This is a genomic window from Blautia sp. MSK18_10 (genome assembly GCF_020553185.1).
GTDB classification, from domain to species: Bacteria; Bacillota; Clostridia; order Lachnospirales; family Lachnospiraceae; genus Blautia_A; species Blautia_A wexlerae.
This window is the reverse complement of sequence record NZ_JAJCGT010000016.1, coordinates 1-57671: the sequence shown is the minus strand read 5'-3', so window position 1 is coordinate 57671 and position 57671 is coordinate 1. Positions and strand designations below refer to the sequence as shown.

General features: G+C 42.8%; 44 protein-coding genes, 1 tRNA gene and 1 other RNA gene (1 of these 46 running past the window's edge). 37 read left to right on the top strand and 9 right to left on the bottom strand.

Annotated features, from left to right (window positions below; genetic code table 11):
* The 4 genes from LI074_RS08570 to LI074_RS08555 form a co-directional block, all read left to right on the top strand.
* A protein-coding gene (locus tag LI074_RS08570) for a CDP-glycerol glycerophosphotransferase family protein (protein WP_173698099.1) crosses the window boundary here: on the top strand, positions 1-410 show its 3' end. It extends 850 nt beyond the left edge of the window; only the last 410 of its 1260 coding nucleotides appear in the window; its start codon lies off the left edge, out of view; its stop codon occupies positions 408-410.
* Between the two features lie 60 nt (positions 411-470).
* Positions 471-887 carry an adenylyltransferase/cytidyltransferase family protein gene (locus tag LI074_RS08565; protein WP_008703533.1) on the top strand — a complete coding sequence of 139 codons (417 nt, stop codon included), beginning with the start codon at positions 471-473 and terminating at the stop codon, positions 885-887.
* Positions 888-897: 10 nt separating this feature from the next.
* Entirely contained in the window at positions 898-2187 is a 1290-nt protein-coding gene (locus tag LI074_RS08560) for a CDP-glycerol glycerophosphotransferase family protein (RefSeq protein ID WP_055053627.1), read from the top strand.
* A 207-nt stretch (positions 2188-2394) separates the two neighbouring features.
* The gene (locus LI074_RS08555) at positions 2395-5283 is read left to right on the top strand and encodes a CDP-glycerol glycerophosphotransferase family protein (protein ID WP_055053628.1); all 2889 of its coding nucleotides are present in this window, start codon (positions 2395-2397) and stop codon (positions 5281-5283) included.
* A gap of 139 nt (positions 5284-5422) precedes the next feature.
* On the opposite strand, the gene sigG is transcribed toward LI074_RS08555, so the two are convergent.
* Both sigG and LI074_RS08545 read right to left on the bottom strand, forming a co-directional pair.
* The gene (sigG, locus tag LI074_RS08550; protein WP_022381304.1) at positions 5423-6202 is read right to left on the bottom strand and encodes an RNA polymerase sporulation sigma factor SigG; all 780 of its coding nucleotides are present in this window, start codon (positions 6200-6202) and stop codon (positions 5423-5425) included.
* A 219-nt stretch (positions 6203-6421) separates the two neighbouring features.
* Positions 6422-6676 (bottom strand): YlmC/YmxH family sporulation protein, encoded by a 255-nt coding sequence (locus LI074_RS08545; protein ID WP_008703528.1) that lies wholly within the window; start codon positions 6674-6676, stop codon positions 6422-6424.
* A gap of 280 nt (positions 6677-6956) precedes the next feature.
* On the opposite strand from LI074_RS08545, the gene nrdR reads away from it, so the two are divergent.
* Positions 6957-7406, top strand: coding sequence for a transcriptional regulator NrdR (gene nrdR, locus LI074_RS08540; RefSeq protein ID WP_008703527.1), 450 nt, complete (start codon positions 6957-6959; stop codon positions 7404-7406).
* 136 nt (positions 7407-7542) lie between these two features.
* On the opposite strand, the gene gdhA is transcribed toward nrdR, so the two are convergent.
* Entirely contained in the window at positions 7543-8877 is a 1335-nt protein-coding gene (gene gdhA, locus LI074_RS08535) for an NADP-specific glutamate dehydrogenase (RefSeq protein WP_025577090.1), read from the bottom strand.
* A 491-nt stretch (positions 8878-9368) separates the two neighbouring features.
* On the opposite strand from gdhA, the gene LI074_RS08530 reads away from it, so the two are divergent.
* The 5 genes from LI074_RS08530 (at position 9369) to LI074_RS08510 (ending at position 13676) form a co-directional block, all read left to right on the top strand.
* Positions 9369-10730 (top strand): citrate/2-methylcitrate synthase, encoded by a 1362-nt coding sequence (locus LI074_RS08530; protein ID WP_008703524.1) that lies wholly within the window; start codon positions 9369-9371, stop codon positions 10728-10730.
* 95 nt (positions 10731-10825) lie between these two features.
* A complete protein-coding gene (locus tag LI074_RS08525) occupies positions 10826-11329 on the top strand; it encodes a YqeG family HAD IIIA-type phosphatase (protein ID WP_008703523.1) in 504 nt (167 codons plus the stop codon).
* Entirely contained in the window at positions 11326-11850 is a 525-nt protein-coding gene (locus LI074_RS08520; protein ID WP_022381300.1) for a shikimate kinase, read from the top strand. Before LI074_RS08525 ends, LI074_RS08520 begins: the two co-directional genes overlap by 4 nt.
* A gap of 143 nt (positions 11851-11993) precedes the next feature.
* Complete coding sequence (gene efp, locus LI074_RS08515) at positions 11994-12551, top strand: elongation factor P (RefSeq protein ID WP_008703519.1); 558 nt, start codon at positions 11994-11996, stop codon at positions 12549-12551.
* A 117-nt stretch (positions 12552-12668) separates the two neighbouring features.
* On the top strand, positions 12669-13676 hold the full coding sequence (locus LI074_RS08510) for an aldo/keto reductase (protein ID WP_055053629.1): 1008 nt from the start codon (positions 12669-12671) through the stop codon (positions 13674-13676).
* A 241-nt stretch (positions 13677-13917) separates the two neighbouring features.
* On the opposite strand, the gene LI074_RS08505 is transcribed toward LI074_RS08510, so the two are convergent.
* Positions 13918-14466, bottom strand: a complete 549-nt coding sequence (locus LI074_RS08505; protein WP_055053630.1) for a Uma2 family endonuclease — start codon at positions 14464-14466, stop codon at positions 13918-13920.
* A 215-nt stretch (positions 14467-14681) separates the two neighbouring features.
* On the opposite strand from LI074_RS08505, the gene LI074_RS08500 reads away from it, so the two are divergent.
* Positions 14682-14825, top strand: coding sequence for a hypothetical protein (locus LI074_RS08500; protein ID WP_173698098.1), 144 nt, complete (start codon positions 14682-14684; stop codon positions 14823-14825).
* 91 nt (positions 14826-14916) lie between these two features.
* Here the strand turns inward: LI074_RS08500 and ssrA are convergent.
* Positions 14917-15265, bottom strand: a transfer-messenger RNA (tmRNA) gene (ssrA, locus tag LI074_RS08495).
* A 406-nt stretch (positions 15266-15671) separates the two neighbouring features.
* On the opposite strand from ssrA, the gene LI074_RS08490 reads away from it, so the two are divergent.
* The 6 genes from LI074_RS08490 (at position 15672) to LI074_RS08465 (ending at position 21918) form a co-directional block, all read left to right on the top strand.
* Positions 15672-16352: a response regulator transcription factor gene (locus tag LI074_RS08490; RefSeq protein WP_020993968.1), complete on the top strand. Its 681-nt coding sequence runs from the start codon at positions 15672-15674 to the stop codon at positions 16350-16352.
* Positions 16349-17893, top strand: a complete 1545-nt coding sequence (locus LI074_RS08485) for a sensor histidine kinase (protein WP_173698097.1) — start codon at positions 16349-16351, stop codon at positions 17891-17893. The genes LI074_RS08490 and LI074_RS08485 overlap by 4 nt, the downstream gene beginning before the upstream one ends.
* Before the next feature lie 245 nt (positions 17894-18138).
* The gene (hisH, locus tag LI074_RS08480; RefSeq protein WP_008703502.1) at positions 18139-18777 is read left to right on the top strand and encodes an imidazole glycerol phosphate synthase subunit HisH; all 639 of its coding nucleotides are present in this window, start codon (positions 18139-18141) and stop codon (positions 18775-18777) included.
* A 1-nt stretch (position 18778) separates the two neighbouring features.
* Positions 18779-19537 carry an imidazole glycerol phosphate synthase subunit HisF gene (gene hisF / locus LI074_RS08475; RefSeq protein ID WP_008703500.1) on the top strand — a complete coding sequence of 253 codons (759 nt, stop codon included), beginning with the start codon at positions 18779-18781 and terminating at the stop codon, positions 19535-19537.
* A gap of 32 nt (positions 19538-19569) precedes the next feature.
* The gene (gene ung, locus LI074_RS08470) at positions 19570-20244 is read left to right on the top strand and encodes a uracil-DNA glycosylase (RefSeq protein WP_008703498.1); all 675 of its coding nucleotides are present in this window, start codon (positions 19570-19572) and stop codon (positions 20242-20244) included.
* 45 nt (positions 20245-20289) lie between these two features.
* Positions 20290-21918 carry a putative polysaccharide biosynthesis protein gene (locus tag LI074_RS08465; protein ID WP_022381210.1) on the top strand — a complete coding sequence of 543 codons (1629 nt, stop codon included), beginning with the start codon at positions 20290-20292 and terminating at the stop codon, positions 21916-21918.
* 228 nt (positions 21919-22146) lie between these two features.
* On the opposite strand, the gene LI074_RS08460 is transcribed toward LI074_RS08465, so the two are convergent.
* Positions 22147-26388, bottom strand: coding sequence for a 2-hydroxyacyl-CoA dehydratase (locus LI074_RS08460; protein WP_173698096.1), 4242 nt, complete (start codon positions 26386-26388; stop codon positions 22147-22149).
* Positions 26389-26613: 225 nt separating this feature from the next.
* Here LI074_RS08460 and tgt point away from each other — a divergent pair, with 225 nt between their 5' ends.
* The 7 genes from tgt (at position 26614) to LI074_RS08425 (ending at position 35339) form a co-directional block, all read left to right on the top strand.
* Positions 26614-27765: a tRNA guanosine(34) transglycosylase Tgt gene (gene tgt / locus LI074_RS08455; protein WP_008703492.1), complete on the top strand. Its 1152-nt coding sequence runs from the start codon at positions 26614-26616 to the stop codon at positions 27763-27765.
* 248 nt (positions 27766-28013) lie between these two features.
* Positions 28014-28313 carry a preprotein translocase subunit YajC gene (gene yajC, locus LI074_RS08450; RefSeq protein ID WP_008703490.1) on the top strand — a complete coding sequence of 100 codons (300 nt, stop codon included), beginning with the start codon at positions 28014-28016 and terminating at the stop codon, positions 28311-28313.
* A 166-nt stretch (positions 28314-28479) separates the two neighbouring features.
* A complete protein-coding gene (gene leuB / locus LI074_RS08445; RefSeq protein WP_019161993.1) occupies positions 28480-29562 on the top strand; it encodes a 3-isopropylmalate dehydrogenase in 1083 nt (360 codons plus the stop codon).
* A gap of 107 nt (positions 29563-29669) precedes the next feature.
* A complete protein-coding gene (ilvD, locus tag LI074_RS08440) occupies positions 29670-31343 on the top strand; it encodes a dihydroxy-acid dehydratase (protein WP_173698095.1) in 1674 nt (557 codons plus the stop codon).
* Positions 31344-31418: 75 nt separating this feature from the next.
* Entirely contained in the window at positions 31419-33110 is a 1692-nt protein-coding gene (ilvB, locus tag LI074_RS08435; protein ID WP_055058073.1) for a biosynthetic-type acetolactate synthase large subunit, read from the top strand.
* Positions 33094-34176, top strand: coding sequence for a 3-phosphoserine/phosphohydroxythreonine transaminase (gene serC / locus LI074_RS08430; protein WP_055058074.1), 1083 nt, complete (start codon positions 33094-33096; stop codon positions 34174-34176). Before ilvB ends, serC begins: the two co-directional genes overlap by 17 nt.
* The gene (locus LI074_RS08425; protein ID WP_173698094.1) at positions 34176-35339 is read left to right on the top strand and encodes a phosphoglycerate dehydrogenase; all 1164 of its coding nucleotides are present in this window, start codon (positions 34176-34178) and stop codon (positions 35337-35339) included. Before serC ends, LI074_RS08425 begins: the two co-directional genes overlap by 1 nt.
* Positions 35340-35535: 196 nt before the next feature.
* Here the strand turns inward: LI074_RS08425 and LI074_RS08420 are convergent, their stop codons facing one another.
* Positions 35536-36510: a carbohydrate kinase family protein gene (locus LI074_RS08420; protein ID WP_173698093.1), complete on the bottom strand. Its 975-nt coding sequence runs from the start codon at positions 36508-36510 to the stop codon at positions 35536-35538.
* Between the two features lie 253 nt (positions 36511-36763).
* Here LI074_RS08420 and glgB point away from each other — a divergent pair, with 253 nt between their 5' ends.
* The 11 genes from glgB to LI074_RS08365 all read left to right on the top strand — a co-directional run bounded on the left by glgB (position 36764) and on the right by LI074_RS08365 (position 50346).
* Positions 36764-39064 carry a 1,4-alpha-glucan branching protein GlgB gene (gene glgB, locus LI074_RS08415; protein ID WP_173698092.1) on the top strand — a complete coding sequence of 767 codons (2301 nt, stop codon included), beginning with the start codon at positions 36764-36766 and terminating at the stop codon, positions 39062-39064.
* Between the two features lie 60 nt (positions 39065-39124).
* Positions 39125-39197, top strand: a tRNA-Thr gene (locus LI074_RS08410).
* Positions 39198-39832: 635 nt separating this feature from the next.
* On the top strand, positions 39833-41041 hold the full coding sequence (locus LI074_RS08405; protein ID WP_173698091.1) for an ABC transporter ATP-binding protein: 1209 nt from the start codon (positions 39833-39835) through the stop codon (positions 41039-41041).
* Positions 41028-41891 carry an ABC transporter permease gene (locus tag LI074_RS08400; protein ID WP_173698090.1) on the top strand — a complete coding sequence of 288 codons (864 nt, stop codon included), beginning with the start codon at positions 41028-41030 and terminating at the stop codon, positions 41889-41891. Before LI074_RS08405 ends, LI074_RS08400 begins: the two co-directional genes overlap by 14 nt.
* Entirely contained in the window at positions 41888-42661 is a 774-nt protein-coding gene (locus LI074_RS08395) for an ABC transporter permease (protein WP_055053876.1), read from the top strand. The genes LI074_RS08400 and LI074_RS08395 overlap by 4 nt, the downstream gene beginning before the upstream one ends.
* A gap of 44 nt (positions 42662-42705) precedes the next feature.
* Positions 42706-43752 carry a spermidine/putrescine ABC transporter ATP-binding protein gene (gene potA / locus LI074_RS08390; RefSeq protein ID WP_020993963.1) on the top strand — a complete coding sequence of 349 codons (1047 nt, stop codon included), beginning with the start codon at positions 42706-42708 and terminating at the stop codon, positions 43750-43752.
* Positions 43752-44567, top strand: a complete 816-nt coding sequence (locus LI074_RS08385; RefSeq protein WP_022381260.1) for an ABC transporter permease — start codon at positions 43752-43754, stop codon at positions 44565-44567. The genes potA and LI074_RS08385 overlap by 1 nt, the downstream gene beginning before the upstream one ends.
* 11 nt (positions 44568-44578) lie before the next feature.
* Complete coding sequence (locus tag LI074_RS08380) at positions 44579-46423, top strand: extracellular solute-binding protein (RefSeq protein ID WP_118610963.1); 1845 nt, start codon at positions 44579-44581, stop codon at positions 46421-46423.
* An 89-nt stretch (positions 46424-46512) separates the two neighbouring features.
* On the top strand, positions 46513-47547 hold the full coding sequence (locus LI074_RS08375) for a polyamine ABC transporter substrate-binding protein (RefSeq protein ID WP_025577627.1): 1035 nt from the start codon (positions 46513-46515) through the stop codon (positions 47545-47547).
* A gap of 25 nt (positions 47548-47572) precedes the next feature.
* Complete coding sequence (ptsP, locus tag LI074_RS08370) at positions 47573-49207, top strand: phosphoenolpyruvate--protein phosphotransferase (RefSeq protein WP_025577630.1); 1635 nt, start codon at positions 47573-47575, stop codon at positions 49205-49207.
* A complete protein-coding gene (locus tag LI074_RS08365; RefSeq protein ID WP_265107664.1) occupies positions 49204-50346 on the top strand; it encodes a DUF362 domain-containing protein in 1143 nt (380 codons plus the stop codon). The genes ptsP and LI074_RS08365 overlap by 4 nt, the downstream gene beginning before the upstream one ends.
* A gap of 256 nt (positions 50347-50602) precedes the next feature.
* On the opposite strand, the gene LI074_RS08360 is transcribed toward LI074_RS08365, so the two are convergent.
* Both LI074_RS08360 and LI074_RS08355 read right to left on the bottom strand, forming a co-directional pair.
* Entirely contained in the window at positions 50603-51475 is an 873-nt protein-coding gene (locus LI074_RS08360) for a homocysteine S-methyltransferase family protein (protein ID WP_022381265.1), read from the bottom strand.
* 148 nt (positions 51476-51623) lie between these two features.
* Entirely contained in the window at positions 51624-52499 is an 876-nt protein-coding gene (locus LI074_RS08355) for an aldose 1-epimerase family protein (protein ID WP_173698089.1), read from the bottom strand.
* 485 nt (positions 52500-52984) lie between these two features.
* Here LI074_RS08355 and LI074_RS08350 point away from each other — a divergent pair, with 485 nt between their 5' ends.
* Positions 52985-54241, top strand: coding sequence for a 6-phosphofructokinase (locus tag LI074_RS08350; protein ID WP_008703460.1), 1257 nt, complete (start codon positions 52985-52987; stop codon positions 54239-54241).
* Positions 54242-54602: 361 nt separating this feature from the next.
* A complete protein-coding gene (gene ppdK, locus LI074_RS08345) occupies positions 54603-57233 on the top strand; it encodes a pyruvate, phosphate dikinase (RefSeq protein WP_055058049.1) in 2631 nt (876 codons plus the stop codon).
* The last annotated feature ends 438 nt before the right edge of the window (positions 57234-57671 follow it).

The following is a 57671-nucleotide window of genomic DNA, read 5'->3' as shown; positions in this document are numbered from 1 at the left end:
TTCAGACGGAATGGGATGAGAATGAACAGGAGTTTACCAATATACGTTATGTTGCGGAAGCCCTGTTGGAGAAAAAACAGATAAAACTTTATGAACTGATAGGGATCAGCGACGGTCTGCTCTCTGATTACTCGTCAGTGGCAGTAGATTATCTGCTGTTGGACAGACCGCTTGGATATGTGCTTGCGGATTACAATATATATAAAGAAAAAAGGGGATTTGTATTTGAAGATCCGCTGGAATATATGCCGGGTGAGAAAATCTATAATGCCTGTGATATCAGAAAATTTATGAAACATCTGACTGATGGAACAGACAGTTACCGGCAGGAGAGAGCAAAGAATCTGAAACAGATGCACAATAAAACAGAAAACTATTGCAAAAGGCTTGCAGATTATTTACAATTGTAGCTGTTATATGAATGCGAAGAGAACAGTTATCTATTAATGCAATAAAACAGGGAGAATGTAATGGAGAAAAAAATAGGATATACACAGGGAACCTTTGATATGTTTCATATAGGACATCTGAACCTGATCAGAAATGCAAAAAAACATTGCGATTATCTGATTGTCGGTGTGAATGCGGATGATCTGGTAGAGTCATATAAAAACAAAAGACCGATTGTTCCGCTGGAAGAAAGGGCAGAGATTGTACGGGCCATCAGATATGTTGATGAGGTGATCGTGACGACAACCCTGGACAAAAAGCAGGTATGGGAAAAAGTCCACTTTAACGAAATCTATATCGGAGATGACTGGAAGGGCAATGCACGTTGGGAAAAGACCGGAAAAGAAATGGAAGAGCTGGGCGCTAAGCTGGTATTTCTGCCATATACCAAAGATACATCCTCAACGATGCTTCGTGAGAAATTAAAAGAATTCTAGGGAGCCAGATATGAAAAAAAGAATAAAAAAGAAAATAAAAAAACTGAAAAAATCCATTAACAAGATTAACAAGGTCAGAGTTCAAAAGGGAAGAAAAGCTATGTTGCAGGAGACATGGGCAACTGTGACCTATGGATTATATGATAATCGCAAGATCAGACGCCTTAAGAAATTCCCCCCTGCACTTGTAGAGAATAGAATGCTCTTTGAAACAAATGATGATTTTACGGATAATGGTCGTGCTTTGTTTGACTATCTTATTGAGAAAGGATACAACAAAAAGTATGAGATTGTATGGCTGGTCCATGAACCGTCTAAATATAAAGAATATCAGTTTGAAAATGTGAAATTTGTGCAGAACTTTAAGAAAGGTTCCACGATCCGAAGAGCAGAAGCATATAAATATGCACTGACATCAAAATATATTTTTTACACCCAGGCTTTTAACTGGATTGGTATGTCGAGAAGAAATCAGCTCTTTATCGATCTCTGGCATGGCTGTGGTTACAAGGCAAATAAGAACGGGCGTAAGGTTTTCTTTGATTATTGTCTGGTACCGGGGGACATTTTCATTAAGACCAAAATGGAATTTTTTGGATGTACTTCCAAAAAACTGCTCTCGTTTGGATATCCCCGTTATGATATGATGCTTAAGGGCAGTGAACGTGCAGATGAATATAAAAAGAAACTTCTGAAGGAAACAGACAGCGAGAAACTGATCCTGTGGATGCCAACCTACAGACATGCTTCCAGTGAGCGTCTGAACGAGGAAACCTTAAATAATGAATTCAATATTCCTATCATTGATGATGCAGATAAGCTTCTGGAACTGAATAAGTTCTGTAAGGAGAATCATATTCTTATTGTTATCAAGAAGCATTACCTTCAGGTACCTTATGATTTTGGTGAGAATGTCCTTACCAATATTGTTTATCTGGAGAACGGAGATCTTGCGGATAACGGACTGCAGCTTTATGAGTTTATCAACTGTTCGGATGCGCTGGTTTCTGACTATTCTTCTGTTGCGATTGATTATCTGCTGTTAGACAGACCGCTTGGATTCACACTGGATGATTATGAGGCTTATACGGAATCCAGAGGATGGGTGTTTGATGATCCGCTGGAATATATGCCTGGCGAACATATGTATAATATGCAGGATTTTGAGAATTTCATCCTGGATATTAAAAACGGAAAAGATAATTATAAAGAACAGCGCGCCAGTGTAAGAGCAAAAACACATAATGTGTGTGACAATTACTGCCAGCGTGTGTTGGATTATTTTAACATTACAATGTAATGATATTATAGCAATTCCATAAATTACTGCAAACAATCCAGTCCATCATAGCGTGAAGTCCTGCGTCAGATATCTTTGCCGTGCGTCAGCACGCCTGCAGATATCTTCCTTGTCCTTCACACTCTGCTGAACTGTCTTGATTGCATTATTTTATGGAATTGCTATAGGATACAGATATCAGAAAGTCATAACAGGAGAAAAAGATAAATGAAAATATGTATTTGGTGCACCAAGATATTTGATCTTGGCGGAACTAAGCGAGTTGTCACACTTCTTGCGAATGAACTTGTAAAAGAGCATGATGTGACGATCATGGTATATCAGGACAGATTTAAAGAAGACCGGAATATGTATCATATGAGTGAGGATATCAAGGTTGACTTTATTGATAATAATGAGTTTGTCAATCGACATCATACACCGGCTTTCTGCTGGCGTTATCTTGTTCAGAAACTGAATGCCAAATATGGGATTTTTAATAAAGAAAAATATAATGATATTCTGGCAGATGCGATTTTCCCGAAAAAGACCAGAGAAAAATGGGTAAAATATTTAAATGAGCAGAATTATGATATTATTATCACAACTGCAAGTTTAAGCCTTCGTCTGGGTATGCTGGCGCCGGAGCTGAATGCAAAGACAATCGGATGGCAGCATAACTGTTATGCCGGATATCTTGATGTTCCTAATGTCGTATTCTGGAAACAGGAATGTCTGCTCCAGGAATATCTGCCGAAGCTGGACAGATACATTGTTCTCAGTGACTATGATAAGCGCGATTACAAAAAATTTCTGGATATTGATACAGAAGTTAAAATTAATCCCCGAAGCTTCGTGAGTGAGAGAAAATGCGACCCAAAATCCAAGCGTTTCCTTATGGCTACACGATTTGTATATGCCAAGGGTCTTGATCTGATGATGGAATCTTTTGAAGAATTCTGTAAGCAGGATGATGAATGGCAGCTGGATATTATCGGAGCCGGTGATCTCTGGAATCAGATTGTGGCGGATGCAAAGAGACGTGGTATTGAGGACAGAGTTAATTTTGTCGGTTATACAAATGAGCCGGAGAAGTATTACCTGAATTCTTCTGTTTTCCTTCTTCCGTCCAGGTGGGAAGGATGGCCGATGGTTATCATGGAAGCCTTTGAATTTGGTCTTCCTGTCATCGCATTCCATACAGGAGCGATGGATCTGATCATCGATGATGGAAAAACAGGATACCTGCCGGAAGCTTTTGATACAAAAAAATTTACAGATGCGATGCTGAAGCTGGCACATGATGAAGAACTCCGCAGAGAGATGTCCAGAAATGCAATCTGGAAATCTGAGGACTTTGCCATTGAGAAGGCAGTTAAAGAGTGGAATCGTCTTTTTAATCGTGTAATGGGAATCAAGACCTTTTATATGAAAAATGAAGAACAGATTCTGGAGTGCAGGGAGAAATATCCGCTTAGAACCAGCTATGCCGAGTTTGTAAAGGAATACCAGATAAGAGATAATACAATTCTTTATGAAGCTTTTGGCGGACGTGGTATGATCTGTAATCCTTATGCTCTGTTTTTGTATCTTCTTGAAAAAGAAGAGTATCAGGATTATACCCATATCTGGGTGCTTGAGGACTTCGAGGATAACAGAAAACAGATTGAAAAATACGAAAAATATCCGAACGTGCGATTTGTAAAATATAAATCAAAGGAATACTGTAAAGAACTTGCGACAGTGAAATATCTGGTAAATAATGTAAGCTTTCCAAGCTATTTCCTTAAAAGAGAAGGTCAGGTACTGATCGATACCTGGCATGGAACTCCTCTGAAGAATATGGGATTTGATATTCCGGGAGCAAATATCTCTCAGGGAAATACAGCAAGAAATCTGCTCAGTGCAGATTATATAGTTTCCTCCGGACCTTATATGACAAAGACAGCATACAAAGATTCGTATAAAATGCAGAATCTGTATGAAGGCACAGTGCTGGAAGAGGGTTTCCCGCGTAATGATAAGCTTTTTGACAGTGACAGAGCAGAAGTGATACAGGAACTTAAGGATTGCGGAGTGGACGTAAAGGAAGATAAAAAGATTATTCTTTATGCACCGACATGGAGAGGCGAACAATACAGCCGTCCGGATACAGATTTGCAGGATGTCTATAAGCTGATCAATGTAATGGAGAACAGTATAGATACAAATGAATATCAGATCTTTGTCAAGCTTCATCAGATCGTATATCACTATATGAAAGAGAATGCCATGGAACCTGGTGATGCGCAGACAAAATTTATTCCTGCAACAATGGATACAAATGAGATTTTGTCAGTGACAGATGTACTGATTTCTGATTATTCCAGTATTTTTTATGATTTCATGCTGACAGGAAAACCGATTCTGTTTTATGTGCCGGATGCGGAGAATTTTGAAGATTATAGAGGTCTGTACTTCGGATTTGACAAACTTCCGGGACCGGCAGTGTCTACCCCTGAGAAGCTTGGTGAACTTCTGAAGGATCTTCCGGGAGTGGCTGCTTCCTGTAAAGAGAAGTATGAAAAAGCAAGAGAACAGATATGTCCGAGAGATGATGGAAAAGCATGCAAACGTATAGCAGAAGTCCTGCTTGATGGAAAAGAACCGGTAAATCCGATATATCTGAATCAGACAGATAAAGTAAAACTTCTGGTATATGCAGGAGATTTCAGTGATACACAGGAGACAGAGGCATTCTATGAATTTCTGAACAAAGTGGATTATGAGCATTTTGATGTGACGTTGATCGGGAATGGTGCAAAAGAAGAGGAGTCTTCTGAGAAACTGAATAGTCTGCCAAAAGAAATCAGGGTTTTATACTGGAAGCGTTCCTACCCGGCTACGGACGAAGAATATGTATGTCATAAAAAGTTTATGAAATCTAAGAAAACAGAAGTGCCGGAGATGCTTCTGGATTTTTACAGGCGTGAGCTTCGCAGGATGATCGGAATGTCAAAGTTCGACTATGCTCTGGTATTTACTGATATGAAGAAGTTCTTTCCTGCAATGTCAGGGGCTCTGGATGTGAAGCAGATATTTAATATAGAAAACTGGCAGAATTTGTTGAAGTGTTAAAGCTTCATTAAAGCTTCACAGACGGATCAGAACCTCATTGGAAAGAGGCGGAAAACGGTATATTTTAAAAGATATGTAAGGCAGTCTGGCAGGTATTGGGCCAGGCTGCTTTTCTGAATACGGATCTTGAATTATCATTTTATGGACGCAGATAATTACGCATGGATTTCAGTGCATTTTTTTCGAGACGACTGACCTGTGCCTGGGAGATGCCGATTTCCTGAGCTACTTCCATCTGCGTCTTTCCTTCGTAGAAGCGCAGTTCTATGATATGCTTTTCGCGGCTGTTCAGCCTCTGCATAGCTTCGCGGAGAGCAAGATTTTCAATCCAGCGTTCTTCTTTGTTTTTTTTGTCACTGATCTGATCCATGACATAAAGAGTATCACCGCCTTCTGTATAGACCGGTTCAAAGAGACTCACAGGATTTTGGATAGCATCAAGGGCATATACGATCATTTCTTTTTCGATACCAATTTCCTGTGCAATTTCGGTAACTGTAGGTTCTTTCAGGTGCTGCTTCATATAATTTTCGCGGGTATAGATTGCTTTGTATGCAATATCACGAAGAGAACGGCTGACGCGGATACTGTTGTTATCCCTGAGATATCGCCTGATTTCGCCTATGATCATTGGAACTGCATAAGTGGAAAATTTTACCTGTAAAGTGGTATCAAAGTTGTCAATGGCCTTGATCAGACCAATACATCCGATCTGAAAAAGGTCATCGGCATTTTCGCTGCTGTTCTGAAATCGTCGTATTACGCTGAGAACAAGACGTAGATTTCCTTTAATGTACAATTCACGTGCCTGTTCATCGCCGCTTTTGATCCGTCTGAACAGTTCCGCTTTTTCTTCTGCTGTAAGAACAGGAAGTTTCGACGTATTGACTCCGCAGATTTCAACTTTGTTCAGTGCCATCTTATTGAATCCTCCTTATTATCTCTGGATGTAAACCGACTATTCGCAGATATGAGCCAGGATCCTCCGAAATCATTTCAGGAAATAAAAAAAGGACAGTGGCTGCCGAATAGTTGTCATATACTTCAGTAAGAATGATTCTCATATAGCAGTGGATTTATACTTTGACCGGGAAAATATAAAAAATATAGGTCCTTGACAATTCTCTGCGGTGAAATATCAGCCTTTATGGAAACATTTTTCTTCGTCTATTTTCACAAGGATGATATCGTCCCCGATCTGGCTGATACATTCCCAGGGAATGATATATTCATTATCACGTCCGAACAGGCAGCAGAATCTTCCGGGGCCTGGAAGTATAAGGGCGGTGAGTTGACTGCTTTTGCAGTCAAATTCCGCATCAATGGGACATCCGAGACTGCGGCAGGTACAGATATTAATTACTTCTTTTTGCTTTAATTCACAGATTTTCATAAATCAGATACAGTCCTTCCGGTTAAAATCAGACTGTCGTGCCAATGCTTTCAGAATCTGATATGCGTTTGATAACAATTTATGTATTTTTGCAAAAATTTATGCAAGTCCTTTTATTGACACCTTAAATAGAAATACAGTATAATAAAACTATATATAACTGTTTGTATTTGTGTTACTGAGAATGGAGTGAACAGTAACGTATTTGTAGCCGTTTAACCGAATCAAGTATATAGTACATAAGCAGAAAACAGTAATACGAATTAAAGGGGGACGTCGTATGAAGTGTCCATTTTGTAATCAGGATAATACGAGAGTAGTTGATTCCAGACCGGTAGAAGATACCAATTCTATCCGTCGCCGTCGTTTGTGTGATGCCTGCGGAAGGAGATTTACCACATATGAAAAGGTGGAAAGTATTCCGCTTACTGTGATCAAAAAAGATCAGAACAGAGAACAGTATAATCGCAGTAAAATTCAGTCGGGAATTCTGAGAGCCTGCTATAAAAGACCAATATCCATAGATAAGATTGAAGAGATGATGGATGCCATAGAGGGAGAAATCTTTAATACCGAAGAGAAAGAGATTTCCAGCACCAGAATTGGTGAGATCGTTATGGAACATTTGAAAGATCTGGATGCAGTTGCTTATGTACGTTTTGCGTCTGTATACAGAGAATTTAAAGATGTCAGTACTTTTATGGACGAGCTGAAGAAGTTTATGAATTAAATAAGAGTTCTGTGTGAACAGTAATGTATGAATGCTCTGTGTGAAAGGATTTACGGGCAAATATAAAGAGCCGACGAGAATAATATCCCGCCGGCTCTTTATGTGTATTTTTATGGGGGTAATTAACTAAAATAAATTAAACAATACCCTGAGCGATCATAGCATCTACAACTTTCTCGAAGCCTGCGATATTAGCGCCTGCAACATAGTTGCCTTCCATATCATAACGCTTGGAAGCATCATCAACTTTATGGAAGATATCAACCATGATCTGATGAAGTTTTGTATCAACTTCTTCTGCTGTCCAGGAAAGTCTTGCAGAGTTCTGGCACATTTCAAGTGCGGAAGTAGCAACACCACCGGCATTAGCTGCTTTACCAGGCATAAATATTACACCGTTTGCCATAAGGTAATCAGTTGCCTCGCGGGTAGTAGGCATATTTGCACCTTCTGCAACATATTTGCATCCGTTTGCAATAAGGATCTTAACAGCATCAAGGTCAAGTTCATTCTGAGTTGCGCATGGAAGATAGATATCACATTTGATGTTCCAGATACCTTTTCCTTCTGTATAAGTAGCGCCTTCTACGCGATCTGCGTATTCTTTGATACGTCCACGTTTTACTTCTTTGATATCTTTAACGATGTCAAGTTTGATTCCTTCCGGATCATAGATATATCCGTTGGAGTCGCACATAGCAACAACTTTACCGCCAAGTTCGGCAGCTTTCTCTACTGCGTAGATGGCAACATTACCGGAACCTGTTACGATGAGAGTTTTACCGGAGATTGTGTCGTTTTTAGCTTTAACCATTTCGTTCAGCATATATACAAGACCATATCCTGTAGCCTGTGTACGGATTAAAGATCCACCGTAGGAAAGACCTTTACCTGTGAGAACACCCTCGTATAATCCGCGGTTTCTCTTGTACTGTCCGTACAGATAACCAATCTCACGTCCGCCTACACCGATATCACCTGCAGGAACGTCCATGTCAGCACCGATATATTTGGAAAGTTCTGTCATAAAGCTCTGGCAGAATGCCATAACTTCTCTGTCAGATTTTCCTTTAGGATCAAAGTTTGAACCACCTTTACCGCCACCGATCGGAAGACCTGTAAGGGAGTTCTTGAAAATCTGTTCGAAACCTAAAAATTTAAGGATTCCCTGGTTTACTGACGGATGGAATCTTAAACCACCTTTGTATGGTCCGATCGCACTGTTGAACTGTACACGATAACCTTTGTTTACCTGTACAACACCTTTATCGTCTACCCACGGAACTCGGAAAGAGATGATTCTTTCAGGCTCAACAAGACGTTCCAGAATGGAAAGCTTGCGGTATTTCTCTTCATTTTTGTCGATTACGACTTTAAGGGAGTCTAAAACTTCCTTTACTGCCTGATGGAATTCAGGCTCATTTGGATTCTGTGCTACGACTCTTTCGTATACTTCTTCAGTATAAGACATTATGATTTCCTCCTCGTCCATCGTATAATTATTTTTTAAATCGACGTTATTATACACTAAAGTGTTACAAATGGAAAGAGCCAAATGAAAATTTTTTTATGAAAATTTTTTGAACAAAATTTGTACTTGCGAAATGGCGCCAAGTATGAGAAAATGTTAAAAATCATCCATACAATTTATAGCAATTTCTAAAAAATACAGTATATTTATAAAAACTGCGTAAATTCGCACTGTACGTTTCGGTTCTTATATTGCCATGTATCCGTAAGAAACTGCAAATGGAAGTTAAAAAACGCTCGCAGGACAGTAGTGCGTGAACAGTAAGCGGTAATCTGATTTTTTCTATTCAGAAACAGAATATATAAGATGTAGACCGAAAGAGAAAAAAATGCTATAATATTTACAGAGATGTGCATCTACAAATTGTTGCGATGACAGAAACGAGGAGGGAATCATTATCGAGAGAATTGTGAAGAAAGGAGATTTATTACATGGCGGGATTTAAAACCAAAGTAACACCTGAAATTGAAAATCTGACGGAGGTTTGCAAGGAACATACAAGTCTGGATCTTTCTCTGTATGCAAAATATGATGTGAAGAGAGGTCTTCGTGATATTAATGGAAAAGGGGTTCTTGCAGGCCTGACTCAGGTTTCTAATGTGAAAGCCACAAAGATTGTTGATGGCAAAGAAGTTCCATGTGCTGGAAGTCTTTCCTACAGAGGATATGATATCAAAGATCTTACCAGGGGATTTATCGAAGATGACAGATATGGATTTGAAGAAGTTACCTATCTTTTATTATTTGGCAGTCTTCCGGATAAGAAACAGCTTGCAGATTTTACACAGCTTCTGGCAAATCAGCGGTCACTTCCTACAAATTTTGTGCGTGATGTTATAATGAAGGCTCCGAGCAAGGATATCATGAACGGGCTTTCCAGAAGTGTGCTTACTTTATATTCTTATGATACCAACCCTGACGATACATCATTGCCGAATGTGCTCAGACAGTGTCTGAATCTGATCAGTGTATTTCCGCTTTTATCTGTTTATGGATATCAGGCTTATAACCATTATATTAAAGATAAGAGTCTCTATATCCATAATCCGAAGAAAGAACTTACCACAGCAGAGAACATTCTGAGAATGCTTCGTCCGGATAAGAAGTATTCACATCTGGAGGCAAAGATCTTGGATATTGCGCTTATCCTTCATATGGAACATGGCGGAGGTAATAACTCTACATTCACAACTCATGTGGTTTCCTCATCAGGAACTGATACATATTCTGCGATTGCCGCAGCACTTGGCTCATTAAAGGGACCAAAGCATGGCGGTGCCAACATTAAAGTTGTCAGGATGTTTGATGATATGAAGAAGGAAGTTAAGGACTGGAAGGATGAAGACGAGGTCCGGACATATCTGAAGAGACTTCTTCATAAAGAGGCATTTGACCGGAAGGGACTGATCTATGGAATGGGACATGCGATTTATTCAGTGTCTGATCCGCGAGCTGAAGTTTTCAAGGCATATGTGGAAACTCTGGCAAGGGAAAAAGGCAGAATGAAAGATTATGCCCTGTATTCTATGGTGGAACGTCTGGCACCTGAAGTAATTGCAGAAGAGCGTCGTATTTATAAAGGTGTAAGCGCCAATGTAGACTTTTACAGCGGTTTTGTGTACAGTATGCTGGATCTGCCACTGGAATTATATACACCGATGTTTGCAGTTGCACGTATCGTAGGATGGAGTGCGCACCGTATGGAAGAGCTCATTAATGCAGATAAGATCATCCGTCCGGCATATAAGAATGTTCTGGAACCGGCAGTATATGTTCCTCTTAATGAACGCTGATCATAATGATTCAGTATTTCGGGGACAGCGTACTGTCAGACACTTATCGCTGATCTTGTTTTCAGAAAAAATATAAATAAAGGAAATGACTACGGATGTTTAATTGCTTTTTTCCGGATGAATATCTGGATTCGACCTATGTGATAAACTTCGATGATCTGTATGCGCAGGGATACAGAGGACTTCTGTTTGATATAGATAATACTCTGGTACCTCATGGTGCACCGGCAGATGAGAGAGCATGTGCGCTGTTTGCACATCTGAAGGAACTTGGATTTAAATGCTGTTTTCTGTCAAACAACCAGTACGAGAGAGTTTCTTCTTTTAATGATGCGATAGGAGCGCAGTTTATCGAGAATGCACACAAGCCTTCAACAAAAAATTATATCAGGGCAATGGAACTTCTTGGGACAGACAGAAGTAATACAGTTTTTATAGGAGATCAGCTCTTTACTGATATATATGGTGCGAAACGCACAGGAATCCGGAATATTCTGGTGAAACCACTCAATCCGAAAGAAGAGATTCAGATCGTACTGAAACGATATCTTGAAAGAATTGTACTATATTTTTACCGCAAAGAGGAGGGGAATTCATGAACCATATTGTTATCATAGGATTTATGGGTTCAGGTAAGACAAGAGTAGGAAAACGGCTGGCAAAAGATTTCAATCTTCCTTTTGTAGACGTTGACCGCGTAGTATCAAAGAAGATGAACCTTACAATGAAAGAAATCTTTGACAGATTCGGAGAACCATTTTACAGAGCTCTTGAGACAACTGTGATCAAGGCACTGATCGATGATCCGGAACAGAAGATTATTTCTCTGGGGTCCGGTCTTCCGATGCAGGAACAGAATGCAAAATATATTAAAAAACTGGGAACTATAGTATATTTGAAGGGATCTTATGCAACGTTGAAGAAGAGACTGGAAAATTCCAGCAGCAATCCTCTGATCGAGGGAGAAGACAAAGAAGATAAGATCAGAAAACTTCTTAAACAGCGCGATCCGGTTTATGCGAAGTTTGCAGATGTTGAGATGATCACAGGAGATAAGCCGTTTGAGGATCTGATTGCTCAGCTTGAAGAAAAATTAAAAACATGTGTAAAAAATAGTTGAAAAAAACAGCAGAATATTATAAAATTAAATAAGAGTGTGTCACAAAACTGAGAAAAGCATGAGAGGGACACACACTTTGAACGGCTGTTGTTGTCAAAAGACACAGCATTGCTGAACTGTACTATTAAGGAGGAAATATAACTATGATTTCAGCAGGTGATTTCAAAAACGGTATCACACTTGAAATTGACGGAAACGTATGTCAGATCGTTGAATTCCAGCACGTAAAACCAGGAAAGGGTGCTGCTTTCGTAAGAACAAAATACAAAAACATTATTACAGGAGCAGTTCTTGAGAAATCTTTCCGTCCAACAGAGAAATTCCCGGCTGCACGTATTGAGCGTGTAGATATGCAGTATCTGTATGATGATGGTGATCTGTACTACTTCATGAACGTAGAGACATACGATCAGGTTGGTCTTACAAAAGATCAGGTTGGAGATTCTCTTAAATTCGTTAAAGAGAACGAGATGGTTAAGATCTGTTCCCACAACGGAAATGTATTTGCTATTGAGCCTCCTCTGTTCGTAGAACTTGAAGTTACTGAGACAGAGCCGGGATTTGCCGGAAATACAGCACAGGGTGCTACAAAACCGGCTACTGTAGAAACAGGTGCACAGGTTCAGGTTCCGCTGTTCGTTAACCAGGGCGACAAACTGAAAATCGATACAAGAACAGGAGAATATCTTTCTCGAGTATAATCAGGATGAAACCAGTTGTTTGTTTTGTCTGATCGACAGATGTAAAGAGATAAAAACTGCCATCGGTAAGATCCGGTGGCAGTTTTTTATCTCTGATTGAAAATAGGAGAAAAAAATATGGAATATGTAACACTTGGAAAAACCGGTCTCAGGGTTTCCAGAATGGGCCTTGGCGGGATACCGATCCAGAAAATTGATGCGGAAGGAACAAAGACACTGCTGCATAAGCTGGCAGACCGGGGAGTAAATTATATTGATACAGCCAGAGGATATACGGTCAGTGAAGAATATCTGGGATATGCACTGGAAGGTATCAGGGACAGATTTATAATTGCCACAAAGTCCATGGCACGTACAAAGGAAGCTATGGCTGAAGATATTGAGAAGAGTCTTCATAATCTTCGTACAGATCATATTGAATTATACCAGGTGCATAATCCGAGTATGGAACAGCTTGATCAGGTGCAGGCGGCCGGTGGTGCCCTTGAAGCACTGCAGGAGGCAAGAGCAGCAGGAAAAATCGAACATATTGGTCTGACCGCTCATTCTGTGGAGGTTTTTGCCCGGGCTCTGGAGCTTGACTGGGTGGAAACTATTATGTTTCCATATAATATTGTAGAGAGTCAGGGGGAAGAGCTGATCTCAAAATGTGAGGAGAAAAACATCGGCTTTATTGATATGAAACCTCTGGCCGGTGGTGCAATTGAAAATGGAACGCTGGCATTGCGTTATGTCTGTTCGAATAAGAACGTTACTATTGTGATCCCGGGAATGGCGGAAGAGAAGGAAATCGAGGAGAATATAAAGGCCTGTCTTGATGATTCCCCGTTAAGCGAGAAAGAACTGGAGGAAGTTCAGACAGTACGGAATCAGCTTGGCACAAATTTCTGCCGCAGATGTAATTACTGTGCTCCATGCAGTGTGGGAATCGATATTTCGGGTGTGTTCCTGTTCGCAGGCTATCTTAATCGTTACGGGCTGGGAGACTGGGCAAGAAACCGTTACAGTTCTCTTGCGGTGAAGGCTTCCGCCTGTATAGAATGCGGCAAATGTGAAACCAGATGTCCGTACCATCTGCCAATCCGCGAAATGCTGAAAGAATGTGCACAACAGTTTGGTGAATAAAAAACATCCACAGGGAATTACCCTGTGGATGTTTTTTATGGAGATGGTGTGTCTTTTTTTGTTCAAAAGAAAGTGGGACAATTGGTAACAGATGATGATATCATCATTAAAATCCTTTGGCGCCATAAAGAATACCAGATGTGTTTTGGTAATCAAACTATCGGATGTGCCATGGAACAAGCACAATAAAAAGTTGGTAAAATCCCATATAGAAGGGATGTATTACCAACTTTTTTAGATTTTACAGGATATTAATTTCTGAGAAATCAATAGATAAATCTTCGTAAATTCCAGCTTTTACAGTATCAGTGAACGAATATTCTTCAATGGAATAATCATGATTAAAGTTGTATACTGTAATTCTGTTTTTTGCGATATCTACGATCCAGTATTCCCGGACACCTGCGGAATGGTATTTGAAAAGTTTCAGGAGATAATCCATTTTTCTGCTTGCAGGCGATACAATTTCAATAATCCAGTCTGGTGCGCCTTTACATCCTTTATCATCAAGTTTGTTTGGATCACAAATCACAGATATATCTGGTTCGACATAAGTATTATTTATTTCATCAAGATATACGGCGAATGGTGCAGGAAGCACTTCGCAAGTTCCTTTGTGCTGTTTTATATAATTACGGATGATAGCGGAAAGCTCCATGACGAGTTTCTGATGTTTGTACGATGGTGGTGCCATATAATAGATGTGTCCGTCAATCAGTTCAGCTCTTTCGCCATCTGGCAGAGCATAAATATCTTCAATGGTATAAGATTCTTCTTTGAGTAAAGCCATACGATCACGCTCCTTTTTGATTATATTATAGTGGATTTACATAAAATATTCAACACTGACCATCTGGCAGCAACTCTTTTTTATATTTGTAATTTGCTACTGTCACAGGTCATTGTACACCAGAATCTATTTCTGAATGTGCTCGTTATAAATGTGAACAGGCAAAAATTCCGGTTAAAAGTATACATGCTATTCGCAGGACTTTAAATTCACGTATGCGTGTAAATGATGCAGATTCAGTGACAACTGCTGTCCTGATTGGAAACACACCAGAAGTAAATGAAAATTTCTACACATATGATGTAAGCGAATCAGACTATAAAAAAGAGCTTATCCGTAAAGTATCACTTTGTGGATAAACTCTTTATCATGCCTTGATTACACTTGCTTGCTTACTTTCTGCTTACTTAAAAAAACCAAGAGATAAAACCTTTATAAAATCAAGGAATTTTATGGACCTGGCGGGAATTGAACCCGCGTCCGAAAGCCTATTCATTGAGGCATCTCCCATCACAGTCGCTGTTTTAACATTCCCTTGGATGTACGCCCACCGACAGGCTTACAACCTTAGTAGCTTCATGATACATCTACCGGGGCAAAGCTTACCCGGCAAGGTTTCTCACATGGTCGACGTCAGATTCCTGAAGTGTGAGTGCATCAGGGCTGACGAGCAGCAATTAGGCTGCTAACGCGTACTGTTCGTCTGCGTTTATATTTAGTTTCCCGGTTGGTACGCAGTCTGGGAGTCTGCGGATGGCTTCCCCAACTTCAAAGCCCCCGTCGAAACCAGTACAAGCCCTGAAAATGAGTCTGCAACGCTGTTTTTTCATAAAACAGCACTGGTGATGAGACGAAAGCACTTTTTAATATTGATATATCATTCATTATATAAGATATATCGACTGATTAACAGTATAGAAATAAAAACAGAATTTGTCAAGAAGATTTTTATATTTGAGGCTATTTGGTGTTGTGAACAGCAATACTTATAATTTTTCTGTCATATGTTCACAAATCTTACATAAATCTCTGCTATAGTAACCATATGAAAGATAAAATCTGTTGCTGAGGGCGATTTTCCCGGATTTTGCGCTGTGGCTGTAAAGGCGCTGAACAGTCGTGGATTTTAACAATACTCGGAAAACAGTATAAATAAAAAGTAAAAACTGTTTCGGAAAATAATGAAGAAAAACGGAGGGGATCAAATGGATACATTAAAAATCCTGGTGGTGGATGATGAGAGCCGCATGAGAAAGCTGGTAAAGGATTTCCTGACAAAGAAGAATTTCCAGGTACTGGAAGCCGGTAATGGTGAAGAAGCCATGGATATCTTTTATGAGGAGAAGGACATCGCACTGATCATTCTGGATGTCATGATGCCGAAGATGGATGGATGGGAAGTTTGCCGTGAGATTCGCAAGAACTCAAAAGTTCCGATCATTATGCTGACTGCAAGAAGTGATGAGAGAGATGAGCTTCTTGGATTTGATCTGGGGGTAGATGAATACATCTCCAAACCATTCAGTCCGAAAATCCTTGTTGCAAGAGTGGAGGCAATTTTGAGACGTACAGGTCAGAATAATCCGGAAGATGTGATTTCAGCAGGCGGCATTGTTATAGATAAAGCAGCACATCTGGCTACTGTGGATGGTAAGCCTATGGAACTGAGCTTTAAGGAATTTGAACTTCTGACATATTTTCTGGAGAATCAGGGAATCGCACTTTCCAGAGAAAAGATCCTGAATTCTGTATGGAATTATGACTACTTTGGAGATGCCCGTACGATTGATACCCATGTTAAGAAGCTCAGAAGTAAAATGGGAGATAAAGGTGAATATATAAAGACTGTATGGGGTATGGGATACAAGTTTGAGGTAGACGAATGACAGGAAACGGAAAAACAGATAAAAAATTTCATACTCTGCAACATCAGATTTCAGTAGTGTTTATAAGTCTGTTACTGCTTTCGATCTTTACCATTACTCTGATCAATGGTCTTTTTCTTGAAAAATATTATGTATCCAAAAAAGTAGAAGTGCTGGAGGAGGCAAAAGAAGTGTTGTCTCAGATGAATCTGGATGACATCCTGCAGTATGATACAGATATAGAAGAGGACAAAAAAGGGGCAACAGATGAGATTTCGGATGAGATTGAGAGGAGCAGTTCCAGAAATAACCTTACCTGGATCATAGTAAATGAGGAAAACAGCGGTTATTATTACTGGGGAGAGAATAATATGGCAAAGATGCTCCGCAGTAAGCTGTTTGGGTATATTAATAATCTGGATCAGGATATGCAGCACAGTCGTGTGCTCAAAAAGACAGATACTTGTACCATGTGGCAGGTGCATGATCGCTTTGCAGGCATGGAATATGTGGAATGCTGGGGACAGTTTGATAATGGTTACTATTTCCTGATCCGTTCTCCTCTGGAAAGTATTAAGGAAAGTGCATCTATTTCCAATAGTTTTTACTTCATTGTAGGAATAATCATAATTGTGGTCAGCGGTATTGTGATTCTTGTGATGACAAATCGTATTACCCGCCCGATCAGTGAACTGACCAAATTATCAGAGAAGATGTCTGATCTGGATTTTGATGCCAGATATCAAAGCAGGGCAGGTAATGAGATTGATGTACTTGGCGATAACTTTAACAAAATGTCCAGAAAACTTGAGAGCACGATCTCAGAGTTGAAATCGGCTAATAACAAGCTTCAGAAAGACATAGAAGATAAGATTAAAATTGATGAGATGCGTAAGGAATTTCTTGATAATGTTTCTCATGAGCTGAAAACTCCTATTGCATTGATCCAGGGATATGCAGAGGGGCTGAATGAAAATATTTCCGATGATCCGGAAAGCAGGGAATTTTACTGTGAAGTTATTATGGATGAGGCTTCAAAGATGAACAAGCTGGTCAAAAACCTGCTGACGCTGAATCAGCTGGAATCCGGTAAAGATGCCCCAGTGATGGAAAGATTTGACATTGTATCTCTGATCAGGGGTGTACTTGGTTCCATGCATATTATGATCGAACAGAAAGAAGCAACTGTGATTTTTGAAGAAACAGAACCTGTATATGTATGGGCGGATGAGTTTAAGATTGAAGAGGTTGTGACCAATTATACAAGCAATGCACTGAACCATCTGGACGGAGAACGAAAAGTAGAAATTAAGGTTCTTCAGGAAGAGGACTGTGTGAAAGTAACCGTATTTAATACAGGTACTCCGATTCCGGAAGAGGATATCCCAAATCTCTGGAATAAATTCTACAAAGTAGATAAGGCCCGGACAAGAGAATATGGCGGAAGTGGTATCGGACTTTCAATTGTTAAGGCAATCATTGAGAGTATGAACCAGAAATATGGGGTATGCAATTATGATAATGGCGTGGAGTTCTGGTTCACTCTGGATTGCAGGCAGTGATAAGATATCCGGGTATTGTGAACGTAGTGAGAAGCGTGTTACTGTGAATGGAGTGAACAGTAACCGGTAGTATGATCGGAATAAAAACAGACAGAAGCAAAGAAAGCACTTTGCAACTGTCTGTTTTTGGGTTATACTGTATTGGAGCGTTTTGATCGGATATTTTATTCCGGTCTGACATGTGATCCGGAAAATCTTTGGATTACCATAATGAGGAAAACAGATAATGACATCAGGAGGATAACATGATTGCAATAATTGACTATGATGCCGGAAATATTAAAAGTGTAGAAAAAGCACTTCATTATCTTGGGGAAGAAACAACAGTAACCCGCGATCCGCAGACTTTGTTAAATGCGGATAAAGTAATTCTGCCGGGCGTGGGAAGCTTTGGACAGGCGATGGAGAATCTTCATACATACGGACTTGTACCTGTGATCCATGAGATTGTAGAGAAGAAGACGCCATTTCTTGGAATCTGCCTGGGACTTCAGCTCCTTTTTGAAAGCAGCGAGGAGACACCGGGGGTGGAAGGCCTTGGAATCCTGAAAGGGAAAATTGTTAAGATTCCTCCTGCGCCGGGGCTTAAGATTCCACATATGGGATGGAATTCCCTGCATTTTCAGAATAATGGCAGACTGTTTCAGGGAATCCCGGAACAGACCTATGTATATTTTGTGCATTCTTATTATCTGCAGGCAGAGGAGCCTGAGATTGTAAAGGCTACTACAGAATACAGCACCTGTATTCATGCTTCCGTAGAAAAGGACAATGTATTTGCCTGCCAGTTCCATCCGGAAAAGAGCAGCAAATGGGGACTGAAGATACTTGAAAATTTTGCTGCTGTGGGAAAAGACGGCAATACTGAGAAGGAGGGAAAATAAAATGTTTACAAAGAGAATTATTCCCTGCCTGGATGTAAATAACGGACGTGTGGTAAAGGGCGTAAATTTTGTGCAGCTTCGCGATGCGGGTGATCCGGTGGAGATTGCCAAAGCCTATGATGCAGCAGGAGCAGATGAACTGGTGTTTCTCGATATTACAGCATCCTGCGAACAGAGAGATACGGTAGTTGACATGGTAAGACGGGTTGCTGCCAATGTATTTATCCCGTTTACAGTAGGCGGCGGTATCCGTACTGTAGATGATTTCAAGAAACTGCTGAGAGAAGGAGCAGATAAGATTTCCGTAAATTCTGCAGCAATTGACAGACCGGAACTGATCAGTGAGGCGGCTGACAAGTTTGGAAGCCAGTGCGTAGTTGTGGCTATTGATGCCAAGCGCAGAGAAGACGGAGGATGGAATATTTACAAACATGGCGGAAGACTGGATACAGGGATTGATGCCATAGAGTGGGCAAAGAAAGTGGAAGCTTTGGGCGCAGGGGAAATCCTTCTTACCAGTATGGACTGTGACGGTACAAAGGCAGGATATGATCTGGCTCTTACCAGAGCAATTGCTGATGCTGTCTCCATTCCTGTGATCGCATCAGGCGGTGCAGGTACACTGGAGCATTTTTATGATGCACTGACCGAAGGGGGAGCAGATGCTGCACTGGCTGCGTCTTTGTTTCATTATAAAGAACTGGAGATTTCTCAGGTGAAGGATTATCTGTCTGACAGGGGAATTTCTGTCAGACGATGACCACGAAAAATATAAGAGGTGAAGGATAAGGTATGTCAGCAATTTCAGGTGACTGGCTGGAAGCCCTGAAGGGGGAGTTTCACCAGCCGTATTATGCGAAATTATATAAAACGGTGATGACAGAATATCAGACTAGGAAGATTTTTCCTCCTGCGGATGATCTGTTTAATGCATTTCATTTTACACCGTTGAATGAAGTGAAGGTAGTGATTCTGGGTCAGGATCCCTATCATAATGACGGGCAGGCTCATGGGCTTTGTTTTTCCGTAAAGAGAGGAGTGGAGACGCCACCGTCCCTGGTGAATATTTATCAGGAGCTTCATGATGACTGTGGATGCTATATCCCCAATAACGGCTATCTGGAGAAGTGGGCGAAGCAGGGAGTGCTTCTTCTGAACACAGTTCTGACTGTACGCGCCCATCAGGCAAATTCACACAGGGGGATCGGCTGGGAGCAGTTTACGGATGCTGCGATCCAGGTTCTGAATGAGCAGGACCGTCCTATTGTATTTCTGCTCTGGGGACGTCCGGCGCAGATGAAAAAATCCATGCTGAATAATCCGAAGCATCTGATTCTGGAGGCACCTCATCCAAGTCCTCTGTCTGCTTACAGGGGATTTTTCGGATGTAAACATTTCAGTAAAACAAACGAATTTCTTGTTGCCAATGGTCTGGAACCAATCGACTGGCAGATAGAAAATATATAAGAAAAGAGGTAATGTGTAGTCAGGTAAAAGACACACAGTGATAACATGAATCAGAAAAACAATTTAGTAAAAAATGCATCCTTTCTGATGATTGCAGCTATGATCTCCAAGGTAATCGGTCTTCTGTACAAGAGTCCCCTTTCCAATATTATAGGAAGCCTTGGAATGGGCTATACAAGCCTTGCGCAGAATGCCTATATGATCCTTCTGATGATCGCATCCTTTAGTATTCCACAGGCGGTATCCAAGCTGATCTCCGAGCGTATTGCTCTGAAGGATTACAGAAATGCACATAAGTTCTTTAAGGGTGCCATGATCTATGCCATGGTGATTGGCGGAGTGGTCGGTTTGTTCTGTCTCTTTGGAGCAGGGCTGATCATCCCTCAGAATCAGAAGGATGCAATTCCGGCACTTCAGATCCTGGCTCCGACGATTTTTTTGTCCGGTATTCTTGGGGTATTCAGAGGATATTTTCAGGCATACAGAAATATGATGCCAACATCTATCTCCCAGATCATTGAGCAGGTATTTAATGCGGCAGTCAGTCTTCTGGCTGCATGGGGATTTATCAATGCATTCTCAGATGGAACAGAGAACAGCATTGCAAAATGGGGGGCAGCAGGTTCCACAGTAGGAACCGGAGCCGGAGTGGTGACTGCATTGGCATTCATGCTTCTGGTATATGGTGTGAACCGCAGAAAAATCCTGCACCGGGTAGAGAGAGATCACAGACACCAGGAAGAGTCCTACAAAGAGATTTTTCGTGTGATCATCCTGGTTGTTTCGCCGATCATTCTCAGCGCCTTTGTTTATAATGTAAATGCTTATATCAATGGGTATCTTTTCTCGGATATTCTGGGAAGAAGAGGTGGAGATGCGGCACAGATTGGTATTTTATATGCAGAGTATGCTACTTACTTTATGACAATTATTAATATTCCTCTGACGCTGTCCAGTACGGCACCTACTTCCATGATTCCGGAAGTTTCCGCCCTGTATGCCACCGGAGACATTGAAGCGACCAGAGAGTGCATTGACCAGACCGTACAGCTTTCTATGGTAGTTTCTGCCCCATGTGCCATGGGACTGGCAGTGCTTGCACAGCCGATTGTATTTTTGCTTTACGGAAATTCCACAGGACTGGCAGCCAACCTGCTGATCCTTGGTTCTTTTTCGATCCTGCTCAATGGAATGTCAAATATTTCCAATGGAGTTCTGCAGGCAATCGGACAGCAGAGGATTCCGGTGATTACGGCTGCAATCGCACTGGTTGTGGATATTGTGGTAGTGGTAGTGCTGCTGTTTACTACAAACCTTGGAGTTTATGCACTGCTGATCGCAATGGTGATCTATTCTGTGGTTGTATGTGTGTTAAATGACAGAGCCATGAAGAAATATCTGCAGTATAAGAATCCATGGAAAGAAGGATATCTGTATCCTGTTCTTGCATCTGTTCCCATGGGAATTGTTGCAGGCTGTATCTGCTATGGACTGAACATTTTTGTAAAATCCAATTTCATTTGTCTGATCGTTTCCATTCCTGTTGCTGCGGTTGTTTATCTGTTTGCTTACCTGATCATCAGCAAGCCGTCAGAATCACAACTTAGAAGAATTCCGGGTGGAAGCTATCTGATAAGGATTGCAGAGAAACTTCCGTTCTGGCAGAATAATTAAAAAACAGAAGTTATAAAAAATAAAAGAGTTATATTTCATGGTTTAAATGTATTTCTGAAATAGAAACACATTTAAAATTTCTGAAATATAACTCTTTTTTTGAGCGCGTTTGAAAAATGCTTTTCGCAAAGCAGGATATATAGATTGCAGAAAGCTTTTTTTAGACACGCTCTAAGGCGGATATATTGCAAGGTAAAATACATTGCAATATATCCATTACGGTATTATTTATGCATTTTTTTCTTCTACTTTTTTCAGATTCTTCTGGGCTGTGGAGAGCATCAGTTTGATTCGGTTGAGCTGGTTAACTTCACTTGCACCCGGGTCATAGTCGATGGCTACAATATTGGCTGTCGGATATTCTCTGCGGATCTCTTTGATAACACCCTTACCTACAATGTGGTTCGGCAGACATCCGAAAGGCTGGATACAAACAATATTCGGAACATCTCCATGGATCAGTTCCATCATCTCACCTGTCAGGAACCATCCCTCACCTGTCTGGTTTCCGGTGGAAACGATCGGAGATGCCATTTTTGCCAGATCTCTGATATCAGCAGGCGGTGCAAAATGGCGGCTCTGTGCAAGAGCTTCGCTTGCAGGCTTTCTCACCCATTCGATTGCTTTGATTCCCCAGTTTGCCATGGTTGCCTTGGACTTCTTGAATCCAAGATTTTCTACCTTAAAGTTCTGATTATAGAAGCAGTAGCACATGAAATCAATCAGATCCGGTACAACTGCCTCAGCGCCTTCAGATTCCAGAAGCTCTGCCAGATGATTATTTGCAGCAGGCAGGAACTTGACAAGGATCTCACCTACGATGCCGACACGAGGCTTCTTCACATCACTGATCGGAATGGTATCAAATTCATGAACCATTTCGCGGCACATTTTTTTAAACTGGCTGTGGCTGATACTGCTTCCGCTTAAGAAAGAGATCACACGCTGTTCCCAGATTTTATGTTTCCTGTTTACGATTCCCTCTTCCAGTTCATAAGGACGCATACGATATACGCATTTCATCAGGATATCTCCGAATACGGCACCGTAAGCAACTTTCTTCACTAATGGAAGCGTAAGTTTGAATCCGGGATTGCTTTCCAGACCGCTTAAGTTAACAGAGATAACCGGAATCTGTTCCATACCGGCTTTCTTTAATGCGCGTCGTATAAATGCGATATAGTTGGAAGCACGACATCCGCCACCTGTCTGTGACATGACAACGGCCGTTTTGTTCAGGTCATATTTACCGGAAAGCAGAGCATCCATGATCTGTCCCACAACGATCAGAGACGGATAGCAGGCGTCATTGTTTACATACTTCAGACCAACATCCACAGCATGCTTATTGTCATTCGGAAGCACCTCCAGGTTGTATCCGCAGGAATTGAATGCTGCCTGCAGGAGGCTGAAATGGAACGGTGACATCTGCGGGCAGAGGATGGTATAGTCCTTTCTCATTTCCTTTGTAAAGGATACTTTATCAATGGAAGCAGGTTTGACAGTGCGTTTCTGTCCCTGTGCTTTCTTCGCGCGGATTGCTGCGATCAGGGAACGGATACGGATTCTTGCAGCACCAAGGTTATTTACCTCGTCAATCTTTAAGCAGGTATAGATTTTGTCACTTCCGTCAAGGATTTCATAAACCTCGTCTGTAGTAACTGCATCCAGACCACATCCGAAAGAGTTGAGCTGGATTAGATCCAGGTCATCGCGTGTCTTTACATAGTTTGCAGCAGCATACAGTCTGGAGTGGTACATCCACTGGTCATTGACGCGGATCGGGCGTTCCACAGGTGCCAGATGAGAGATGGAATCCTCGGTAAGTACGGCAATACCATAGCTGTTGATCAGATCCGGGATACCATGATGGATTTCCGGGTCAATATGGTATGGGCGTCCTGCAAGGACAATACCATGGCGTCCTGTATCTTCCAGATATTTCAGGGTTTCTTCCCCTTTTTTCTGCACATCGCGGCGTGCAGCAGCCATTTCCTCCCAGCCCTTATGCACAGCAGCTTTGACTTCTTCTGCCGGGATATCCTTAAATTCCTCTACCAGACGATTTGCCAGAATTTCCTCAGAAGTAAATGCAAGGAACGGATTGCGGAAGGTAATGGACGGATCATTTAATTCGTCTACGTTATTTTTGATATTTTCGGCATAAGAGGTAACGATCGGGCAGTTATAGTGATTGACTGCATCCGGGAACTCGTTACGTTCATATGGAATACAAGGGTAGAAAATAAATTTCACACCATTGCGGATCAGCCAGGTTACATGGCCATGTGCGAGCTTGGCAGGGTAGCATTCGGATTCACTTGGAATGGATTCAATACCCAGCTCATAAATCTTTCTGGTGGAAGTAGGAGAGAGCACAACCTCATACTTCAGTTCTGTAAAGAAAGTATACCAGAAAGGATAATTCTCAAACATATTCAGAACACGGGGGATACCTACTTTACCTCGCGTTGCCTTATCAGCAGTAAGCGGTGTGTAGGAGAAAATACGTTTATATTTGTATTCATAAAGATTCGGAATATGATCTTTGTTCTTTTCCTTACCGATACCGCGTTCACAGCGGTTACCGCTTACATACTGGCGGCCTCCGGAGAATTTGTTGATAGTCAGACGGCAGTTATTGGTACATCCACGACAGTTTGCCATAGAAGTTGTATATTTCAGCTCGTTAATCTTATCAATGGAGAGCATAGTCGTTTCTGCGCCTTCCTGATGGCGTTCACGGGCAATCAGTGCGGCACCGAAGGCACCCATGATTCCGGCGATATCCGGACGGATGGCTTCGCAGCCTGCAATCTTTTCGAAGCTTCGAAGAACCGCATCATTGTAGAAGGTACCACCCTGTACAACGATGTGTCTGCCAAGTTCGGAAGCATCAGAAACCTTAATAACCTTATAGAGTGCATTTTTGATAACAGAGTAAGCAAGGCCTGCGGAAATATCGGATACCTCAGCTCCTTCTTTCTGTGCCTGCTTTACCTTGGAATTCATGAAAACAGTACATCTGGTACCAAGATCTATAGGATGCTGTGCAAAAACAGCAGCTTTTGCGAAATCCTGTACTGTATAATTCAGGGATTTGGCAAAGGTTTCAATAAAGGAACCGCATCCGGAGGAGCATGCTTCATTTAACTGTACGCTGTCAACGGTCTTGTTGCGGATCTTGATACATTTCATATCCTGTCCGCCGATATCCAGGATACAGTCTACCTCCGGGTCAAAAAACGCTGCTGCATAGTAATGGGATACGGTTTCAACCTCGCCCTCATCCAGGATCAGAGCAGCCTTAATCAGAGCCTCGCCATAACCTGTAGAACAGGAATAAGCAATCTTTGCATCCTCGGGAAGCAGTTCGTAAATCTCTTTAATAGAACGAATGGTAGTTTTTAACGGGTTTCCGTTGTTGCTGCTGTAAAAAGAATAGAGAAGTGTTCCATCTTCGCCTACCAGTGCAGTTTTGGTTGTGGTGGAACCTGCATCAATACCCAGATAGCAGTTTCCTTTATATGTAGCCAGATCTCCTGTTTTTACTTTGTAGGAACTCTGACGTTTTGCAAATGCATCGTATTCTTCCTGAGACGCGAAAAGTGGTTCCATACGTTCTACTTCGAAATCCAGCTTAATGGAATTGCGGAGTCTGTCTTTCATTTCTGTCAGGGAAATGGAGTTGTCTTCTTTTGCATTTAATGCAGAACCGATGGCTGCAAAAAGATGGGAGTTCTCCGGAATGATGGTGTGTTCCTCATCCAGCTTCAAAGTACGGATAAAGGATTCTCTCAGTTCGGACAGGAAGTGAAGCGGACCACCCAGGAATGCAACATGTCCACGAATGGGTTTTCCGCAGGCAAGACCGGAGATGGTCTGGTTTACAACTGCCTGGAAAATAGAAGCTGACAGATCCGGTTTGGTTGCACCGTCATTGATCAGCGGCTGGATATCCGTTTTGGCGAAAACACCGCAGCGGGCAGCAATCGGGTAGAGCGCTTTGTAATCTTTGGCATATTCATTCAGACCTGTGGCATCTGTCTGGAGAAGAGAAGCCATCTGGTCGATGAAAGAACCGGTACCGCCTGCACAGATACCGTTCATACGCTGTTCTACGTTTCCGTTTTCGAAATAAATGATCTTGGCATCCTCACCACCAAGCTCGATGGCAACATCTGTCTTTGGTGCCAGCTTCTGCAGAGAAGTAGAAACTGCAATAACCTCCTGGGTAAAAGGAACGCCCAGATGGTTGGCAAGGGTCAGACCGCCGGAACCTGTGATCACAGGATGGAGAGTCATCTCGCCATACTGGTCAAAGGCCTCCTGAAGAAGGTCTGCAAGGGTTTCCTGAATGTTGGCGAAATGGCGCTTGTAATCTGCGAAAATAAGATTTTCATTCTCGTCCAGAATCGCGATTTTTACAGTAGTGGAACCAATGTCAATTCCAAGTGTTTTGTAATTCATAAAGTAAATTCAAGCCTCCTCTTTCTGTATAAAAGAAAAAATATTGAAGTAATTCTTTCCTATTAAAATATCTATTTCCAGATATGAATATTCCGTAATATTATACGCTAATGGTCTGGAAAAGACAATATGAAAGTTTACCAATGATTACCTTATTTGCAGTTGAAAATTCAGCTATTTCGGGATATAATAGAAAAAGTGATTTTTATCAAGAGGAGAGAAAAAATGGCAGAATATAAACTTCTTAAAACAGAAGGCCGTGCCAAGCGTGCAGAATTTCATACAGTGCATGGTACGATCCAGACTCCTGTTTTTATGAATGTGGGAACGATCGGTGCGATTAAAGGCGCTGTATCCACCATGGATTTACAGCAGATCGGAACACAGGTAGAATTATCAAATACTTATCATCTTCATGTGCGCCCGGGTGATAAAATAGTAAAGCAGTTAGGTGGCCTTCATAAATTTATGGTATGGGACAAACCGATTCTTACAGACTCAGGCGGATTCCAGGTATTTTCCCTTGCAAAACTGAGAAAGATCAAAGAAGAGGGGGTTTATTTTAATTCCCATATTGACGGGCATAAGATCTTTATGGGACCGGAAGAGAGTATGCAGATCCAGTCCAATCTTGCCTCCACCATTGCCATGGCATTTGATGAATGTCCCAGCAGTGTGGCTGACAGGGATTATGTGCAGAAATCTGTAGACAGGACCACAAGATGGCTTGCCCGCTGTAAAGCGGAAATGGCGAGACTGAACAGTCTGCCGGATACCATTAACAAAGAACAGCTTCTGTTTGGAATCAACCAGGGTGCTGTTTATGAAGATATCCGTATTGAGCATGCCAAAGCGATCTCTGAAATGGATCTGGATGGCTATGCGGTCGGCGGTCTGGCAGTTGGAGAAACCCATGAAGAGATGTACAGGATCCTGGATGCGGTAGTCCCCTATCTTCCTCAGAATAAACCTACTTACCTGATGGGTGTGGGAACACCGGCAAATATTCTGGAAGGTGTTGAGAGAGGAATTGATTTCTTTGACTGCGTATATCCAAGCCGTAACGGCCGCCATGGACATGTATATACCAATCATGGAAAGATGAATCTGTTCAATGCAAAATATGAACTGGACACACGTCCTATCGAAGAAGGCTGTCAGTGTCCTGCATGCCAGCATTACAGCAGAGCCTATATCCGTCATCTTCTGAAAGCAAAGGAAATGTTGGGAATGCGTCTCTGTGTACTTCACAATCTGTATTTCTATAATCATATGATGGAAGAGATCCGAGATGCTCTTGATGCAGGAAACTTCGCAGAATATAAGAAAATGCGGCTGGAAGGCTTTGAAGAGGGCAAAATAAACTCAAAAAGATAATCTGTATATAAAATAATTATTAAATATGCCAAAAACTCTTGAAGTAAAGCGGTTTTTTGTGTATGATGTGTAGTGACGCTTTAATCAGATTGTTCTGCATGAAAACAAGATTTCATACAGAAGGTAACGGAGATTATAAGTGGATCGCAAAGCAGCTCTTCAGTATGAGCAGCCGTCAGGACGGTCTGTGAATACATGATGGACTGCAAATATGCAGAATAACAGGAAAAGTTACAGGAGGAATCAAAATGAACGCATCAAGCGGAATGGGTATGGTTGGCGCTATTGTCTGGATGGTAGTACTGTTCGGAATTATGTACTTCTTAATGCTTCGCCCTCAGAAAAAAGAGCAGAAGAGACTTCAGGCAATGTTAAATGACATGGAAGTTGGCGACAGCATTGTTACTACCGGCGGCTTTTATGGCGTTGTCATTGACATGACAGAAGAAGACGTGATCGTAGAATTCGGTAACAACAAAAACTGCCGTATTCCAATGAGAAAACAGGCAATCGCTGAAGTTGAGAAAGCCGGAAGCGCTGCCGAATAATGAAAGAGAAATGATAAAAAGCAGAACACATAGTCAGTGATGACTGTGGTTCTGCTTTTTTGATTGGCACTTTTGTATTTTTTCACTTTAATAGGTTGAAATCTGTCGGAAAGTGCGTTATTATAATAACAATTACGCAATTAGAGTATTTTTGGAGGAAATTATTATGGATTATAAGATTGCATTGATCCCCGGCGACGGAATCGGACCGGAAATCGTAAGAGAAGCAAAGAAAGTACTGGACAAGGTATGCGAGAAATATGGACACAGCTTTTCCTATTCAGAAGTTCTGTTAGGCGGCGCATCCATCGATGTACACGGCGTACCCCTTACTGATGAGGCAATTGCCACTGCCAAATCATCAGACGCCGTACTGATGGGCTCTATTGGCGGAGATGCAAAAACTTCTCCATGGTATAAACTTGAGCCGTCCAAACGCCCGGAAGCAGGACTTCTTGCAATCCGTAAGGCATTAAATCTTTTTGCAAACTTAAGACCGGCTTACCTTTACAATGAGCTGAGAAAAGCCTGCCCTCTCCGCGATGAGATCATCGGAGACGGATTTGACATGATCATTGTACGTGAGCTTACAGGCGGTCTGTATTTCGGAGAACGTCAGACTATTGAAGAGAATGGTGTGAAGAAAGCGATTGATACACTTTCCTATAATGAAAACGAAATCCGCCGTATTGCCATCAAAGCATTTGAGATCGCACGTAAGAGAAGAAATAAAGTAACAAGCGTAGATAAGGCAAATGTTCTGGATTCTTCCAGACTCTGGAGAAAAGTGGTAGAGGAAGTTGCCAAAGACTATCCGGATGTTACCTTAGAGCATATGCTGGTTGACAACTGCGCAATGCAGCTTGTACGTGATCCAAAACAGTTCGATGTTATCCTGACAGAGAATATGTTCGGAGATATCCTTTCAGACGAGGCAAGTATGGTAACAGGCTCCATCGGAATGCTTTCATCTGCAAGCTTAAATGAAACAAAATTCGGTCTCTATGAGCCAAGCCATGGTTCTGCACCTGATATTGCAGGACAGGATAAGGCAAACCCTATCGCAACCATTCTTTCAGCAGCAATGATGCTCCGCTTCTCCCTTGATATGGACAAGGAAGCAGATGCAGTGGAAGCAGCAGTGCAGAAGGTTCTGACAGAGGGATACCGCACAGGTGATATCATGTCAGAGGGATGCAAGCTTGTAGGAACAAAGGAAATGGGCAATCTGATCGCAGCAGCTCTGTAAGAATTGATATTAAGAGGATTCAGCCGGCGCAGGCAGATTACGGAGTCAGGAATTTCGGTTGAATCATTAAAAATAAATAAAACAGTAAGAAAAGAGGAAATAAAACAATGAGAAGTGATGCAGTAAAAACAGGCACACAGCAGGCACCTCACCGTTCCCTGTTTAATGCTCTTGGAATGACAAAAGAAGAAATGGACAGACCTCTGGTAGGTATCGTAAGTTCTTACAATGAAATCGTACCGGGTCATATGAACCTTGACAAGATCACACAGGCAGTTAAGCTTGGTGTGGCAATGGCAGGCGGTACACCTGTTATGTTCCCGGCAATCGCAGTATGTGACGGTATTGCTATGGGACACGTTGGAATGAAATATTCTCTGGTCACCAGAGACCTGATCGCAGATTCCACAGAAGCCATGGCAATGGCACATCAGTTTGATGCACTGGTAATGATTCCAAACTGTGACAAGAACGTACCCGGACTTCTGATGGCAGCAGCCAGACTGAATGTTCCTACTGTATTTGTAAGCGGCGGCCCAATGCTTGCCGGACATCTGAACGGACACAAGACAAGCCTTTCCAGTATGTTCGAGGCAGTAGGTGCTTACGCAGCAGGCAAGCTTGATGAAGACGGACTGACAGAATGTGAAATGAAAACATGTCCTACATGCGGATCCTGTTCCGGTATGTACACAGCAAACTCCATGAACTGTCTGACAGAGGTTCTTGGTATGGGTCTGAAAGGAAACGGAACCATCCCTGCTGTATATTCCGAGCGTATCCGTCTTGCAAAACATGCAGGTATGCAGGTTATGGAAATGTACAGAAAGAACATCCGTCCAAGAGATATCATGACAAAGGAAGCAATCCTCAATGCCCTGACAGTAGACATGGCACTTGGATGCTCCACAAACAGTATGCTTCACCTTCCGGCTATCGCTCATGAGATCGGAATGGACTTTGATATCAGCTTTGCAAATGAAATCAGTGCAAAGACTCCAAACCTCTGTCACCTTGCACCTGCAGGCCCTACATACATAGAAGACCTGAACGAAGCAGGCGGTGTATACGCAGTTATGAACGAACTGAATAAGAAGGGACTTCTTCATACTGAGTGCATGACAGTTACAGGCAAGACAGTAGGCGAGAACATCAAAGATTGTGTAAACTTAAATCCTGAAGTTATCAGACCGATTGACAATCCATACAGCCAGACAGGCGGACTTGCAGTTCTCAAGGGTAACCTTGCACCGGAAGGTGGTGTTGTAAAACGTTCTGCAGTTGTAGAAGAGATGATGGTCCATGAAGGACCTGCAAGAGTCTTTGACTGCGAGGAAGACGCAATCGCAGCTATCAAAGGCGGCAAGATCGTAGAGGGTGACGTAGTAGTTATCCGTTACGAAGGACCGAAAGGCGGCCCTGGTATGAGAGAAATGCTGAACCCTACATCTGCGATCGCAGGTATGGGACTGGGATCTTCTGTAGCACTGATCACAGACGGACGTTTCAGCGGTGCATCCAGAGGAGCATCCATCGGACACGTATCACCGGAAGCAGCAGTCGGCGGACCGATCGCACTTGTTGAAGAAGGGGATATCATCAGTATTAACATTCCGGAACTGAAACTGGAGATCAAGGTTTCCGATGAAGAAATGCAGGCAAGAAAAGCAAAATGGCAGCCTCGTGAGCCAAAGGTAACAACAGGATATCTTGCAAGATATGCTGCCATGGTAACCTCCGGAAACAGAGGAGCGATCCTTGAGGTACCAAAAGCAAAATAAAGATGAACAAGTACCCGGCGGGAATTGCAGCATAACCTGTGATTCCTGCCTGAAAAGTTAGGAGGATATGTAAAGATGCAGCTTACAGGTGCTGAAATCATCGTTGAATGTTTAAAAGAACAGGGCGTTGACACTGTATTCGGATATCCGGGCGGTGCCATCCTGAATGTATATGACGCCCTCTATGAATATAAAGACCAGATCACACATGTACTGACCTCCCATGAGCAGGGAGCATCCCATGCAGCAGACGGATACGCAAGAGCTACCGGTAAAGTCGGCGTGTGTCTTGCAACTTCCGGCCCCGGAGCTACCAATCTGGTAACAGGAATCGCTACCGCATACATGGATTCCGTACCAATGGTGGCAATCACATGTAATGTAGGAACACCGCTGCTCGGAAAGGATTCTTTCCAGGAGGTTGATATTACAGGAATTGTAATGCCTATTACAAAGCACAGCTTTATCGTAAAAGACATTACTACTCTGGCAGACACTGTACGCAGAGCATTCTATATTGCAAAGAGCGGACGTCCCGGTCCTGTGCTTGTAGATGTGACCAAGGATGTGACAGGTGCGAAATATGAATATACTGCCTGCGCTCCTGCTGAGATCACACCGAAAACAGACACCATTAAAGACGAAGACATTGCAACTGCAGTACAGATGATCAAAGAAGCGAAGAGACCATTTATTTTTACAGGCGGCGGTACGATTATCTCAGAGGCATCCAGAGAAGTGACAGAACTTGCTCACAGAATCGACGCTCCTGTATGTGACAGTCTTATGGGTAAGGGAGGATTTTCCGGAGAAGATCCTCTGTACACAGGAATGCTTGGAATGCATGGGACAAAAACTTCCAATCTCGGTGTCTCAGGCTGCGATCTCCTGATCGTGCTGGGAGCCAGATTCAGTGATCGTGTCACAGGAAACACAAAGACCTTTGCAAAGAATGCGAAGATTCTCCAGATTGACGTAGATGCTGCAGAGATTAACAAAAACATCGTAGTAGATGCAAGTGTGGTAGGAGATGAGAAAGAAGTTCTCAAACGTATTCTGGCAGAGGTTCCGGAAATGAGACATTCGGAATGGACTGCACATATCAGTGAACTGAAGGAAAAATATCCGTTAAGATATGATCATTCTCAGCTTACAGGCCCATACATTATTGAAAAGCTGTACGAACTGACAAAAGGAGATGCCATCATCACAACAGAGGTTGGACAGAACCAGATGTGGGCAGCTCAGTATTTCAAATACAAAGAGCCAAGAACATTCCTTTCTTCCGGTGGCCTGGGAACTATGGGATATGGACTTGGAGCAGCAATTGGTGCCAAGATGGGAAGACCGGACAAGACTGTGGTAAACATCGCAGGTGACGGATGCTTCCGTATGAATATGAACGAGATCGCAACAGCAGTCCGCTGTGGCAGACCTTTAATTGAAATCGTATTGAACAATCATGTACTGGGAATGGTGCGTCAGTGGCAGACCTTGTTCTATGACCACAGATATTCCCATACAATTTTAAATGATGCAGTAGATTTTGTGAAGCTGGCAGAAGCCATGGGAGCAAAAGCAATCCGTATCACAAAGATGGAAGAGGTAGAGCCTGCATTAAAAGAGGCTCTGGCATGTCCGGGACCTATCGTACTTGACTGTATGATCGATCAGGAACTCAGTGTATTCCCGATGGTACCGGCAGGCGCAAGCATTGATGATATTTTTGATGAGGAGGATATGAAAAACAATGAGCAGAGTGTATAATTTTTCCGCAGGACCGGCTGTACTGCCGGAAGAGGTACTGAAAGAAGTAGCAGAGGAGATGATGGACTATCAGGGCTCCGGTATGTCTGTAATGGAAATGAGCCACAGAAGTGCTGATTTCCAGAAGATCATCGACGAGGCAGAGCAGGATCTTCGTGATCTGATGAAGATTCCGGATAACTATAAGGTATTATTCCTTCAGGGCGGAGCTTCCCAGCAGTTCGCAGCAATCCCTATGAACCTTATGAAGAACAAGGTAGCTGATTACATTGTAACAGGACAGTGGGCAAAGAAAGCATACCAGGAAGCACAGAAATATGGAAAAGCAAACAAGATCGCTTCTTCCGAGGATAAGACTTTCTCCTATATTCCTGACTGCAGCGACCTTCCGATCAGCCCGGATGCAGACTATGTATACATTTGTGAAAACAACACAATCTACGGAACAAAATTCAAGAAGCTTCCTAACACAAAAGGAAAAACTCTGGTAGCAGATGTTTCCTCCTGCTTCTTATCTGAGCCTGTTGATGTATCCAAATATGGCATCATCTATGGCGGTGTACAGAAGAATATCGGACCAGCAGGTATGGTAATCTCCATCATCCGCGAAGATCTGATCACAGATGATGTTCTGGAAGGAACACCTACTATGCTGAAATTCAAAACACAGGCAGATGCAGGTTCTCTTTACAATACTCCAAACTGCTACTGCATCTATGTATGCGGTAAGGTCTTCAAATGGCTGAAGAAAATGGGCGGCCTGGAAGAAATGCAGAGACGTAACATTGAGAAAGCGAAAATCCTCTATGATTTCCTTGATCAGAGCAAGCTTTTCAAAGGAACTGTTGTACCGGAAGACCGTTCTCTCATGAATGTACCATTCGTAACAGGTGACAAGGACATGGATGCCAAATTTGTAAAAGAAGCAAAAGAGGCAGGACTTGTAAACTTAAAGGGACACCGTACAGTGGGCGGTATGCGTGCAAGCATCTACAATGCTATGCCAAAAGAAGGTGTGGAAGCACTGGTTGCTTTCATGAAGAAGTTTGAGGAGGAGAATGCATAATGTTTCAGTATCATTGCCTGAATCCCATTGCAGAAAAAGGTCTGGGATTATTTGATGAAGAATATAAGAAAAGCGAAGATCTGCAGGAGTGTGATGCAGTCCTTGTAAGAAGTGCAAAAATGCATGACATGGAGCTTCCTGAGAGCGTAAAGGTAATCGCACGTGCAGGTGCAGGTGTCAACAATATTCCTGTAAAGGACTGTGCAGAAAAAGGTGTGGTAGTATTCAATACACCGGGCGCCAATGCAAACGGTGTTAAGGAGCTTGTACTTGCAGGTATGCTCCTTGCTTCCCGTGATATCGTAGGTGGTATCGAATGGGTTGCCAAAGAGAAAGACCAGGAAGACATCGATAAACTTGCTGAGAAACAGAAGAAACAGTTTGCAGGATGCGAGATCATGGGCAAGAAGCTGGGTATCATCGGTCTTGGTGCCATCGGAGCAATGGTGGCAAACGCTGCTTCTGCACTTGGAATGGAAGTATACGGATATGACCCATACATCTCTATTGATGCTGCATGGAATCTTTCCCGCACCATCAAGCACATCAAGAGCCTGGATGAGATTTATTCCCAGTGTGATTACATCACCATCCATGTGCCTCTTCTTGACAGCACAAAACAGATGATCAACAAAGAAGCGTTAGACAAGATGAAAGACGGCGTAGTACTTCTGAACTTTGCCCGGGATCTTCTGGTTGATGAGGATGCTCTGATCGAAGCATTAGACAGCGGAAAAGTAAAGAAATATGTGACAGACTTTGCAAACCATACAGTAGCAGGACATAAGGGAATCCTGGTAACTCCACACCTTGGAGCATCTACAGAAGAATCTGAAGAAAACTGTGCGGTAATGGCTGTAAAAGAAGTAAGAGATTTCCTTGAAAACGGAAATATCAAAAACTCTGTAAACTTCCCAAACTGTGATATGGGAACCTGCGTGGCAGTAGGACGTATTGCCATCTGCCACAAAAACATCCCGAACATGATCAGCCAGTTCACCAAGATCCTTGGTGCAGAAGGCCTGAACATCGCAGATATGACAAACAAGAGCAAAGGCGAATACGCTTATACTCTCATTGATCTGGAAAGCGCAGCATCCAGAGAAGCACTGGATGAGCTGAAAGCAATTGAAGGTGTTTCCAGAGTACGTGTGGTAAAATAGTAAGATACAAGTTAACGGTTTAGTATTTTTATAATGACTGACTGTTGATTTGTAATAGAGATTTATATATTTAAAATATCTCCTGTCTGATTGAGATTTTCAATCGCCAGGAGATATTTTTTGATTTTTATGATAAAAAAAGGAAGCCCAGTCTGGCGGTGCCAGAGGGCTTCCTTAAAAAAATTATGATGTTAAATCAGCATCCTCTTGATTTCATAAAGTCAAGAACCTCTTCTTTGGTGGACATAACGCGAAGAGCACCCTTGCGTGTGGTGATCAGAGAAGCTGCCGCATTTGCGAATGTGAGCAGTTCTTTTAAGTTCTCTTCTGTCAGATTGTCCAGATCATGTTCCAGAACATAGTTTAAGGAACTTGCGCAGAAGGTATCGCCTGCACCTGTTGTCTCGATAGTCTTTTCCTGAAGGAAAGGAGCAGCCTCTACTTTCATGTCTTTGTAGTAAGCGCGGCTTCCGTCTTTTCCAAGTGTGATAAGGATAAGCGGAATGTTATATTTCTCTTTCAGAAGTGCGGCACCCTTGTCATAGTCTGTAGTTCCGAACAGGAATTCAACTTCGTTATCTGAGATTTTCAGAATATCGCATTTGCCAAGACCGTATTCGATCTCTGCCTTTGCGTCATCCAGAGATTTCCATAATGGCGGGCGAAGGTTCGGGTCGAAGCTGACGATACATCCGGCTTCTTTTGCAACGTCGATGGCATAGCGGGTTGCCTCGCGTACTCCCTCGTGAGTGGAAGAAAGAGTTCCGAAGTGGAAGATTCTGGAATCTCTGATCAGGTCTTCCTGGATTTCATCCTTGGTGAGCATCATATCTGCACCCGGGTTACGGTAGAAGGAGAAATCTCTGTCTCCGTCAGGATAAGTATGTACAAAGGCAAGTGTTGTGTGTACCTCGTTGTCGATCACAAGGTTGCGGGTATCGATCCCTACTTCCTCTACAGCATTCTTAAGCTGGGTTCCGAACATGTCGTTTCCGACTTTGCCGATAAATGCAGTTTTTTTGCCAAGCTTCTCAAGCATTGCAAGCACGTTGCATGGAGCACCGCCCGGATTGGCTTCCAGCATCGGATTCCCCTGTGCGCTGCTTCCGTTTTCAGTAAAGTCAATCAATAATTCGCCTAATGCGGTTACGTCAAAGGCTTTGTTTCCCATTTTGTATCCTCCTTGTTGTGATGGAAAGAAGCATAGTATCCGGAACAAGATTCTTTCCATAGTTAATAACATAAATTTAGCGCAGGAAAGGGAATTTGTCAAACAATTTTCTTTATTTTTTTGTGCAAAGATGCTAAAATAAACATAACTTGATTTGTTATTGTTTACAGGTGACGTTTAATGTACCATAAATACGCTGCCGGTAAGGGTAACCGATCATCGTATTTCTGACAATCGGGGAGGTAACGCAGCTATGGACGAAAAAGTATACGGCTATATGGACTGGCCGAGGATTGAAGCTATTGTGTATGGAGAGGAAACTGCTCCCAGAGATGTGATGGGACCAAGGATCACACAGGACGGAGTTCTTATTCAGGGATTTTTTCCTGATGCAGAGGAAGTAAGTGTGATTAGCGGAAAGAAAACCTATGCCTGCGAGAAAGAGGACGAGGCCGGATATTTTGCAGTATTGCTTCCTGTACGCAAGGTGCCGGAATACAGATTTCTTATAAAAATGGGAGAGACAGAGAAAGAATGTTATGATCCCTATGCTTTTCCATGCCAGATCACAGAGGAAGAGGAGAAGGCTTTCTGCGCAGGTGTTTATTATGAGGCATATAAGAAGCTGGGCGCGCATCCAATGGAGATTAAAGGAGTGAAAGGTACTCTTTTTGCTGTCTGGGCTCCGAACGCAGTAAGTGTAAATATTGCAGGTGATTTTAATGGATGGATCGGACGTGCGACTATTATGCATCGTATGCCTATGTCCGGTATCTTTGAGCTGTTTGTACCCGGGGTAGAGGCAGGGACACATTATAAATATGAAATTAAAGTCAAAGGCGGCGAAGTTCTGTTAAAGGCTGATCCTTATGGGAACAGTGCAGACCATGATCCTGAGGGAGCATCTGTGGTAGCAGATGTAAGTGCTTTTCAGTGGAATGACGGAGACTGGATGAAAGAGCGTCACAGATTTGATGACAGGAAACAGCCGGTTTCTATATACGAAACATCTCTGGAGGAATGGAAATCCGCTGAGGAGCTGGTGGAATTTCTGGCAGAGGAAGATTTTACCCATGTGGAACTCCATCCTGTGATGGAATACCTGGATGATATTACAGGTGGTTATTCTACATATGCATATTATGCACCTACTTCCAGATTTGGAAGCGTGGCGGATTTTCAGAAGCTGGTAGATGAGCTGCATCAGGCGGGGGTCGGTGTGATTCTGGACTGGACACCTGCACAGTTCCCGCGTTATGCCTCCGGTCTGGAGAAATTTGACGGAACACCTCTTTATGAGAGACAGAATCCGGCAGAAGCCATTCATCCGTTCTGGGGAACACTGCTCTATAATTACGGAAGCCCGATGGTGAAAGATTTCCTGATCTCCAATGCCTGCTTCTGGGCTGAGGTCTACCATGCTGACGGTCTGCGTATGGACGATGTGGATGCCATGCTGTATCTGGATTATGGCAGAAATCCGGGAGAATGGACACCTAATATTTACGGAACCAATGAAAATCTGGATGCTCTGGAATTTCTGAAGCATCTGAATTCTGTGATAAAAGAGAGAAATCCCGGATTGCTTTTAGTTGCTCAGGAGAACGGACTCTGGCCGGAGCTGACAGACAGTGTGGAGAATGACCATCTGGGATTTGACTATAAGTGGAGTGGCGGATGGACAAAAGATCTGCTTGAATATCTGAGCAAGGATCCTATTGAGAGAAAGAATTACCATGATCAGCTGACTATGTCCATGCTCTATGCATACTGCGAACATTATATTCTGACGCTTGGCAGCAGGGATGTTGGTACATTGAAGGATTTCGCGGATAAGCTGCCGGGAAGTGAAGAACAGAAGAATGCGCAGATCAGAGAGGCTTATGCTTATATGATGCTTCATCCGGGATGCAAGATGATGGCACCGGATAAAGATATGCCAAAGGAACTGGAGGTATTTGTCAAAGACCTCAATAATATGTATCTTGCTCATCCTGCACTTTATCAGCTGGATGATGAATATGATGGATTTGAATGGGTTCAGCTGATGAAGTATGAGGAGAATGTGATCGCATTCATGAGAAAGACAGAGAAACCGGAAGAAACTGTTCTGGCTGTCTGCAATTTCGCGGCAATCCCATATGAAAACTACAATGTGGGAGTTCCTTTTGCCGGGAAATATAAAGAAATCTTTAACAGCGATGATAAAAAGTACGGTGGTAATGGTGTAGTAAATACGAGAGTTAAAGCAGCGAAGAAGGATGAGTGTGATGAGAGAGAGTATTCCATCACATTGAAGCTTCCGGCACTTGGCGTGGCAGTCTTTACCTGCACTCCGGAAGAAACAGAGAAAAAGCCTGCTGCTGAGCATAGCCAGATCAAGAAATCCATCACCAAGACAAGAACTGTACGAAAGGCTGCCGGGAAAACAAAAGTGGCTGTAAAAACCGCAGTGAAACCGGTGACGAAAAAGGTGACAAAAGAAGCACCCCAAATAGTGAATAAAACGGAGGAGAAAATACCGGTCAAAAAGGACTTGACAGAGAAGAAATAATATTATAAACTAAATGCTGTGGCTGTCAGAATTATCAATTTCTGACAGATTACAGCATAAGCTGAAATAGCTCAGTCGGTAGAGCACTTCACTCGTAATGAAGGGGTCGTGAGTTCGAGTCTCATTTTCAGCTTGAAAGATATTGGGCAATTGTAATTTTATAGAAAATCCGCTATACTGAAAAGCAGAGTATAGTGGATTTTTTATGTTTTTATGGAGGTGCGTATGGTGAGTACCTTAAAATTGCCGGTAGGAATTGAAATGATTGTAAAGAGAAATTTACGTTACTGTCCACACGCCACTATCCCGCGAGGTGTTTTGGCATGAATATGCAAAAATCCCGAGACATACAAGCCAAAATTCCATTGCCGCAGGCAATCTGGAATGAATTTTGGCTAAGTTACTGTGAACGGAGTGAACAGTAACAAATTTACTTGACAATCTCGGGCCTATCCTTTAATATAACTTTTGGATTATACCAAATAAATAATGACCGGGAATCTATCAAGAAGAATGGTTGATTTCCGGTTTTCTTATGTGGACATCATGGTCAGGAGTGCACGCAGACTGGATGGAACAAAAACGGACCGGATATATCTATAATTGGAAAAATGGACATATACAGATGCGAAACCATGCAGAGACTGGCACTGTAACAGGCGTCAGCATTGGCATAAACCGATGTAGGGGCGAGAGCTTTTACGCGTGGTTTCGTATCTTTTTTAGTATAAAGAGGTATCTTTTTTACATGAAAGGAGCTGAGTATAGTTGGCAGAGGTTTCACTTGAACTGAAGGAGATAAAGAAAAGTTTTACAGAAGGCGAAGCAGTTCTGGATAATATCAGTCTTGAGATCAGTAAAGGGGAGTTTATTACTTTGCTGGGATCTTCGGGATGCGGCAAGACGACAACACTTCGGATTATTGCCGGTCTGGAACAGCCCGATGCAGGAAGCGTCTGGCTGGACGGCAGGGAAGTGACAGGTCTGGAGCCGAACCAGAGGGATGTGAATACAGTATTTCAGAATTATGCCCTCTTTCCGCATATGAATGTTGCGGAGAATATTGGCTATGGTCTGAAACTGAAAAAAGTTCCTAAGAGTGAGATCAGGAAAAAAGTTTCTCAGATGCTGGAACTGGTGCAGCTTGAAGGATATGAAAAAAGAAAGCCTTCCGAACTCTCGGGCGGTCAGAAACAGAGAGTTGCCATTGCGAGAGCACTGGTGAATAATCCCAAGGTACTGCTTCTGGATGAGCCGCTGGGAGCGCTGGATCTGCAGCTTCGCCGTGCGATGCAGATAGAACTGAAGCATCTGCAGAAGAAACTGGGAATTACATTTATCTATATCACTCATGATCAGGAAGAAGCTATCAATATGTCTGACAGGATCGCGGTGATGAGGGACGGATGTATTGAGCAGATCGGAACACCGGATGAGATCTATAATCATCCAAAGACCAGTTATGTGGCAACATTTGTAGGAAATGCAAATATTCTGCATGGGGTTGCAGAGAGTATTCAAGGAGAGAATGCAATCGTAAAGATTGGAAATGACAGGGTAATTGTAAAGCTTGAAACAAGTCAGCAGGATACAGGGGATACAAGGGCAAAACAATACCTGGCAGCAGGAGAGAAAGTAACTCTGGCTGTGAGAAGCGAAAATATATTGTTACAGGAAACTGCTGTAATCGGTGATACCGGTACAGATCACAGAGACACTGTTGATATAAGTGTGTCAGGCGGTGGTTTGGATGCACATAATAAGAATAGTGTATCAGGTTTACAGGCAACTGTTACAGAGAAGAATTTCGCAGGAGGTCAGCTTCGTGTAACTCTGAAGCTGAGTGATGGTACACAGTTGATCGCCAGCAGATACGGAATCGACGCATCCGTAGCAGAAGGCCAGACAGTTAGATGCAGTTTCCTGCCGGCAGATGCAGTACTGGTAGACAGGGAGGATATTCATGAAGAAGCGTAGAAACCGTTCTGACAGTTCTGCATGGATGGCACTTCCACTGTATATTTTTACCATTGTGTTTGTGGTATGCCCCCTTATCTATATGGTGGCGCTTAGTTTTGCTACGCCCTCCAGAGGATTTGGGGTGACCTGGAAATTTACGCTGGACAATTACAGAAATATCCTGGAGCCTGTATACTTGAACACATTTGTGGAATCACTGAAACTGGCATTTACCAGTACGATAGTGATCGCTTTGATCGGCTATCCGTTCGGGTATTTCATGGCGAGGCTGCCGGAGCACAGAAAGAAAAAGGCACAGCTTCTGTTGTCCACGCCGTTCTGGGTAAATTCCCTGATCCGTCTGTATGGCTGGATTATTATTCTGCAGAAAAAAGGACTTTTGAACTTTGTATTGATGAAACTTGGGATCATTGAGAAACCGCTGTCTATCCTGTACAGCTACCCGGCAATTGTGATCGGTATGATTTATGTACTTCTCTCGTTTATGATCATGTCTGTATATTCCAGCGCAGAGAAGCTGGACTGGTCTTATGTGGAGGCTGCCAGAGATCTTGGGGCATCCAGAATACAGGCATTTTTTACCATAACACTGAAGCTTACACTGCCCGGACTGCTTTCGGGTGTGATCCTGACTTTCGTGCCATCCATGGGACTGTTCTTTATTGCAGATATCCTGGGTGGAAATAAAGTGGTACTTGTGGGAAGTCTGATCCAGGATCAGATGACAAGAGGAAGTAACTGGCCATTTGCAGCAGCACTTGCTGTGGTGATGATGGTACTTACAACTGTACTGATCATGATTTACAGGAAAGTGACAAATGCCAGAGAACTGGAGGGAATCGGATGAAAAAGAATTCAAGATTTGCCGGATTTTATATGGGGCTGATTTTCTTCCTGATGTATCTCCCTATTGCAGTAGTGATCGTTTTCTCATTTAATGAATCCAAACTGCCGGTGAAATTTACAGGCTTTTCCCTGAAATGGTATCAGGAACTTTTCCATGACAGGGCAATGCTGGAAGCGTTGGTGAACAGTCTGATCCTTGGGGTATTAAGCTGTCTGGTTAGTGCAGTAATCGGTACTCTGGGTGCAGTTGGGTTATCAAGGATTCACTGGAAGTCAAAAGGGGCGCTGGAATACATTTCCATATTGCCGTTAATGATACCGGAGATCATCCTTGGTATGGTGCTGATGGCGTTCTTTTATATGCTGAACCTGCCCTTTGGCATGCTGACACTGTTAATAGGTCATACGGTATTCTGTGTGCCTTATATTCTGATGGAAGTGAAGGCAAGACTGGCAGGCATGGATCCGGCACTGGAAGAGGCAGCCAGAGATCTGGGGGCAGGACCTTTCCGGGCTTTCTGGGATATTACGCTGCCCTTAATTATGCCGGCGGTAATTTCAGGTTCGCTGCTTGCGTTTGCCATGTCTATGGATGATGTGGTAATAAGTATTTTTGTAAACGGACCGCGTCTGTCTACGCTGCCGATCAAGGTGTACACACAGCTGAAAACAGGAGTGACGCCGGAGATCAATGCGTTGTGTACCATTCTGCTGGCAGCTACACTGGTTATTTTTATTGTTTATTCACTGATAACAAAGAAGAAAAAATAAATGATATAGCAACAAAAATAGAATACATTCAGAGGAAGGAAAAGATGATGAACAAACTGATTGAGTTAAAAAATCTGACCAAGAATTTTGATGATCAGCAGGTTTTGCGCGGCATCAATCTGGATATTTACGAAAAGGAATTCCTGACGCTTTTGGGACCCAGCGGATGTGGAAAGACAACCACCCTTCGAATCATTGCAGGCTTTGAAGAACCAAGTGACGGAGAAGTACTGTTTAACGGGATTGAGATTTCCAAGCTTCCCCCGTACAAGAGAGAGGTTAATACTGTGTTTCAGAAGTATGCTCTTTTTCCTCATTTAAATGTGGCGGAGAACATCGGTTTCGGGCTGAACCTGAAGAAGGTCGATAAAACTGTCATCGCCCAGAAGGTGGAGCGTATGCTGAAGATGGTTGGTCTGGAAGGCTTTGGGAAAAGAGATGTAACTCTGCTCTCCGGTGGACAGCAGCAGCGAGTGGCCATTGCCAGAGCTTTGGTAAATGAGCCGAAGGTTCTGCTTTTAGATGAGCCCCTGGGTGCACTGGATGCAAAGATCCGCAAACAGATGCAGGTAGAATTAAAGAAGATCCAGCAGGAAGTCGGCATCACTTTCATTTATGTTACCCATGACCAGGAAGAAGCCCTGTCCATGTCAGATACGGTTGTTGTTATGAATAACGGTGAGATTCAGCAGATCGGCTCTCCTACAGATATCTACAATGAGCCGGAAAACCGTTTTGTTGCAGGCTTTATCGGTGAATCTAATATTATCGAGGGAACCATGATCCGTGATTATCTGGTTGCTTTTGACGGATTTGAGTTTGAATGTGTGGATAAGGGATTTGAAGATAATGAAGAGATTGAAGTTGTATTAAGACCTGAGGATCTGGATATCGTAGATCCCGGTCAGGCAAAGATCAGGGGAATCGTGCGCAATATTACCTTCAAGGGTGTGCATTATGAAATCCTGATCGAGACAGAACTTCGTACTTATATGGTTCATACCACAGATTATGCGGAAGTCGGAAGGGAAGTGGGACTGAAATTCGGGCCTGAAGACATCCATGTTATGTGTAAGATGGGAAGCTACTGATGAAACAGTACAGAAATCTTATCAAACCATATCTTGTGTGGGCATTTGTGGTCATTGTCATCCCGCTGATTTTGATCGCATTATATGCATTTACAGAAGATGGAAACGAAGTGCTGACGTTCTCCTTCACCCTGGAGAATTTCCGCAAATTCCTGGAAGCTACGTATATGAGCGTTATTTTCAAGTCCTTTAAGCTTGGAATTCTGACGACGGTCATCTGTCTGGGACTTGGCTATCCGCTGGCATATATTATTTCCAAATGTCCGGAGAAATCCCAGAGTCTTCTGATCCTGTTGGTAACTATTCCGGAATGGATCAATATGCTTTTGCGTACTTATGCATGGATGAACCTGCTGTCGGACAATGGTATCATCAACCATTTGCTTGGATTACTGGGGATTTCCCCGGTGACAATGATGTATACAGACTTTTCCGTAGTGGTTGGTCTGGTCTGTAACTTTATGCCGTTTATGATCATCCCGATCCATACATCCCTGAGCAAAATGGATAAATCCTTTATCGAGGCTGCCTATGATCTGGGGGCAAATAAATTTCAGACCTTTACAAAGGTTATCTGGAAATTGTCCATCCCCGGTGTGCTCAATGGAATCATGATGGTATTCCTGCTGTCTATTTCCACATTCGTTATTCCGAAACTTCTCGGAGGCGGACAGTACATGCTGATCGGTAACCTGATCGAGTCTCAGTTTATCTCTGTTGGCGACTGGAACTTCGGAAGTGCGATTTCTCTGATTCTGGCTGTGCTCATTCTGATCTTTATGAGCCTGATGAAGAAGATGGATAAAGATGAATAAGGGAGGACGGCATGAAACGTAATAATAAATTTTTCTCAATGTTATATGTAGTACTTTGCCTTGCTTTCTTTTACCTGCCGATCCTGGTGACGATGATCTTTTCCTTTAACTCATCCAAGTCACTGACCAGATTTACAGGCTTTTCCCTGCGCTGGTATCAGGAACTTCTCGGTAACGGGGAAGTAATTAAGGCAGTTTATGTATCTGTTACCATTGCGATCATTGCGACCATTGTTTCTACAATACTTGGAACCATTACAGCAATCGGTTTATCCAAATCAAAGAAGGTAATCAAGGAACTGCTTTTGAATATTAATAATATCCCTATCCTGAATCCTGAGATCGTAACTGCCATCAGCCTGATGCTGTTGTTCTCTTCTCTGGGATTTCGAAAAGGGTATCTGACTATGCTGTTGGCACATATTGCGTTCTGTACCCCGTATGTAATTACCAGCGTTTATCCGAAGGTAAGGGCTCTGGATCCGAATATGGCAAATGCTGCCATGGACCTTGGGGCAACACCTTTTCAGGCTCTGACAAAGGTTATCGTGCCGATGATCAAAGAGGGTATTTTCGCAGGTGCGCTGCTTGCATTTACCATGTCATTTGATGATTTCGTTATTTCCTATTTCGTATCAGGAAATGGTGTAAAGAATATCTCTATTGTTGTATATAATATGACAAAGCGTATCAATCCGACGATCAATGCTTTGTCAACCATCGTGATCGTAGTCATCATCGTGGTACTGCTTTTGTCCAATCTGCTTCCGAAGTTTAAGAATAAAGCCAGAAAGCTGAACAGGAAAGCAGTAAAAATTGTCTCTGCAGTTCTGGTTGTTGCTGTTACGGCAGGGCTGATCAAATGGGGATTCGTGGCACAGTCCACTCATGTGCTGAAAGTTTACAATGCAGGAGAGTACATGGATCTTTCCCTGCTGGAGGATTTTGAAAAAGAATATGATTGTACCATCGTATACGAGACTTTTGAGTCAAATGAGATGATGTACACCAAGCTTTCAAGCGGTGAGACTTATGATGTGCTGATCCCGTCTGATTACATGATTGAGAGACTGATCAAAGAAGAATATCTGCAGGCACTTGACTGGAAAGAAATTCCGAATAAGAAAAATCTGCTGAATGATGTCATGAACCAGAGCTATGATCCGGGTAACCGTTATTCCTGTCCGTATTTCTGGGGAACAGTAGGAATCCTTTATGATAAGACAGTAGTAGATGAGGCTGATCTGAAAGATGGCTGGAATCTTCTGTGTAATCCGAAATATAAAGGAAATATTTACATGTATGATTCTGAGAGGGATTCCTTTATGATAGCATTAAAAGCACTTGGGTATTCCATGAATACTACAAATGAGGCTGAGATCGAGGAGGCTTATCAGTGGCTGATCGATCAGCGTGACACTATGGATCCGATCTATGCAGGCGATGATGTGATCGACAACATGATTTCAGGAAACAAAGCGCTGGCAGTTGTGTACTCCGGAGATGCATCTTACATTATCAGTGAAAATCCGAATCTGGACTACTTTACACCGGAACAGGGAACCAACAGATGGTATGATGCAATGGTTATCACAAAGGACTGCAGCGAAGTACAGCTTGCCCATGAATTTATTGATTTTATGATCAGTGATAAATCTGCTCTTTCCAATACGGAAGAAGTAGGGTATACTTCTACAGTGAAGAGTGCTTTTGAAACCATGAAGGAGGGGGACTATGCCGGGATCAGTTCTTATATTCCGGATACAACCAACCCGAATAACGAAATCTTTGCTTATCAGCAGCCAAAGATCAAGCAGAAATTTGCGGAACTCTGGACAAAAGTAAAAGCAAAGTAAAAAAGGATAGCCGCTGTCTGCCGATACAGTGGAAGGCGGACAGTGGCTGATACAGACAACAATGCAGAGCATAAGAAGGGAGATCATTTATGAAAAAAAGAGTACTTGCAGTAGTGATGTGTGCATTAATGGCAGGAACAGCATTCACCGGATTCAAGGATGCAGGAGATGATAAAGAACTTGTTCTCTTTACATGGGAAGGAATGTTCCCGCAGGAAGTTCTGGATGATTTTGAAAAAGAGACAGGAGTTAAAGTTGTTTATTCAAACTTCGATACAGATGAAACCATGCTTGAGAAGCTTTCCATGGCAAAGGGCGGCGACTATGATATTGTAATCGCAGATGATTATATTCTGGAAACTGCGATCCAGGAAGGACTTGCAGAGAAGCTTGACAAGGATTCTCTGGAGAATATCGGAAATATCAACCCATTATATCAGGGACAGTTCTATGATCCAGACGATGAATACACAGTTCCTTACGGAGCAGGCATCCCGCTGATCGTTTATGATCCGGAACAGGTGGATATTGATATCAAAGGATATAAAGACCTCTGGGATCCGTCTCTTGAGGACAGCATTGCACTGACTGCAAACTATCGTGTGATCAATGGTATCACCCAGCTTTCCATGGGCGAGAGCATGAATGAAGAGGACGTTGACGTGATCAAGAAGACAGGAGAGAAGCTTCTGGAACTTGCTCCGAATGTACGTCTGATCCAGGATGACAATACACAGAATGCACTTCTCAACGGAGAAGCAAGTGTTGCATTTCTTTATACCTCTCAGGTAACAGCTGCTCTGGCTGAGAATCCTGATCTGAAGGTGGTATATCCGGAAGAAGGACTTGGATTTGGTATTATGGGTATGTTTATTCCAAGTGAAGCGCCGGATAAAGATGCGGCATATTCTTTCATGGATTACATCATGCAGCCGGAGGTTGCAGCGAAATGCACAGACTATATCGGCTATTACAGCACAAATAAAGCAGCAGATGAGCTGGTAAATCCGGATCTGGTAGTTCCGGATGACGTTACAAAGGGCGAGATCGTCCAGAATGTAAGCCAGGACGCAGACGCACAGTATCAGAAGAACTGGACTGAATTTAAGGCTGCCTGCGACTAAGGGGTTAATCAACTAAGGAGTTAATATGGATGTTTACAAGGGAACCGGTGCCTTTTCCGGAATTGCCATCGGTAAGATACTGTATTATCATAAAAGCGAATATCAGATGCGCCAGTACGAAATCACAGATGTGAAAACAGAGCTGAATATTTTCCGGCAGGCGCGCACCAGAGTCATGGAACAGCTGGAGGATTTATATGAAAAAAACTGCATAATTCAGGGAACCCAGGCAGAGATTTTTCTCAGACAGAAGAATCTGCTGGAGGGAAAAAGCTTTCAACGTGCCATTGAGAGTGTCATACAGAGTGAAAAAGTAAATTCTGCCTATGCAGTAATGACTACAAGGGATGAGATGCTTAAGACTTTCAGAACTCTGGAAGAGCCTGCGATTAAAGAACGGCTGGATAATATGCGGGAGATTTCCGACCGCCTGATCGGTGAACTGGGAGGTATCTCTCCCAGGATAGATCTTGGGGATGAGCCTGTGATCGTTGTGACGGAGAGTATCACGCCAACAGAACTGATGGAGATGGATAAGGATAAACTGATGGCTATTGTTACCCATCATGGTTCCGACATGTCTCATGCTGCCATTATGGCAAAAACAATGAATATACCGGCTCTGCTGGAAATTGACACAGATTCGGAGTGGGACGGACGGCAGGCTATTGTGGACGGATATACCGGAACTTTGTATATTGATCCGGATGAAGAGGTAAAAAAAGAATATGAGATCCGCAGGCAGGCTGATAAAGAAGAAAGAGAAGAACTTCTGAAATTAAGGAGAGAACCGGATATCACAAAAGATGGCAGAAAAATTGAAATCTATGCCAATATCGGAAATATGGACGACCTGAACAGTGTGCTGTATTACGGAGCTGCCGGGATTGGTCTTCTGCGCAGTGAATTCCAGTATCTTGGAAGAGAAAATTATCCTCGTGAAAATGAGCTGTTTCTTGCATACAAAAAGATTGCGGAGACCATGGGAGAAAAGCTCACCGTGATCCGTACGGCAGATCTCGGAGCAGACAAGCAGGCAGAATATCTGAATATCCCGGACGAGACAAATCCGATCATGGGGAACAGAGGAATCCGTCTCTGCCTTGACAGAAAAAGAATGTTCAAGGCACAGCTTCGGGCAATTTTCAGGGCGAGTGCATATGGAAACCTGGCGCTGATGTATCCGATGATCAGCTCAGAAGAGGAAATGGATGAGATCGAAGAAATTATCCGGGAAGTAAAGATTGGGCTGGATGAAAAAGGAATTCCGTATAAACATATTAAGACAGGAATCATGATCGAGACTCCGGCAGCAGTTATGATCAGCCGGGAGCTTGCCAGAAGAGTGGATTTCCTGAGTCTTGGAACCAATGACCTGAGTCAGTATACACTGGCGATGGACAGACAGAATCCGCTTCTGCGCAAGAAATATAATGACCATCACCCGGCAGTGCTGCGTATGATTCAAATGGTGATCGAAGCGGGACATGCAGAAAACAGACGTGTCTGTATCTGTGGGGAACTTGCAGCAGATACTGCCCTGACAGAAGAATTTCTGAGGATGGGTGTGGACTGTCTCTCTGTAGTGCCGGCATGTATTTTGCCGGTAAGAAAAGCACTGAGACAGGTAGATCTGTCCGGAGATGATAAAGGTGCGTGAATTTGGTGAAAAGTAAAGTGGTATTACTTCCCTGCCGGGAATATAATGAAGAAAAAATCTATATGCTGCTGAAACAGGGGCTGGATTTTCTGGGTGGAGTGGAGACTCTGATTCCAAAGGATGCGAAGATCCTGTTGAAGCCAAATCTGTTGAAAAAAGCAGAAGTTGAGAAAGCAGTGATCACACATCCTGCTGTAGTAGGGGCTTTTGCGCGAATCCTGCGGGAAAGTGGGTATGAGCATATTGTGCTTGCAGATTCCTGTGGTCACGGAACTACTCAGTCTGTAATCCATGGAACAGGGATGGATACTTATCTGGAAAAATACCAGATTCCGGCTGTTGATTATTCTGAGGGCGTGAAAACTGCTTATCCGCAGGGAGTCCAGGCAAAGGAATTTATCCTGCCAAAAGAACTGTTGGAGCAGGACTGTGTGATTTCCCTGAGCAAGATGAAAACACATGCATTAGAACGTATCACCGGTGCGGTTAAGAACAGCTATGGGTTTGTATATGGATTCCATAAAGCGAAGGGGCACACGCAGTACCCGAGTGCAGACAGCTTTGCCAGAATGCTTATTGATCTGAATAAATGTGTGGCACCGAAGCTGTATGTGATGGATGGGATTGTGGCCATGGAGGGCAACGGACCGGGTTCAGGGGATCCGGTTTCTATGAATGTACTGCTGATGTCCACAGATCCGGTTGCACTGGACAGTGTATTCAGCCGTCTGGTTTATCTGAAACCGGAGATGGTTCCGACAAACTATCATGGCGAGAAAATAGGACTTGGTACATGGAAAGAAGAGGAGATTACCCTTCTGACACCGGACGGGGAGATTCCCATGGCAGAGGCAGTGAAAAAATACGGAAATCCGGCTTTCAATGTAGATCGTACCGAAGTACGAAAGAATATCTGGACAAGAATGGCGGGAGCGTTAAACATTTTTCAGAAAAAACCATATATAGAAGCTGATAAATGTGTCCGTTGCGGGATCTGTGTGCAGAGCTGTCCGGTTCCGGGGAAAGCTGTGGATTTCAGAAAAGGCAAAGGAAAGCCGCCGGTATATGATTACAGAAAGTGTATCCGCTGTTTCTGCTGCCAGGAGATGTGCCCGAAGAAGGCAATCAAAGTGAAGTAGATGAAAAGCAGATAATAAAAAGCGCAACTGTTTATAGAATTGCCATGGTATTTTCGCAGAATCAGGACAGAGGAAAGCCGGACAATTACCAAAAAGCACATAACAGAGGATGAGAATATCTCGGATTGAGACAGATTCTATCCTAAGTTATGTGCTTTTTTGAGTCATATCCCTCTTTAACTGAATCAGGAAAGTTCCCTGCTTTGGCTGCGAATATTCGTTATTCGTCTGACTATGGCTGTCGAAGATACAAAATCTATCTTCCGAGGCTTCTGCTTATCTCGCGGATGAATTCCGGAGTAGTACCACAGCATCCTCCGACAACAGACGCACCATTTTCGATCAGAACCTTCATATGTTCAGCAAAGCTTTTGGCGTCCATACTGTAAATGGCATTTCCCTGATCATCAATCGTCGGCATACCGGCATTAGGTTTGGCAATGACAGGAATGGATACGTTCTCTTTGATATTGCGGACAACGGATACCAGCTGGTCAGGTCCTACAGAACAGTTGATTCCAACTGCCACAGCACCTGCACCCTCAAGGGCGATCGCAGCCTCCACAGCATTTCCTCCGCTGAAAATGCTTCCGTCAGCTTCTACGGTCATTGTACACATTACAGGAAGAGAACTTACGGATGCAGCAGCATCCAGTGCAGCAAGTGTTTCCTCGATATTGATCATGGTTTCCGCAGCAATCAGATCAACACCTGCATCCTCAAGAACCTTAATCTGTTCACAGTATGTTTCATATGCCATCTCATAGGTGAGATCACCGGCAGGCTCCATCATCTTGCCTGTTGTGGTAATATCACCGGCAACATAGACCTTATGTCCTACTGCCTCTCTGGAAATATTTACAAGTGCATGGTTCATTTCCGCAAGCTTATCCTGCAGTCCGTGAAGTCCGAGACTGTAACGGTTTCCGCCGAAAGTAGGTGCGTATACGATCTGGCTTCCTGCTTCAACATAAGCCTTTTGCAGATTCTGCAGAACTTCTTTGTGCTCCATGATCCATGCTTCTGTACAGATTCCTCTTGGCATTCCGGCGGCCATAAGATTGGAACCGGTAGCACCGTCGAGCAGTACAACATCCTGTGTCAGCTTCTGAAATTCTTCTCTAGTCATGGAAATTTCCTCCTGTGTTTTTCTATGAAAGTCCTGAGTGGCTGCCATGAATCAGTCATGTCTGCATGGGTAAATTCGTGGATACCGGACAGGATGACTTTCATATACTGTGACATTATAGCACAGCTTTCAGGATAAATGGAGAAAATTAATAAATTTTTATTTCATATGATGCAGTAAAAATTTCATCTTTGTCCAGAGTGTTGATATATTTCTTTTCCGGAAGCTCGCCCTTAAATCCAAAATCATCACAGCGTCCCATCCATGGTTCCAGACATACAAAAGGAGAACCCGGGACGGACCAGATGCCAAAGCTTGGAAATCCATGACAGATCAGTTCCACATAAGGAGTTCCGTCAGGGAAAGCGATGCCGGCCTTTTCAATCTGGCCATCAAAAATAAGGGCATCTTTGTCAAACATGTGAGCATCAATAAGGCAGGAACCATTCTCAAGCTCCAGTGTATAAGCTTTATCTGCGACCGCGGTGCCTGATGACATGTCAATCAGCAGATAGGAGAGGGAATCTCGGCCGTCGAAAGTAAGATGATATTGCTCCTGGGAGCCAATTCCTCCGGCAGGTACATTGAATGCAGGATGGCCGCCAATTGTAAAATACATGGTTTCATCATTAAGGCTGATCACTTCCCAGCATACACTGACCTGGTTCTTCTCCAGAACATGCTTGATCTTCAGCTCAAAATCATATGGATAATTTTCTCTTGTGGCATCAGAAGATTTCAGCCTATGGGTGATGGAATCAGCAGTCATATCCACGCAGGTAAATTCGCTGTCCCTGGCAAACCCATGCTGACTGGAGGGATATTCGACTCCATTAATACGATAGTGATCCTCAAAATGACGTCCCACATTAGGGAAAAGAACAGGGGCGTGGCGTTTCCAGTAAGCCGGATCTGCCTGCCAGATCACTTCTCTGTTATGTACTTTATCAAAAATGCTGCAAAGCTCAGCACCATGATCGTCTACAGATACTCTAAGATAGTCGTTTTCAATTGTATGGATCATAAATGAATCCTCCTTGATCGATAAATATTGTGTAACTGTTCAGCTGGCAGTATTCTGCAAATCACCGAAGGTGATTTGAAATGCATTTTGGTTCGTAACTGCGAAGGTACCGAATAGTCACGGACATTGATGTCCGGCAATTTTTAAAAAGGTTTTGATTGCTATAAGTTGATGCCGGAATCAATCTGTCTATAAGTATAACACATGGGCCGGATTAATTATAGTTATAAATATACAAAAATAGATCTGAAATGTCGTGGTAAATTGAAAAATACACTGATATAGTGACGAAATACAGAAACCATATGTGTAAAAACCACAATAAATGATTGACGAATAAAAAAATATTTGTTACAATTTACCTCAACGAGTCCTGCGGGACCAGAGCGTGTCTGAAAAATTGTGACACACATCTTGCGTAAAGCATTTTTCAGACACACTCTAAGACATAATGAACAAAACGTGAAAACAAGGAGGTCATTGCTATGGCGAAAAAAAGAAATATCATTGTTGGACAATCAGGAGGACCTACTGCAGTAATCAATTCCAGTCTTGCCGGAGTTTATAAGAATGCCATTGAACGAGGATTTGACAAAGTATACGGAATGCTTCACGGCATTCAGGGACTGTTGGATGAACAGTATATTGATCTGTCAACACAGATTCATTCAGAACTGGATATCGAATTACTCAAGAGAACACCATCTGCATTTTTAGGTTCCTGTCGCTACAAGCTTCCTGAGATTCACGAAGATAAAGCAATTTATGAGAAAATTTTTGAGATCTTAAATAAACTGGATATCTATGCGTTTATCTACATTGGCGGAAATGATTCCATGGATACGATCAAGAAACTGTCTGATTATGCGATTCTCACAGGACAGACTCAGAAGTTCCTTGGTGTTCCGAAAACAATCGACAATGACCTGGCGCTGACAGACCATACACCCGGATTCGGAAGTGCTGCAAAATATATCGGCGCATCCACAAAAGAAGTGATCCGCGATGCACTGGGACTTACTTATAAGAAAAATATGATTACGATCATGGAGATCATGGGACGTAATGCCGGATGGCTTACAGGTGCCACAGCACTGGCAAAATCTGAGGACTGCGACGGACCGGATCTGATCTATCTGCCGGAAGTGCCTTTTGATGTTGAGAAATTCCTTGCAAAAGTAAAAGATCTTCTGAATAAAAAAGCATCTATTGTAATCGCAGTTTCCGAGGGAATCAAGCTGGCAGACGGAAGATATGTATGTGAGCTTGGAAGCGTGGGAGACTATGTGGATGCATTTGGACACAAACAGCTTCAGGGAACAGCCACTTATCTGGCAAACTTCTTGGCAGCGGAGTGCGGATGCAAGACAAGAGCTGTTGAACTTTCCACATTACAAAGAAGTGCTTCCCATATGGCATCCAGAGTGGATATTGATGAAGCATTCATGGTAGGTGGTGCTGCAGTTAAAGCTGCAGATGAAGGTGACACAGGTAAGATGGTTGTTATCGACCGTGTTTCCGATGATCCCTACATGGCAGCTACAGGTATCTACGATGTACACAGAATCGCAAATGAGGAGAAACTTGTTCCGAGAGAATGGATGAATAAAGATGCTACAAACGTAACTAAGGATTTTGTAGACTATATTAAACCTCTGATTCAGGGAGATTATCAGCCTATTATGGTAAATGGTATGCCGAGACATCTGGTACTGAACATGAAAAAAGGCAGAAAGAAATAATTGATAGAAATTATAAACGGGCAGCCGGGCAGATCAACTTATCTGTTTTGCTTCCCGTTTTTTCCTGTTATATAATATATGAGATGTGAGAGAAAAATATAGATAAAGACCAGAATAAAGGACTGAGAAAACCTTAACAATAATAAGAATAATAAAATAAATCACTTTATGCAGAATGTATAAAAATTTTAGCTAATTTTAGCAGAATAACCTTGACGAAATGACACAAACTCTATAAAATGATTATGTGCGTATAAGAAACATATATTTACTTATGTGCGAAAGGTGTGGCTGTTCAGTTACTTCACAACAGAATGCTGAATAGTTACAAAAGAACAATAATTTAGGAGGAAAATGTAAAATGGCAAAATGGGTTTACATGTTTACAGAAGGTAACGCTAATATGAGAAACCTTCTGGGTGGTAAAGGTGCCAACCTTGCTGAAATGACAAACCTTGGTCTTCCTGTACCTCAGGGCTTCACAATCACAACAGAAGCTTGTACTCAGTACTATGAAGACGGAAGACAGATCAATGATGAGATTATGGCTCAGATCATGGAAGCAATCACCAAAATGGAAGGAGTTACCGGAAAGAAATTCGGTGACAAAGAAAATCCTCTGCTTGTTTCCGTTCGTTCTGGTGCGAGAGCTTCTATGCCAGGTATGATGGATACTATCCTGAACCTTGGTTTAAATGAAGACGTTGTTAACGTACTTGCTGAAAAATCCGGCAATGCTCGTTGGGCATGGGACTGCTACAGAAGATTCATCCAGATGTACTCTGATGTAGTTATGGAAGTCGGAAAGAAATATTTCGAAGAACTTATCGATGAGATGAAAGCTAAAAGAGGTGTTAAGCAGGATGTTGAACTTACTGCAGAAGACCTTCATGAATTAGCTGAACAGTTCAAAGCTGAATATAAAGCAAAAATCGGTGCTGATTTCCCAACTGATCCTAAGGAACAGTTAATGGGTGCTATCAAAGCCGTATTCCGTTCCTGGGACAACCCACGTGCGAACGTATATCGTCGTGACAACGATATCCCGTATTCCTGGGGTACAGCTGTTAACGTACAGATGATGGCATTCGGTAACATGGGTGATGACTGTGGTACAGGTGTTGCCTTCACACGTGACCCTGCTACAGGAGCTAACGGTCTGTTTGGTGAATTCCTTACAAATGCTCAGGGTGAAGACGTTGTTGCCGGTGTTCGTACACCTATGCACATCTCCGAAATGGAACAGAAATTCCCGGAAGCATTCGTACAGTTCAAACAGGTTTGCGAAACACTTGAAAAACACTACAGAGACATGCAGGATATGGAGTTTACTGTAGAGCATGGTAAACTGTATATGCTTCAGACACGTAATGGTAAGAGAACAGCTCAGGCTGCTTTAAAGATCGCTTGTGACCTTGTTGATGAGGGAATGAGAACAGAAGAAGAAGCTGTAGCTATGATCGATCCACGTAACCTTGATACTCTTCTTCACCCACAGTTTGATGCTGCTGCTCTGAAAGCTGCTACACCAATGGGTAAAGGCCTTGGCGCTTCTCCTGGAGCTGCTTGCGGTAAGATCGTATTCACAGCTGATGACGCTGTTGAATGGGCTGAAAGAGGAGAGAAAGTTGTACTTGTACGTCTTGAGACATCTCCGGAAGACATCACAGGTATGAAATCTGCTCAGGGTATCCTGACAGTTCGTGGTGGTATGACATCTCACGCAGCAGTTGTTGCCCGTGGTATGGGTGAGTGCTGTGTATCCGGATGCGGTGATATCGCTATGGACGAAGAAAACAAGAAATTCACACTTGCTGGTAAAGAATTCCACGAAGGAGACTTCATCTCCATCGATGGTACAACCGGTAACATCTACGACGGAATCATCCCGACTGTAGACGCTACAATCGCTGGTGAGTTCGGACGCATCATGGCATGGGCTGACAAGTACAGAACAATGAAAGTTCGTACAAACGCAGATACTCCTGCAGATGCTAAGAAAGCTGTAGAGCTTGGTGCAGAAGGTATCGGTCTTTGCCGTACAGAGCATATGTTCTTCGGTGAGGGACGTATCGATGCATTCCGTGAAATGATCTGCTCCGAAACAGCAGAAGAGAGAGAGAAAGCACTTGAAAAAGTTCTTCCATATCAGCAGGATGACTTCAAAGGTCTCTTTGAAGCTCTGGAAGGTAACCCTGTTACTATCCGTTTCCTTGATCCGCCTCTTCATGAGTTCGTTCCTACAGATGAAGCTGACATCAAGAAACTTGCAGATGCTCAGGGCAAAACTGTAGAGCAGATCAAGACTATCATCGCTTCTCTTCATGAGTTCAACCCGATGATGGGACATCGTGGATGCCGTCTTGCTGTTACTTATCCTGAAATCGCTAAGATGCAGACAACAGCAGTTATCCGCGCAGCAATCGAAGTTAAGAAAGCTCATCCGGACTGGACAATCAAACCGGAAATCATGATCCCACTTGTTGGTGATGTAAAAGAGCTTAAATATGTTAAGAAATTCGTAGTTGAGACAGCTGATGCTGAGATCAAAGCCGCTGGTTCTGACCTTCAGTATGAAGTTGGTACAATGATCGAGATCCCGAGAGCAGCTCTTACAGCTGATGAGATCGCTAAAGAAGCAGACTTCTTCTGCTTCGGTACAAACGACCTTACTCAGATGACATACGGCTTCTCCCGTGATGATGCAGGTAAATTCCTCAACGCATACTATGACGCTAAGATCTTCGAGAACGATCCATTTGCAAAACTGGATCAGGTTGGCGTTGGCAAGCTGATGAAGATGGCTATCGAACTCGGCAAACCGGTTAACCCGAACCTTCACGTAGGTATCTGCGGCGAGCATGGTGGAGATCCGTCTTCTGTAGAATTCTGCCACAAGATCGGTCTTAACTATGTATCCTGCTCACCATTCCGTGTACCGATCGCTCGTCTTGCAGCAGCACAGGCAGCTATCGCTGAGAAGAATGCATAATTAACATAATTGTTAAGGGGCAAAGCTAAATATCCTCTAAAGAGGTAAAATAGCCAACCAGCCCTAAAGTGTCCAAACGTAAAATTTGACCTTGGAGAATTGTAGAAATACAGTTCTTCAGGGTCTTTTTTGTTACATTACACAGCGGTATTCTTTTGTTTAACAACCGTAGCAAGAATTCCCTCACCTCTATAGGAAGGCCACTGAAAAAGTCCTTTTTGCGTATAAATTAACACAAAATAAAGTACATCAATCAACTTTGAGACACTGTATATAGTATGAAAAAACAGTTTTTCAGCGGCGTCCTATAGGTGATGGGATGAATTGCACATTCGAGCATGTCTGCTCAAATTTATAAAAAATCACAAAACACTTGTTCTGACACAATAAATATATTATAATAGAGAAAAGAACAATATGCTCTTGGGATTTGGACGG

Coding starts and splice junctions, on each gene's coding strand:
- LI074_RS08565 (WP_008703533.1), top strand. CDS start 471: ATGGAGAAAAAAATAGGATATACACAGGGAACCTTTGATATGTTTCAT.
- LI074_RS08560 (WP_055053627.1), top strand. CDS start 898: ATGAAAAAAAGAATAAAAAAGAAAATAAAAAAACTGAAAAAATCCATT.
- LI074_RS08555 (WP_055053628.1), top strand. CDS start 2,395: ATGAAAATATGTATTTGGTGCACCAAGATATTTGATCTTGGCGGAACT.
- sigG (WP_022381304.1), bottom strand. CDS start 6,202: ATGGCACTGAACAAAGTTGAAATCTGCGGAGTCAATACGTCGAAACTT.
- LI074_RS08545 (WP_008703528.1), bottom strand. CDS start 6,676: ATGAAAATCTGTGAATTAAAGCAAAAAGAAGTAATTAATATCTGTACC.
- nrdR (WP_008703527.1), top strand. CDS start 6,957: ATGAAGTGTCCATTTTGTAATCAGGATAATACGAGAGTAGTTGATTCC.
- gdhA (WP_025577090.1), bottom strand. CDS start 8,877: ATGTCTTATACTGAAGAAGTATACGAAAGAGTCGTAGCACAGAATCCA.
- LI074_RS08530 (WP_008703524.1), top strand. CDS start 9,369: ATGGCGGGATTTAAAACCAAAGTAACACCTGAAATTGAAAATCTGACG.
- LI074_RS08525 (WP_008703523.1), top strand. CDS start 10,826: ATGTTTAATTGCTTTTTTCCGGATGAATATCTGGATTCGACCTATGTG.
- LI074_RS08520 (WP_022381300.1), top strand. CDS start 11,326: ATGAACCATATTGTTATCATAGGATTTATGGGTTCAGGTAAGACAAGA.
- efp (WP_008703519.1), top strand. CDS start 11,994: ATGATTTCAGCAGGTGATTTCAAAAACGGTATCACACTTGAAATTGAC.
- LI074_RS08510 (WP_055053629.1), top strand. CDS start 12,669: ATGGAATATGTAACACTTGGAAAAACCGGTCTCAGGGTTTCCAGAATG.
- LI074_RS08505 (WP_055053630.1), bottom strand. CDS start 14,466: ATGGCTTTACTCAAAGAAGAATCTTATACCATTGAAGATATTTATGCT.
- LI074_RS08500 (WP_173698098.1), top strand. CDS start 14,682: ATGCGTGTAAATGATGCAGATTCAGTGACAACTGCTGTCCTGATTGGA.
- LI074_RS08490 (WP_020993968.1), top strand. CDS start 15,672: ATGGATACATTAAAAATCCTGGTGGTGGATGATGAGAGCCGCATGAGA.
- LI074_RS08485 (WP_173698097.1), top strand. CDS start 16,349: ATGACAGGAAACGGAAAAACAGATAAAAAATTTCATACTCTGCAACAT.
- hisH (WP_008703502.1), top strand. CDS start 18,139: ATGATTGCAATAATTGACTATGATGCCGGAAATATTAAAAGTGTAGAA.
- hisF (WP_008703500.1), top strand. CDS start 18,779: ATGTTTACAAAGAGAATTATTCCCTGCCTGGATGTAAATAACGGACGT.
- ung (WP_008703498.1), top strand. CDS start 19,570: ATGTCAGCAATTTCAGGTGACTGGCTGGAAGCCCTGAAGGGGGAGTTT.
- LI074_RS08465 (WP_022381210.1), top strand. CDS start 20,290: ATGAATCAGAAAAACAATTTAGTAAAAAATGCATCCTTTCTGATGATT.
- LI074_RS08460 (WP_173698096.1), bottom strand. CDS start 26,388: ATGAATTACAAAACACTTGGAATTGACATTGGTTCCACTACTGTAAAA.
- tgt (WP_008703492.1), top strand. CDS start 26,614: ATGGCAGAATATAAACTTCTTAAAACAGAAGGCCGTGCCAAGCGTGCA.
- yajC (WP_008703490.1), top strand. CDS start 28,014: ATGAACGCATCAAGCGGAATGGGTATGGTTGGCGCTATTGTCTGGATG.
- leuB (WP_019161993.1), top strand. CDS start 28,480: ATGGATTATAAGATTGCATTGATCCCCGGCGACGGAATCGGACCGGAA.
- ilvD (WP_173698095.1), top strand. CDS start 29,670: ATGAGAAGTGATGCAGTAAAAACAGGCACACAGCAGGCACCTCACCGT.
- ilvB (WP_055058073.1), top strand. CDS start 31,419: ATGCAGCTTACAGGTGCTGAAATCATCGTTGAATGTTTAAAAGAACAG.
- serC (WP_055058074.1), top strand. CDS start 33,094: ATGAGCAGAGTGTATAATTTTTCCGCAGGACCGGCTGTACTGCCGGAA.
- LI074_RS08425 (WP_173698094.1), top strand. CDS start 34,176: ATGTTTCAGTATCATTGCCTGAATCCCATTGCAGAAAAAGGTCTGGGA.
- LI074_RS08420 (WP_173698093.1), bottom strand. CDS start 36,510: ATGGGAAACAAAGCCTTTGACGTAACCGCATTAGGCGAATTATTGATT.
- glgB (WP_173698092.1), top strand. CDS start 36,764: ATGGACGAAAAAGTATACGGCTATATGGACTGGCCGAGGATTGAAGCT.
- LI074_RS08400 (WP_173698090.1), top strand. CDS start 41,028: ATGAAGAAGCGTAGAAACCGTTCTGACAGTTCTGCATGGATGGCACTT.
- LI074_RS08395 (WP_055053876.1), top strand. CDS start 41,888: ATGAAAAAGAATTCAAGATTTGCCGGATTTTATATGGGGCTGATTTTC.
- potA (WP_020993963.1), top strand. CDS start 42,706: ATGATGAACAAACTGATTGAGTTAAAAAATCTGACCAAGAATTTTGAT.
- LI074_RS08385 (WP_022381260.1), top strand. CDS start 43,752: ATGAAACAGTACAGAAATCTTATCAAACCATATCTTGTGTGGGCATTT.
- LI074_RS08380 (WP_118610963.1), top strand. CDS start 44,579: ATGAAACGTAATAATAAATTTTTCTCAATGTTATATGTAGTACTTTGC.
- LI074_RS08375 (WP_025577627.1), top strand. CDS start 46,513: ATGAAAAAAAGAGTACTTGCAGTAGTGATGTGTGCATTAATGGCAGGA.
- ptsP (WP_025577630.1), top strand. CDS start 47,573: ATGGATGTTTACAAGGGAACCGGTGCCTTTTCCGGAATTGCCATCGGT.
- LI074_RS08360 (WP_022381265.1), bottom strand. CDS start 51,475: ATGACTAGAGAAGAATTTCAGAAGCTGACACAGGATGTTGTACTGCTC.
- LI074_RS08355 (WP_173698089.1), bottom strand. CDS start 52,499: ATGATCCATACAATTGAAAACGACTATCTTAGAGTATCTGTAGACGAT.
- LI074_RS08350 (WP_008703460.1), top strand. CDS start 52,985: ATGGCGAAAAAAAGAAATATCATTGTTGGACAATCAGGAGGACCTACT.
- ppdK (WP_055058049.1), top strand. CDS start 54,603: ATGGCAAAATGGGTTTACATGTTTACAGAAGGTAACGCTAATATGAGA.